54 protein-coding genes, 2 pseudogenes and 1 CRISPR repeat array (2 of these 57 cut by a window edge) are annotated in these 54,735 nt (G+C 74.0%); of the genes and pseudogenes, 24 read left to right on the top strand and 32 right to left on the bottom strand.

All coding sequences use genetic code 11. The features are described 5' to 3' along the window. On the top strand, positions 1-1,090 hold the 3' portion of the coding sequence (locus tag EMA09_RS08085) for an aspartyl protease family protein (RefSeq protein ID WP_129840291.1). It extends 167 nt beyond the left edge of the window; the window shows 1,090 of its 1,257 coding nt (coding positions 168-1,257); its start codon lies beyond the left edge, outside the window; its stop codon occupies positions 1,088-1,090. 58 nt (positions 1,091-1,148) lie between these two features. Here the strand turns inward: EMA09_RS08085 and EMA09_RS08080 are convergent, their stop codons facing one another. After that, positions 1,149-1,577: a DUF5980 family protein gene (locus tag EMA09_RS08080; protein ID WP_129840289.1), complete on the bottom strand. Its 429-nt coding sequence runs from the start codon at positions 1,575-1,577 to the stop codon at positions 1,149-1,151. Positions 1,578-1,721: 144 nt separating this feature from the next. Beyond that, the gene (locus EMA09_RS08075) at positions 1,722-2,684 is read right to left on the bottom strand and encodes a helix-turn-helix domain-containing protein (protein WP_129840287.1); all 963 of its coding nucleotides are present in this window, start codon (positions 2,682-2,684) and stop codon (positions 1,722-1,724) included. Positions 2,685-2,786: 102 nt separating this feature from the next. On the opposite strand from EMA09_RS08075, the gene EMA09_RS28875 reads away from it, so the two are divergent. After that, positions 2,787-3,983 (top strand): saccharopine dehydrogenase NADP-binding domain-containing protein, encoded by a 1,197-nt coding sequence (locus EMA09_RS28875; RefSeq protein ID WP_240796639.1) that lies wholly within the window; start codon positions 2,787-2,789, stop codon positions 3,981-3,983. A 24-nt stretch (positions 3,984-4,007) separates the two neighbouring features. Here the strand turns inward: EMA09_RS28875 and EMA09_RS08060 are convergent, their stop codons facing one another. Further along, positions 4,008-4,547 (bottom strand): GNAT family N-acetyltransferase, encoded by a 540-nt coding sequence (locus EMA09_RS08060; RefSeq protein ID WP_129840285.1) that lies wholly within the window; start codon positions 4,545-4,547, stop codon positions 4,008-4,010. Between the two features lie 306 nt (positions 4,548-4,853). Here EMA09_RS08060 and EMA09_RS08055 point away from each other — a divergent pair, with 306 nt between their 5' ends. The 3 genes and pseudogenes from EMA09_RS08055 (at position 4,854) to EMA09_RS29430 (ending at position 7,548) form a co-directional block, all read left to right on the top strand. Next, positions 4,854-6,482, top strand: a complete 1,629-nt coding sequence (locus EMA09_RS08055; RefSeq protein ID WP_129840284.1) for an MFS transporter — start codon at positions 4,854-4,856, stop codon at positions 6,480-6,482. A gap of 65 nt (positions 6,483-6,547) precedes the next feature. After that, positions 6,548-6,739, top strand: coding sequence for a hypothetical protein (locus EMA09_RS08050; protein WP_129840282.1), 192 nt, complete (start codon positions 6,548-6,550; stop codon positions 6,737-6,739). Between the two features lie 110 nt (positions 6,740-6,849). Continuing rightward, a pseudogene (locus tag EMA09_RS29430) lies at positions 6,850-7,548 on the top strand (TNT domain-containing protein). A gap of 28 nt (positions 7,549-7,576) precedes the next feature. On the opposite strand, the gene EMA09_RS08035 reads toward EMA09_RS29430, so the two are convergent. Continuing rightward, complete coding sequence (locus EMA09_RS08035; RefSeq protein WP_346655868.1) at positions 7,577-8,179, bottom strand: HAD-IA family hydrolase; 603 nt, start codon at positions 8,177-8,179, stop codon at positions 7,577-7,579. Between the two features lie 131 nt (positions 8,180-8,310). Here EMA09_RS08035 and EMA09_RS08030 point away from each other — a divergent pair, with 131 nt between their 5' ends. Continuing rightward, a complete protein-coding gene (locus tag EMA09_RS08030) occupies positions 8,311-8,946 on the top strand; it encodes a glyoxalase (protein ID WP_129840274.1) in 636 nt (211 codons plus the stop codon). 25 nt (positions 8,947-8,971) lie between these two features. Here the strand turns inward: EMA09_RS08030 and EMA09_RS08025 are convergent, their stop codons facing one another. From EMA09_RS08025 to EMA09_RS07980, 10 genes are all read right to left on the bottom strand, one after another. Then, complete coding sequence (locus EMA09_RS08025) at positions 8,972-9,370, bottom strand: hypothetical protein (protein ID WP_129840272.1); 399 nt, start codon at positions 9,368-9,370, stop codon at positions 8,972-8,974. Between the two features lie 67 nt (positions 9,371-9,437). After that, on the bottom strand, positions 9,438-10,991 hold the full coding sequence (locus EMA09_RS08020) for an SMI1/KNR4 family protein (protein WP_129840270.1): 1,554 nt from the start codon (positions 10,989-10,991) through the stop codon (positions 9,438-9,440). An 89-nt stretch (positions 10,992-11,080) separates the two neighbouring features. Continuing rightward, positions 11,081-11,653, bottom strand: a complete 573-nt coding sequence (locus tag EMA09_RS08015) for a hypothetical protein (protein ID WP_129840268.1) — start codon at positions 11,651-11,653, stop codon at positions 11,081-11,083. A 112-nt stretch (positions 11,654-11,765) separates the two neighbouring features. Beyond that, complete coding sequence (locus EMA09_RS08010) at positions 11,766-13,007, bottom strand: mannosyltransferase family protein (RefSeq protein WP_129840266.1); 1,242 nt, start codon at positions 13,005-13,007, stop codon at positions 11,766-11,768. A 117-nt stretch (positions 13,008-13,124) separates the two neighbouring features. Further along, positions 13,125-13,499 (bottom strand): cellulase, encoded by a 375-nt coding sequence (locus EMA09_RS08005; protein WP_129840264.1) that lies wholly within the window; start codon positions 13,497-13,499, stop codon positions 13,125-13,127. Between the two features lie 12 nt (positions 13,500-13,511). Then, positions 13,512-14,021, bottom strand: coding sequence for a SigE family RNA polymerase sigma factor (locus EMA09_RS08000; RefSeq protein WP_129840262.1), 510 nt, complete (start codon positions 14,019-14,021; stop codon positions 13,512-13,514). A gap of 112 nt (positions 14,022-14,133) precedes the next feature. Continuing rightward, positions 14,134-14,511 (bottom strand): hypothetical protein, encoded by a 378-nt coding sequence (locus EMA09_RS07995; protein WP_129840260.1) that lies wholly within the window; start codon positions 14,509-14,511, stop codon positions 14,134-14,136. A 10-nt stretch (positions 14,512-14,521) separates the two neighbouring features. Then, positions 14,522-17,296, bottom strand: a complete 2,775-nt coding sequence (locus EMA09_RS07990) for an RHS repeat domain-containing protein (protein ID WP_168220665.1) — start codon at positions 17,294-17,296, stop codon at positions 14,522-14,524. Further along, the gene (locus EMA09_RS07985) at positions 17,293-18,903 is read right to left on the bottom strand and encodes a DUF6531 domain-containing protein (protein WP_168220664.1); all 1,611 of its coding nucleotides are present in this window, start codon (positions 18,901-18,903) and stop codon (positions 17,293-17,295) included. Before EMA09_RS07985 ends, EMA09_RS07990 begins: the two co-directional genes overlap by 4 nt. A gap of 109 nt (positions 18,904-19,012) precedes the next feature. Continuing rightward, entirely contained in the window at positions 19,013-19,852 is an 840-nt protein-coding gene (locus EMA09_RS07980) for a helix-turn-helix transcriptional regulator (RefSeq protein WP_129840254.1), read from the bottom strand. A gap of 116 nt (positions 19,853-19,968) precedes the next feature. On the opposite strand from EMA09_RS07980, the gene EMA09_RS07975 reads away from it, so the two are divergent. Then, on the top strand, positions 19,969-20,676 hold the full coding sequence (locus EMA09_RS07975; RefSeq protein WP_129840252.1) for an SDR family NAD(P)-dependent oxidoreductase: 708 nt from the start codon (positions 19,969-19,971) through the stop codon (positions 20,674-20,676). A 5-nt stretch (positions 20,677-20,681) separates the two neighbouring features. Here the strand turns inward: EMA09_RS07975 and EMA09_RS07970 are convergent, their stop codons facing one another. After that, positions 20,682-21,116 (bottom strand): VOC family protein, encoded by a 435-nt coding sequence (locus EMA09_RS07970; RefSeq protein ID WP_129840250.1) that lies wholly within the window; start codon positions 21,114-21,116, stop codon positions 20,682-20,684. A 78-nt stretch (positions 21,117-21,194) separates the two neighbouring features. Between EMA09_RS07970 and EMA09_RS07965 the strand changes: the two genes are divergently transcribed. From EMA09_RS07965 to EMA09_RS07955, 3 genes are all read left to right on the top strand, one after another. Further along, complete coding sequence (locus EMA09_RS07965) at positions 21,195-21,674, top strand: hypothetical protein (protein ID WP_129840248.1); 480 nt, start codon at positions 21,195-21,197, stop codon at positions 21,672-21,674. A 63-nt stretch (positions 21,675-21,737) separates the two neighbouring features. Beyond that, positions 21,738-22,487 (top strand): class I SAM-dependent methyltransferase, encoded by a 750-nt coding sequence (locus EMA09_RS07960; RefSeq protein ID WP_129840246.1) that lies wholly within the window; start codon positions 21,738-21,740, stop codon positions 22,485-22,487. 34 nt (positions 22,488-22,521) lie between these two features. Beyond that, positions 22,522-22,989, top strand: coding sequence for a hypothetical protein (locus EMA09_RS07955; protein WP_129840244.1), 468 nt, complete (start codon positions 22,522-22,524; stop codon positions 22,987-22,989). Positions 22,990-23,033: 44 nt separating this feature from the next. On the opposite strand, the gene EMA09_RS07950 is transcribed toward EMA09_RS07955, so the two are convergent. After that, on the bottom strand, positions 23,034-23,582 hold the full coding sequence (locus tag EMA09_RS07950) for an N-acetyltransferase (RefSeq protein ID WP_240796294.1): 549 nt from the start codon (positions 23,580-23,582) through the stop codon (positions 23,034-23,036). Between the two features lie 136 nt (positions 23,583-23,718). Here EMA09_RS07950 and EMA09_RS07945 point away from each other — a divergent pair, with 136 nt between their 5' ends. Next, on the top strand, positions 23,719-24,576 hold the full coding sequence (locus EMA09_RS07945; protein WP_129840240.1) for an aminoglycoside phosphotransferase family protein: 858 nt from the start codon (positions 23,719-23,721) through the stop codon (positions 24,574-24,576). A gap of 23 nt (positions 24,577-24,599) precedes the next feature. Here the strand turns inward: EMA09_RS07945 and argS are convergent, their stop codons facing one another. Beyond that, entirely contained in the window at positions 24,600-26,381 is a 1,782-nt protein-coding gene (gene argS / locus EMA09_RS07940) for an arginine--tRNA ligase (RefSeq protein ID WP_129840238.1), read from the bottom strand. 137 nt (positions 26,382-26,518) lie between these two features. After that, complete coding sequence (locus EMA09_RS07935; RefSeq protein WP_129840236.1) at positions 26,519-27,190, bottom strand: class I SAM-dependent methyltransferase; 672 nt, start codon at positions 27,188-27,190, stop codon at positions 26,519-26,521. Between the two features lie 133 nt (positions 27,191-27,323). On the opposite strand from EMA09_RS07935, the gene EMA09_RS07930 reads away from it, so the two are divergent. Beyond that, complete coding sequence (locus EMA09_RS07930; protein ID WP_129840234.1) at positions 27,324-27,893, top strand: TetR/AcrR family transcriptional regulator; 570 nt, start codon at positions 27,324-27,326, stop codon at positions 27,891-27,893. A gap of 54 nt (positions 27,894-27,947) precedes the next feature. Next, positions 27,948-29,132, top strand: a complete 1,185-nt coding sequence (locus EMA09_RS07925) for a GDSL-type esterase/lipase family protein (RefSeq protein ID WP_206305921.1) — start codon at positions 27,948-27,950, stop codon at positions 29,130-29,132. Positions 29,133-29,145: 13 nt separating this feature from the next. Here EMA09_RS07925 and EMA09_RS07920 read toward each other — a convergent pair. Continuing rightward, a pseudogene (locus EMA09_RS07920) lies at positions 29,146-30,146 on the bottom strand (YafY family protein). Between the two features lie 61 nt (positions 30,147-30,207). On the opposite strand from EMA09_RS07920, the gene EMA09_RS07915 reads away from it, so the two are divergent. Beyond that, positions 30,208-30,945, top strand: a complete 738-nt coding sequence (locus EMA09_RS07915; RefSeq protein ID WP_129840232.1) for an alpha/beta hydrolase — start codon at positions 30,208-30,210, stop codon at positions 30,943-30,945. 64 nt (positions 30,946-31,009) lie between these two features. Next, positions 31,010-31,892: a CRISPR direct-repeat array (repeat unit 29 nt; unit sequence CGGACCACCCCCGCTCGCGCGGGGAGAAC). Positions 31,893-32,138: 246 nt separating this feature from the next. Next, entirely contained in the window at positions 32,139-32,756 is a 618-nt protein-coding gene (locus tag EMA09_RS07910; RefSeq protein ID WP_129840230.1) for a hypothetical protein, read from the top strand. A gap of 29 nt (positions 32,757-32,785) precedes the next feature. Here EMA09_RS07910 and EMA09_RS07905 read toward each other — a convergent pair whose 3' ends face one another. Beyond that, positions 32,786-33,157: a hypothetical protein gene (locus EMA09_RS07905; RefSeq protein WP_129840228.1), complete on the bottom strand. Its 372-nt coding sequence runs from the start codon at positions 33,155-33,157 to the stop codon at positions 32,786-32,788. 221 nt (positions 33,158-33,378) lie between these two features. Here EMA09_RS07905 and EMA09_RS07900 point away from each other — a divergent pair, with 221 nt between their 5' ends. Then, positions 33,379-33,696: a helix-turn-helix transcriptional regulator gene (locus tag EMA09_RS07900; RefSeq protein WP_129840226.1), complete on the top strand. Its 318-nt coding sequence runs from the start codon at positions 33,379-33,381 to the stop codon at positions 33,694-33,696. A gap of 155 nt (positions 33,697-33,851) precedes the next feature. On the opposite strand, the gene EMA09_RS07895 is transcribed toward EMA09_RS07900, so the two are convergent. Both EMA09_RS07895 and EMA09_RS07890 read right to left on the bottom strand, forming a co-directional pair. Beyond that, positions 33,852-34,031, bottom strand: coding sequence for a hypothetical protein (locus tag EMA09_RS07895; RefSeq protein WP_129840224.1), 180 nt, complete (start codon positions 34,029-34,031; stop codon positions 33,852-33,854). A gap of 86 nt (positions 34,032-34,117) precedes the next feature. After that, on the bottom strand, positions 34,118-34,816 hold the full coding sequence (locus tag EMA09_RS07890; RefSeq protein ID WP_129840222.1) for an FCD domain-containing protein: 699 nt from the start codon (positions 34,814-34,816) through the stop codon (positions 34,118-34,120). Between the two features lie 219 nt (positions 34,817-35,035). On the opposite strand from EMA09_RS07890, the gene EMA09_RS07885 reads away from it, so the two are divergent. The 3 genes from EMA09_RS07885 (at position 35,036) to EMA09_RS07875 (ending at position 38,942) form a co-directional block, all read left to right on the top strand. Beyond that, positions 35,036-36,778 (top strand): 2-isopropylmalate synthase, encoded by a 1,743-nt coding sequence (locus tag EMA09_RS07885; RefSeq protein ID WP_129840220.1) that lies wholly within the window; start codon positions 35,036-35,038, stop codon positions 36,776-36,778. Further along, positions 36,775-37,578, top strand: a complete 804-nt coding sequence (locus EMA09_RS07880) for an ATP-binding cassette domain-containing protein (protein WP_129840218.1) — start codon at positions 36,775-36,777, stop codon at positions 37,576-37,578. Before EMA09_RS07885 ends, EMA09_RS07880 begins: the two co-directional genes overlap by 4 nt. A gap of 122 nt (positions 37,579-37,700) precedes the next feature. Then, complete coding sequence (locus EMA09_RS07875; RefSeq protein WP_240796293.1) at positions 37,701-38,942, top strand: MFS transporter; 1,242 nt, start codon at positions 37,701-37,703, stop codon at positions 38,940-38,942. Positions 38,943-38,951: 9 nt separating this feature from the next. Here EMA09_RS07875 and EMA09_RS07870 read toward each other — a convergent pair whose 3' ends face one another. The 4 genes from EMA09_RS07870 to EMA09_RS07855 all read right to left on the bottom strand — a co-directional run bounded on the left by EMA09_RS07870 (position 38,952) and on the right by EMA09_RS07855 (position 41,778). Next, positions 38,952-39,212, bottom strand: a complete 261-nt coding sequence (locus EMA09_RS07870; protein WP_129840216.1) for a hypothetical protein — start codon at positions 39,210-39,212, stop codon at positions 38,952-38,954. Positions 39,213-39,220: 8 nt separating this feature from the next. Then, complete coding sequence (locus EMA09_RS07865; protein ID WP_129840214.1) at positions 39,221-39,526, bottom strand: hypothetical protein; 306 nt, start codon at positions 39,524-39,526, stop codon at positions 39,221-39,223. Positions 39,527-39,537: 11 nt separating this feature from the next. Further along, positions 39,538-40,956, bottom strand: a complete 1,419-nt coding sequence (locus tag EMA09_RS07860; RefSeq protein WP_168220663.1) for a pyridoxal-dependent decarboxylase — start codon at positions 40,954-40,956, stop codon at positions 39,538-39,540. 261 nt (positions 40,957-41,217) lie between these two features. Further along, positions 41,218-41,778: a TetR/AcrR family transcriptional regulator gene (locus EMA09_RS07855; RefSeq protein ID WP_168220837.1), complete on the bottom strand. Its 561-nt coding sequence runs from the start codon at positions 41,776-41,778 to the stop codon at positions 41,218-41,220. A 147-nt stretch (positions 41,779-41,925) separates the two neighbouring features. Here EMA09_RS07855 and EMA09_RS07850 point away from each other — a divergent pair, with 147 nt between their 5' ends. Both EMA09_RS07850 and EMA09_RS07845 read left to right on the top strand, forming a co-directional pair. Continuing rightward, entirely contained in the window at positions 41,926-42,351 is a 426-nt protein-coding gene (locus EMA09_RS07850; protein WP_129840208.1) for a DoxX family protein, read from the top strand. A 31-nt stretch (positions 42,352-42,382) separates the two neighbouring features. After that, positions 42,383-43,207, top strand: a complete 825-nt coding sequence (locus tag EMA09_RS07845; RefSeq protein WP_129840206.1) for a DUF1963 domain-containing protein — start codon at positions 42,383-42,385, stop codon at positions 43,205-43,207. 18 nt (positions 43,208-43,225) lie between these two features. On the opposite strand, the gene EMA09_RS07840 is transcribed toward EMA09_RS07845, so the two are convergent. The 5 genes from EMA09_RS07840 to EMA09_RS07820 form a co-directional block, all read right to left on the bottom strand. Next, the gene (locus EMA09_RS07840; RefSeq protein WP_129840204.1) at positions 43,226-47,350 is read right to left on the bottom strand and encodes a serine protease; all 4,125 of its coding nucleotides are present in this window, start codon (positions 47,348-47,350) and stop codon (positions 43,226-43,228) included. Then, positions 47,347-47,673, bottom strand: a complete 327-nt coding sequence (locus EMA09_RS07835; RefSeq protein ID WP_240796292.1) for a trypco2 family protein — start codon at positions 47,671-47,673, stop codon at positions 47,347-47,349. The genes EMA09_RS07840 and EMA09_RS07835 overlap by 4 nt, the downstream gene beginning before the upstream one ends. 101 nt (positions 47,674-47,774) lie before the next feature. Further along, positions 47,775-48,983, bottom strand: a complete 1,209-nt coding sequence (locus tag EMA09_RS07830) for an alpha/beta hydrolase (RefSeq protein ID WP_129840202.1) — start codon at positions 48,981-48,983, stop codon at positions 47,775-47,777. 94 nt (positions 48,984-49,077) lie between these two features. After that, entirely contained in the window at positions 49,078-49,740 is a 663-nt protein-coding gene (locus EMA09_RS07825; RefSeq protein ID WP_129840200.1) for a response regulator transcription factor, read from the bottom strand. Next, a complete protein-coding gene (locus EMA09_RS07820; protein WP_129840198.1) occupies positions 49,737-50,873 on the bottom strand; it encodes a histidine kinase in 1,137 nt (378 codons plus the stop codon). Before EMA09_RS07820 ends, EMA09_RS07825 begins: the two co-directional genes overlap by 4 nt. Before the next feature lie 132 nt (positions 50,874-51,005). Between EMA09_RS07820 and EMA09_RS07815 the strand changes: the two genes are divergently transcribed. From EMA09_RS07815 to EMA09_RS07805, 3 genes are read left to right on the top strand one after another with little or no spacing between them, the layout of a single operon-like run. Then, on the top strand, positions 51,006-51,929 hold the full coding sequence (locus EMA09_RS07815) for an ATP-binding cassette domain-containing protein (protein WP_129840196.1): 924 nt from the start codon (positions 51,006-51,008) through the stop codon (positions 51,927-51,929). Continuing rightward, positions 51,926-52,723 (top strand): ABC transporter permease, encoded by a 798-nt coding sequence (locus tag EMA09_RS07810; protein ID WP_129840194.1) that lies wholly within the window; start codon positions 51,926-51,928, stop codon positions 52,721-52,723. The genes EMA09_RS07815 and EMA09_RS07810 overlap by 4 nt, the downstream gene beginning before the upstream one ends. A 28-nt stretch (positions 52,724-52,751) precedes the next feature. After that, positions 52,752-54,350: a glycoside hydrolase family 43 protein gene (locus tag EMA09_RS07805; protein WP_240796291.1), complete on the top strand. Its 1,599-nt coding sequence runs from the start codon at positions 52,752-52,754 to the stop codon at positions 54,348-54,350. A 20-nt stretch (positions 54,351-54,370) separates the two neighbouring features. Here EMA09_RS07805 and EMA09_RS07800 read toward each other — a convergent pair whose 3' ends face one another. Continuing rightward, positions 54,371-54,735: the 3' portion of an NUDIX hydrolase gene (locus EMA09_RS07800; RefSeq protein WP_129840192.1), read on the bottom strand. 103 nt of this gene lie beyond the right edge of the window; 365 of the gene's 468 nt are visible here — the last part of the coding sequence; its start codon lies off the right edge, out of view; the stop codon is at positions 54,371-54,373.

Here is a 54,735-nt window from a genome sequence, read left to right as displayed (position 1 = left end):
CCGCGATCTCCTGCGCCAGGACTCCGGCAACGCGCACGCCACCTCACGGGTCGGCTACCTCGCGCTGCTGTCCCACCGGTTCCGCGACGCGGAGAGGTATCTGTCCGCGGCCCTGACCCTCGCGCCCGACGACACCGAGACGCGGAGACTGCTCGCGGACTGCTACGCGCGCCAGGACAAGTTCGGCCGCGCGGCGGAGCTGCTGCGGGGCACCGGACCCGTCGGCGAAGCCACGGCGGCCCAGTACGACGGCCTGACCGGCACCCCGTACGACATCCGTGGCGCGTCGGTGACCCGTGTGCCCTTCGCCGGTCTCGATCCGCTGCCGCACATCGAGGCCACGGTGCCGGGCAGCGCTCCCGGCACCTTCGTGCTGGACACCGGGGGGACGTTCTTCTTCTCGACGCAGATGGCCGAGCAGGCCGGTCTCCGGGCGCTGTCGAGCAGCACCGGCGCCGCCGCCGGCCAGGCCATCACGATGTACCACGGGGTGCTCGACTCCTTCCGCATCGGGGACGTCGAGCTGCGCAACGTGCCGGTCGACTGGTTCGACTGGGGCGGCCTCGGGGGCGTGCCGCTGCCCGGCGGCGCGACGCCGGCGGGCGTCATCGGCACCTCGGTCTTCCGGCACTTCCGCACCACGCTCGACTACGCGAACCAGGAACTCGTCCTGCGGCGGAAGTCGAGCGCGCTCCCTCCCGCTGCGCGGCGCGGCACCCGGCTGCCGCTGTGGCTGGCCGGCCACATGCCCTGCACGCTGGGAAGCGTCAACGACTACGGCCCGCGCGTGGTGTCCATGGACACCGGGTTCATGAACTCGGGCTTCGCCACGACCGTCGCGAACGCCGAACGGGCCGGCATCGCCCTCGACTACGAGAACCCGATCCAGGGCGGACTCGGCACGGCGTACGCGATCGTCGCGGACCGCGTCGGCCTGGGACGCGCGGTGGGCGAGGGCATTCGCGGCTTCGCCGACGAGACCTCCCCGTTCGACTTCCCGTTCGACACGCTCGGCAACGTCACGCACGAGTTCTTCAAGCCGTTCACGCTTACGCTCGACTACGCCGACATGTCCGTCCGCATCGCCTGACGGGGCGCCGCGGGAAGCCCCCTCCCCGGTGGGAGGGGGCTTCCGTGCGCGCGGATGATCAGTAGCAGTCGTACTGGTAGGAGATCACCACCGGGATGGTCTGGGTCTCCGTGCCGTCGGAGGCCCACAGTTCGGCGATGTAGTCGCCGGCCGGTGCGGGGGCGAGCGAGACGGGCACCATGCCGATGTACTCGTGGTCGTCCGGGTCCCACTCCGAGGGGTGGACCATGCCGCCGCTGCTGGACGAGCCGGGCGGCAGGTTCCTGACCCCGGTCTCGATCACGGTCGACCAGGTGCCGTGGATCGGGGTGAGGAAGTAGGCGCCGGGCCAGGAGCTCTCGGGCGGGAGGCACAGCCGCTGGGGGTAACCCGGGTAGTCCACGAGGGTCCAGGTGGCCGCCGACGCGGGGGTCGCGCCGAACAGGGCGAGCGCGGATGTCGCGGCCAGACCGGCGAGTATCCCGGCCGCGCGACGGGGTGATCTCATCACTACCTCCTGATGGGGGCACGAGGAGGCGCCGGTGCGTCGTCGGCGCGACTCCTCCGGCTGAGAGGCCACTGACGAGTCTCCTCCGCCGGACAGCCCGCGTACAGAGGGTGGTTGAAGATTGATCCGCCCGCGTCCCGGCGGTCACGGCGCCGGCGCGTCCACGGTGTGTGTGCTGCGGAAGGTGCGCCGGTACGTGTCCGGCGGTACGCCGACGGTCCGGTTGAAGTGGCGGCGCAGGGTCGTCGCGGTGCCCATGCCGGTGGCCGCGGCGATGGCGTCCACACTGTCGCCGGTGGTCTCCAGCAGCTCCTGGGCGCGCCGGATCCGCTGGGTCAGCAGCCACTGCAGCGGCGTCGTGCCGGTGGCCGACCTGAAGTGGCGGGTCAGGTGGCGCGAGCTCATGTTCGCCCGGCGGGCCAGGTCCTCCACGGTCAGCGCGCGGTCGAGCCGTCCGAGCGCCCAGGGGATGACTCCCGCGAGCGGGTTGTCGTCCCTGGCGGGCACCGGGGTGGTGACGAACTGCGCCTGGCCGCCGGCCCGGTGCGGCGGGACGACGAGACGGCGGGCGACCGTGTTGGCGACCGCGGAGCCCCGGTCGAGGCGGACCAGGTGCAGGCACAGGTCCATCGCGGCGGCCTTGCCGGCGGACGTGAGCACGCTGCCGCCGTCCACGTACAGCACGTCCGGGTCGACCGTCACCCGGGGGTGGCGGGCGGCCAGGGCGTCGGTGTGCGCCCAGTGCGTCGTCGCGCGCCGGCCGTCCAGCAGGCCCGCGGCGGCCAGCACGAACGCACCCGTGCACAGCGACGCCACCCGCGCCCCCGCGTCGTGCGCCGCGCGCACCGCGTCGACCAGGTCGGCGGGCGGGGCCGCGTCGACATCGGCCCACCCGGGGACGATCACGGTGTCGGCGTGCCGCAGCCGGTCGAGTCCGCCGTCGGGCTCCAGCCGGAACCGGCCGAACGGGACGGTGCCGGGACCGCAGAGGACGACGTCGTACCACGGCCCCGGCACGGCGGCCGGCGCGGCACCGAACACCTCGTACGCCATGGCCAGTTCGAAGTGCAGCATGCCGTCGGTGACGGCCAGCGCGACGGTGGTCATGTCCGGAAGTGTACGGGGCGTGTCGTTCCGGACGCTCGTGGCGGCGGGGCGTTCCCGGCCAGGATGGCCGTGGTCGATCGTTCGGAGCGGCGGGAGGAAACGATGGGTTCGGGGCACACGGTCACGGTGTTCGGCGCGTACGGGCACACCGGGCGGTTCGTGGTGGCGGAGCTCCTGGCGAGGGGGTTCGAACCGGTCCTCGCCGGGCGGGACGCGGACAGGCTGCGGACGCTGGCGGCCGACCGCCCGGGGCTCGCCGTCCGCCCGGCGACGGTGGACGACCCGGCGTCGCTCGACCGCGCGCTGGCCGGCGCGGCAGCCGTGATCAACTGCGCGGGACCGTTCGCCACGACGGCCGGGCCGGTGATCGGGGCGGCGCTGCGCGCGGGGCTCCCGTACGTGGACGTGGCGGCCGAGATCGAGGCCAACCTCGACACGTTCGCGCACTTCGCGGAGCGCGCATCCGCCGCCGGCGTCGCGCTGGTCCCCGCGATGGCCTTCTACGGCGGCCTCGGCGACCTGCTGGTCACGGCCGCCATGGACGGGTGGACGGCGGCCGACGAAGCGCACGTCGCGTACGGGCTGAGCAGTTGGCACCCGACGCCCGGGACCCTCGCGGCGGGCGCCGTGTCGCGGCGGCGGCGGGACGGCCGGCGCGTCCGCTTCACCGGCGGACGGCTGGAGTACCGCGACGACGCCGCGCCGACCCTGGCGTGGACCTTCCCCGAGCCGCTGGGGAAGCGGTCCGTGATCGGGGAGTTCAGCATGGCCGACGTCGTCACCGTGCCGAGCCACCTCGCCGTCCCCGAGGTGCGCACCTACATGACGGTCGAGGCGGCCGGCGACCTAGAGTCTGTCCGGCGGGTCTTGCCTGTCTCGCGACGCCGGCCACGGCACCTCGCTGCGTTGCCGTATCGCGCGAATACGACGGGTATGAGCTGCGATCCGGCGCCTTGCGATGCACCGCGTCCGACGCCGCGAGCCGCGCCAAGACCCGCCGGACAGACCCTAGCTGCCCCCGGCGCGCGGGCGCCGGAGGCGGTCGACGAACGCGGCCGGTCCGCGCAGACCTTCGTCGTGGACGCCGTCGTGCGCCGCGGCGGCGAGGAGCGGCGCGCGGTGGCGAGCGGCCGGGACATCTACGCGGTCAGCGCGCCGCTCGCGGTCGAGGCGGTCGCCCGCATCCTGACGGGACGGACGAGGACGGCCGGCGTCGCCTCCGCCGGCGCGATGTTCGACGCCCCCGACTTCCTGCGCGCCCTGTCCGAGCACATCTCGCTCGAACTGCACGCCGGCTGAGATCACGTACTCCGGCGCGCTCGACTACCGCCGGGCGTCGGCCGGGAGCCGGTAGAGCACGCTGCGGCGCAGCGGCCCCTCGGGCACGGTCGGGTCGTCGAAGTCGTCGGCCGGGTCACGGGTCATGCCGAGGCGGCGCATCACCGCCTGCGAACGCAGGTTGCCGGCCGCCGTCACCGCGAGGATCTCCGCGAGGCCGAGCTGCTCGAAGCCGAGGGCCACGGCGGCCCTCGCGGCCTCGGTGGCGTAGCCGTGCCCCCACGCCGAACGGGCCAGGCGCCAGCCGGTCTCGACGCCCGTGAACGGCATGCCGTCCTCCACCGGGTCGAGGCCGGCGACGCCGATGAACTCACCGGTCTCCACGACCTCCAGCGCCCACCACCCCCAGCCCCGCCGGTCGAGGTCGGCCTGCCAGCGGGTCACCCTCGCCTCGCTCTGCTCCCGTGTGAGCACGTCGGGGAAGTACGCGCGGACCTCGGGATCGGCGTTGAGGTCCGCCCACGGGGCGAGGTCGGAGTCACGCCAGCCGCGGAGCAGGAGGCGTTCGGTACGCAGTTCGAACATCCTGCCAAGCTTAGGGCCTGTCCGGCGGGTCCTGCCTGTCTCGCGACGCCGGCCACGGCACCTCGCTGCGTTGCCGCATCGCGCGAATACGACGGGTATGAGCTGCGATCCGGCGCCTTGCGATGCACCGCGTCCGACGCCGCGAGCCGCGCCAGGACCCGCCGGACAGACCCCAACGCCCCCGCGACCACCGAGCGATCGATTTCGTACAGCTTTGTTTGCGTCCTCAACGGCATCACGCGCCCCAGTGGGCAGGTATACGGTCCGGAACGGTCATCCGTCGTGCAGAGCAGCCCGGAGGACGCCATGTCGACCACGGCTTCGAACGTCCCGCCCCGGCACGCCGCCGCCACCGTCGTACTGGCGTGCCTCGGGGTCTTCGCCTCCTACCTGCCGGTCGTCGGCGTCTCGGTCGCCCTGCCCGTCCTGCACGAGGCCCTGGACACCGGCACCGCCGGCCTCCAGTGGATCAGCGACGCCTTCATCCTCCCCACCGCCGCCCTGCTCCTGACCTGCGGCATGGTCGGCGACCTGTACGGGCGCAAGAAGGTCTACCTGGCGGGTCTCGCGTTCCTCTGCGCGGGCTCCGCCGTCTGCCTCACCGCCGCCGGCGTCGTCCAGGTGTGCGTCGGGCAGGCGCTCACCGGCGCCGGGACGGCCGCCCTGCTGCCGTCCACCCTCGGGCTGATCGGCCACGTGTGCCAGGACCCGCGCGCCCGCGCCCGCGCGATCGCCGTGTGGACCGCGTCCCTCGGCCTCGGTCTCGCGCTCGGCCCGATCGTCACCGGCGTGATCGTCGAACACGCCGGCTGGCGCTGGATGTTCCTGCCGCCGCTGGTGGCCGCCGCCCTCACCGCGGCCGCCGGCGTCCCGCTGCTCACCGACTCCCGCGCGCGGCGCGAGCGGCACCTCGACATCCCGGGACAGCTCCTCGCCGTCGTCACGATCACCGCGGCCGTGTTCGCCGTCATCGAGGGCGGCGCGGACGGCTGGGGCTCCGTCCGCGCCGTGACCGGGTTCGCCGTGGCGGCCCTGGCCCTGCCGGCCTTCGTGCTCATGGAACTCCGCTCGCCCTGCCCCATGCTGGACATGCGCCTGTTCCGCTCGCCGTCGTTCACCGGGGCCGCGGTCGTCATGGGCGTCACCCTGTTCGCCCAGGTCGGCCTGGTCTACTCGCTGAGCCTGTACTTCGGGCTGGTGCACCACGCCTCGACGCTCGACATCGGCGTCAGGCTGCTGGCCGTCAACGGCTTCACGGTCGTCCTCGGTCCCGTCGTGGGCCGGCTCATGAACCGGACGTCCCCCGGCCTGCTGCTGGTCGCCGGACTGTCCGCCGGCGGCGTCGGCGCCCTGGGCGTCACCCTGTTCGACGCCTCGACCGGGACGTGGACCGCCGTCCCGGTGATCGCGCTGTTCGGCATCGGCATCGCGCTGGCCATCGCCCCCATCACGACGATCACCATGGACAGCCTCCCGCACCGGCTGGCGGGGACGGCGGGCGCCGCCAACAGCGCGCTGCGCCAGCTCGGCAGCGCCCTCGGCCCGGCCGTGTTCGGCGTCGTCCTGGCCGGCCGCACCCTGGACGTGCTGCCCGGCCACCTCGCCGCCGGCGGCCTCACCGCAGGCGACCAGGGCACCGCGCTCGGCGTCGTGACGCACGCCGGGATCGAGGCCGGCGGTCACCTGCGGCTGGGGACGGCCGACGCCACGGCCGCGTACCGGGCGGCATACGGGGCGAGCTTCACCGACGCGCTCGGGACCTGCGCCGTCATCGGCGGAACGGGCATGCTGGCCGCCGCCGTCACCGCCGCCGTGCTGATCGGGGTGCGCGGGCGGCGGGTCCACGAGCAGGCCGCCGCGCCCCGGCCCCCGGAGCCTGTCCGGGCAGGCACCAGCCAACAGGGGGTAACCGCCGCACGGACATCCGGTGACTGAACGGGGCGCCCGCGGGCGAGTCTTGTGACGAGGCGTCCGTTCCCCGGACGCGACAGGAGGTCACCATGCGCCGCGTCATCGCTTCGACGGCCACCGCGTTCCTGCTCGCCCTCGGCCTGCTGGGCGCGAGCGCCGGCACCGCCCAGGCGGCCGTGCACGAGGACCAGTGCCGTGACGGCGGAGGCTACCCGGGCTGGGTCGGCGGCACCTACATGTGCGTCGGCGGCACGTGGAACGGCCACCCGATCTACGTGTGAGCCGTCGCCACCACGGCGCGGCTCTCCGGCCGGGCACATCTCCGGCGTGCCGCGCACGGGACCCCGCGCGATCCTGCCGACCCATCTCCCGCGAAAGAGAGCCCCGTTCCATGCGGCTTCACCCCGTCCCGCGTCACGCCGTCGCCCTCGCCTTCCCGCTCGCACTCCTCGGCACGATCACGCCCGCCGCTGCGGCGGAACCGGCCACGGCGCCTGCACCGGCCGTCGTCGAGACGTCCCGCTGCACGCTCGACGCCCCCGACCCCGTCCCGGGGCACCTGTGCACGGACCCGCGCCTCGGGCCGTGGCCTCTCCCCGGCGAACCGGTGGACGCGCTGCTCGACGGCTACGAGCCACTGGGCGACATGACCGACGCGGAGTTCCTCGGCCAGTACCGCGACGCGGACGACCGGTGGCGCTACCCCGCACACGACGGGTTCGACGTGACGGGCCGTGGCGACGACCTCGTCGTGCACCGCCGGGAGACCGAGCTGGCGTCCGCCGCCCTGGTCGACCGGTTCGGCGCGCCCACCGGCAGGTTCCTCGCACCGGCCGGCACCCCGTTCGAGGAGCGGGCGCTGCCGCCCGACACGCTGAACGACGCCCCGGACGACTACCACTGTTAGGCGGTGACGGGATCGGTCACCGTGGACGCCGGTCCCGCACGTGCCTGGTTCGACCAGCCCGGCGGCGGCCTGCAGTACCACACGGGGCCGGACGTCCGGGTCCAGGACCTTCTGGACCGGGAGGCCCTCACCGAAGTGCCCGGAGAACGCTGCCTCGACCGGTCCGCGAGCCCGTCCCGCTGACAGGGCCGACAGGTGGGGGCGGCACCGGTCACCCGCCGGTGGTGAGCGCGTGGCGCACGGCGGCGCGCAGCGTCGGGAAACGGGCGTCCGCGCGCGCGAGGTCCCGCGGGCCGTGGGTCGTGGTGACCGCGAGAACGGCGCACCCGGCGGCGAGTCCGGCCGCCACCCCGGCGGGCGAGTCCTCGATGACGGTGCACCGCGCCGGCGGACCTCCAGCCGGGCGGCGGCCAGGAGATGACCTTCGGGCGACGGCTTCCCGCGCCGCACGTCCTCCGCGCACGCGGACATCGGGGACGGGCAGCCCCAGGCGCCGCAGGCGTGCCACCGTGGCGGTCGCGCGGCTCGATGTGACGAGCGCCCAGGAGCCGGCGGGCAGGCCCGTCAGCACCTCGGCCGCGCCGTCGCAGGGCCGCACGCGATGCTCCTCGGCGGCCATCAGCCGGTCCAGCAGCCTGTGTTCGTCGGCGGGGTCCAGGTGCCCGGCGACCAGGCGCAGCGTGTCGGCCCGGCGCCGGCCCTGCGTGACCCGCCGCACGTGTGCCGGGTCGAGACCGCGCGCTTCGGCCCAGCGCGTCCAGACCCGGTCGTGCGCGGGTCCCGGGTCCACCAGTACGCCGTCCACGTCGAACAGGAGAACCCGCCGCCGTTCCCCACCGCCGTCCGCGATCCTCTCCTCCTCGGAAGAACCATGGCCACGCGGGGGCGCGAACCGGTCAGGAATCGAGAAGCACCGGCCGCCGGGCCGCCCCTAGCGTGATGGCCATGGCAACCATCGCATCCCTCACCCTCGACGTGGCCGACACCGCGGCCGCGCACCGCTTCTACGCGACCGCCTTCGGCGTCGAGAAGCGCATCGGCCTGCGCGCCTCCGACGAGGCCACGAGCGGCTTCCGCGGGTTCTCCCTGGCCCTCACCGTCTCAGGACCGGCCACCGTCGACGGCTTCATGACCGCCGCCGTCGACGCCGGCGCCACGGAGCTGAGGCCCGCCGAGAAGTCCCTGTGGGGCTACGGTGGCGTCGTGCAGGCCCCGGACGGCGCGATCTGGCGGATCGCGACCTCCGCGAAGAAGGACACCGGCCCGGCGACCCGGGACATCGACGAGATGGTGCTGCTGCTGGGCGTCGAGGACGTGAAGGCGAGCAAGCGGTTCTACGTCGAGCGGGGGCTCGCCGTCGGGAAGAGCTTCGGCGGCAAGTACGTCGAGTTCGCCGCCGACGCGTCGAGCCCCGTCAAGCTGGCCCTGTACAAGCGGCGCGGTCTCGCCAAGCAGGTCGGTGTCTCGCCCGACGGCACCGGCTCGCACCGGATCGTGCTCGGCGGCACCGCGGGCGCCTTCACCGACCCGGACGGCTTCGTGTGGGAGGCCGCGGTGCCGGCCCAGGCACCGGCGCGCTGACGCGGGACCCGGCGGCGCCGGGCGGTCAGCGGAGCCAGGCCCGCAGGTGTGCGCCGAAGACCACGTCGTGCGGCAGGCGCTCGAGGTCCCCGGGGGTCACGGCCACGCCCTGCTGCCCGAGCCGGGCGGCGAGGGCGGCCCAGTGGGCCGCCGCCGCGCTCTCCGGTGTCCCGCCGCCGACCGGTTCGTCGGGGCCGACCACCATGCGGGCCGTGTCCTCGATGTCCTCGGCCGTGAGGTGGCCGGTGCTGCCGGGCTCCCCGCCGTGGAGCGTCGATCCCCAGCCGCGGTCGGCCAGCAGCACGACGCGGCGGCCGTCCGCGAGGACGGCTTCGAGCCGTGCCGACAGCGACACCTCCCGGGCGTCCGCGGCGGTGGGGCCGTCCAGATCGGTGTGGGTGACCAGGCGCGTCACCGTCGTCATGCCGCCTCCCGTTCGGTCGTCCTCCTGCGCCGGACGGCCACCGTATCCGCCGGGGACGGCGGCGGGTTCAGGAGACCGTGAAGTTGCCGGAGGCGCGGAACACCTCTCCCGTGTCGACGCCGAGACGGGACGCCCAGGCCAGGGCCTCGCCGAGGGACGCCTCGCTGTCGGCGAGCCGCGCGGCGGCGAGCGCCGGCGGGGCCGCGCCGGCGTCGAGGAGGGCCGACCACTGGGGCGCCGTCAGGGCCAGGTAGCGGAGGCCCGGCAGGTCGCCGAGCACCGACAGATCACGGACCACGGCCCGCGTGAGGTCCAGGCCGTGCAGGCCGGGAAGGGTGCGCAGGTCCCCGATGTCGACGGGATCCGTGCTCCCGAGGCTGAGGGCGGCGAGGTGGGGATGGCCCCGCAGGGGCGTCAGGCCCCCGTCGGCCACGCCGGCCCGCAGGACCTCGACCGGCAGGGACCGGACGGGCGTCAGATCCGAGGCGAACCCGAGGCCGACCTGCAGCAGCCGCAGGCGCGGCGCGGCGGTGAGCGGTGCGAGGTCGACCGGTCCTTCGGCGTGGAGGTGGGCGGCCTGGAGGTCCCCCGGTATCCGGTCGGGCAGCTCGCCGATGACGCGGCGCGGACCCGCGGGGGCGGGACGCGCGACGTACAGGCGGTCGTCGTCCTGCTCGTACGCCTCCCGGTCGAGCTGCTCCAGGAGCCCGGCGAGCAGGGACGTGACCGAGTCGGCGACGTACGCGGGCCCCTCGTGGTGGTCGCGGCCGATGCGGATGACCTGCCCCGGCCGGCCGTCGCGGGCCGGGGACAGGTCGACGGCCAGGTAGTTGCCGTCCTCGCCGGAGGCGAACGGCAGCCACGCCGGGTGGGCGCCGCAGCGGCGCACCGTGTCGGGCGGGTCGGCGTCGAACACGACGGAGTCCCAGGCCAGTTCCCACGGGGAGGAGACCACCTGGTCCAGGATCCCGTACGCGGCGACCATGCCCGTGAGCCCGAGCCAGGCGTCGCCGAACAGGTAGTGGTGGTCGTAGTCGACGCCGTCGCCGTCGGCCACCAGGTACAGCGCGCGCAGATCCTCCGGCAGTCGGCGGCCGAGGCGGCGTTCCGCGTCGTCGAGGGCAGCGGGCGTGGCCGGCGGTGCCTGCTCCTCGGAGCGGCCGAGAATCGCGGCGCGGCGCTCCAGGTACGTACGGAACAGCGCCACCGCCCGCTCCGGGTCGCCCGCGGGGGCCGCGCCGCCCGCCGGCTGCCCGGAGCCGGGCTGCGGCGGCCGGGCCTCCGCGTCGAGTTCGGCCATGAAACCGTCGCGTCTGCTCAGGCAGCCCGTGACGCCGCTCCCGGTGGCGAGGAGCGCGTACCGGCTGGACGACCGGCACGTGATCTCCAGCTCGGTGCGCTCCCAGCCACGCGCCTCCCGCAGGGCGTCCGCCAGCCCGTTCACCGGCATGAAGAGGGCGGAGGCCGGCAGGCTCGTCACCGGCCGGCCGGGGACGGTGTAGCCGCCGGACACCGAGACGGCGCCCCGGCCGGCCGTGCTGGTGAGCTGCGCCCGTGTCCAGCCGGCAGGGGCACGCCCGGTCAACTCGTCGACGATCCGCCGCAGTGCTCGTTCCGGCATGTCCCCGCTCCCGCCCGTTCCTGTGCTGTCGGTGCCATCATGGCAGCGGGCACTGACACAGCGGCCGGGAGACGTCGGGGACGGCCGGGTCAGGGAGCCGTGACGATGTCGAACTCCAGGTCGGTCAGGGTCCGTTCGCACATGCCGGTGTCGACGTTGGCCGCTCCGTAGGCGGCCGAGCCGAGGGTGTCCTCCGGGGCGTCCGCCGCCGGCTTGATCCGGATGCGGACGGTCGCGGACTCACCGGGCTGCAGCGGGTCCGTCGTGCCGAACCAGTCGTACCAGCCCGCCGGGTCGAGATCCGTCCACACACCGTCCGCCTTCCACTGCGCCCGCAGCGGCACGTCCGCGTCGCCCGTGAGGACGGAGGGGTCGTAGGCGGAGATGTCGGCGAGGGCCACCAGGCCGTCGACCGGCCTGTCGTAGGTGTTGGTGACGCGGTAGGTGAGGAGGTTCCAGGTGCCGGCGACCACCGGGTCGGGGATGCCCACGAGTCTCACGTCGAGCACGTCCGTGTCGTACCACCACAGGCAGTGGGAGTCGTCGGCGCCGGGGTGAACGGTTCCGGCGGGCGCGGCGACGGCGGGCGCCGCGGCGAGCGTGCCGATGGACAGGAGGGCGGCGGTCGCCGCGGTCGAAGCGGCGATGCGGTGCAGGCGCAAGTCTTCCCCCAGGTGAAGCGCAGGTGAATGGACACCGTGTTCGACTACCCGGGCGCGTGAAGGGTTGCACGCCGGAGTTCGCGACGTTCGCGCGGGCGCGGGAGACGGAGCGTCAGCCGGCCCAGCCGCCGGACGTGAAGGTGAGGGCGAGGACGACCATCAGGGGTGCGGCGATGGCCGCGTACGCCTCCTTCACCCAGGACCACCGCAGGCTCAGCCGTGCCAGTCCGATCCACAGCGGCCACCAGAGCAGGGCGGAGCGGGGAACGGACAGGAACCAGTACGACGTGCCCAGCGCGTAGAGGTTGAGCGCCACGAAGACGGCCTCCGGCCAGTGGCGGCGCACCAGCAGGACGGCCAGCAGCAGCACCCCCACCACCATGGCGGCCATCTCGAGCTGGAACTCCATGGCGAACCCGGCGGACTGGGCATGGTCGAACGCGGCCCGCCACGTGTTGCGGAACGCCTCGACGGGCGTGTGGAAGTCACGGTTCCAGCCGCGTTCCTGCGCGTGCTTCCACGCCATCCAGTCGTCCGTCCTCGCGTACAGGTACGCCATGTACGCGGCGGCGGGCACGGCCGGCACCGCGCACCAGGGCAGCGCCCGCAGCCGGTCGCGCCAGGGCCGGCCGCGGTGCGCCAGCAGGAACTCCACCAGGATCGCCGCGGCGAGGAACAGGCCGCTGATCCGCACGGTCGTCGCTGCCGCGCCGAGGAGGCCGGCGAGCGCCCAGTGCCGGTTCTTCGCCGCGAGCCAGGCCGGCAGCGCGAACGCCAGGAACAGCGCCTCGGTGTACCCGGCGGCGAGGAAGACGGCGGTCGGCGACAGCAGCCAGAACGCGGCCGCCCGCCGGCCGGCCGCCGCGCCGTCGCCCCGCCCGAGCCCCGCTATGCGCGCCAGCGCCACCACGGCCACGGCACCGCCGGCCAGGGATATCAGCAGGCCGGCGACGGTCCAGTTCCCGACCAGCGCGTGGACGGCGCGCAGCGCGAACGGGAACCCGGGGAAGAACGCCACGCGTTCGTCCGTCACCGGGTCCTGGCCCGGCGGCGTGACGAAGTAGCCGTTCTGCGCTATGTGCAGGTAGTGCCCCCAGTCCCAGTGCTCCCAGCGGGACAGCCACGTGCCGGGCGTCCTGCCGTCGGCCTCGGGGTCGAGCCAGGTGGCGCAGTACGCGATGAGCGCCATGCCCACCCGCGTGAACAGGTAGAGCCGCAGCACCCGCAGATCGGTCGCGGTCAGCCGGCCGCGCGGCAGGCGCCGCCGCCCGCGGGGCCGTCCCGTCTCCCGCGCGGGGGAGCGCTGCGCGGGGACGGCGGCCGGTGTCGTGCCGGTGGGCGGGGTGGCGGTCATCGGGCGTCCGTTCCGGGGTGTCGTGCGGTCGGCGGGGGAGTGGGGGGCGCGCGCCGGCTCCGCCGCGCGCCCGGAAAGGTCGGGTCGCGACGATACGGGGGGCGTGCGCGGGGGGCGCTAACCGGCCCGTGTCGCGCCGTCCTCCGTGGTGCTCCCGTCCGTCGTCGCCGGGGGCGTGGTGAGGCCGTCCGGGAGTGACCGCGTCGCGTCCGGGGACGGGGGCGGCGCCGTGCGCCCGGACGACGGCGGACCGGACGCGGGCCGCAGCGGCGGATCGCCGGGCGCGTCCCCCGCCGACGCGCCGGACAGCAGGAACAGCCCGGTCGCGAGCCCCGCGACCGCGAGCCCCGAACCGGCCGCCCTGCCCGCCGCCCGCAGCCGGCGCCGGGCCGCGACCCCGGCCCGCAGCCGTTCCCGCTGCTCCGGCGCGAACGGGACGTGCTCCCGCTCCCGCCGCATCAACTGCGCGAGCTGCCGTTCGAACGGGTCCATGACGTCTCTCCTTCACCCCACCGGCTCGACGACATCGGCCAGGAGCGTCCGCAGCCGCGCCACGCCGCGGGCGACGTGGGAGCGTGCGGTGCCGACAGGGCAGCCGAGCGCGTCCGCCACCTGGCCCTCGGGAAGGTCCTCGTAGTAGCGCAGGACGACGGCGGCCCGCTGCTTCGGCGGCAGGAGGCTCAGCGCGGCCTCCAGGCGCGAGCGCTCCGCCACGGCCGCGGACATGTCGCCGCCGGCGGCCGGCGTCTCCGGCAGCCGGTCGACGGGACGCTCGCCCCACCACCGCCGCCGCGCCGAGCGCGCGGCCGCCCGTGCCATCACCCTGCGCACGTACGCCTCGGGAGCCCCGTCGGCGACCTTCGGCCACGCGGCCCAGAGCCTGACCAGCGACTCCTGCAGCAGGTCCTCGGCGCGGTGCCGGTCCCCGGCGGTGAGCAGCCGGGCGAGGTGGAGGAGCCCCGACCAGCGGGCCGCGACGAACTCCTCGAACGCACCGGCACGAGCCTGCCCCATCCGCTCCGCCCTCGCTCTCGCCGGTCACCCACACCAGGGGTAAGGCATCGGCGACCGCGCCCCTATGCACCGGCGGCATGTGACCTCGGTCACGGCGGAGGGTTCGGGAGTGCTAGTCCTCCATGAGGGCGCGGTAGTCGGAATACATCCGCGCCAGGGCCATGGGGGATTGCGTGGCGGCGAAGAATTCGTCGAGCAGTGTGAAGAGCGCGTCGAATGCCGCCCGGTCCTGCTCCTCCGTCAATGCGCCGGCGGAGAAGGACGCGTCCGGCGGGACCGCTAGGGCCGTGCGCAGTGCGAGCGCCGGCCACGCGAGGCTCGTGCGGTGGCCGGACCGTACGACCAGCCATTCCGTGAATCCGCGCAGCGCCCCGCCGTCGGTGGCCAGGTCGTAGCCCCGCAGGAAGGTCACGGCCTCCCCGTACGACGGCTTGAGCCCGTAAAGGGCCGGCCTGGCATGCAATTGCGCGCACTGCGCCCGGTGAGTCATGGCCAATTCCTCAGAATCCGAAGTTGATCACGTCGCCATAATCCCACAGCGCCTTGTACTCATCGATGGTGACCCCATTCGCCGGGGTGAAGGCGTCGTACACGCGCCCCTCCCTGACCACCACGACATGGTGCGACCATTCGTTGTGCTGCCCCTGGTAGGGGCCGAAGTTCGGGAATTCGCGGTCGAATCGAACGACGTCCCCGCTGCCGAGGTTCTCCTGGATACGGCGTGCCACGTCCGCGCAGTCGCCGGGGCCGTCGGTGATCTGGTCGAGCGACCTCGGCAGGTCGGGCAGCGTGTGCGTGCACCCGACGAGCCCGAGCGGGTCCAGGTGCGCCAGCGGATTGGGCACGTACGCGTGGTGGTTCGGCGCGGGATCGAGACCCAGCGGGTCCGGCGACGCGTAGCGGGCGGTCTCCGCGTCGTAGTGGCGGAAGTAGTTGTAGTGGAAGCCCGATTCGGCGTCGCGGTACTGGCCGGGGAAACCGATCGGGCAGTCCGTGCCGCCGTCCGCCGGCCGCTGCTCCGTCCCCCACAGGGACGCGCGCCGCCGCCACGCGATCGCGCCGTCCGCGCCGACCAGTTCCGTCGGCGTGCCGACGAGGTCCGTGACGATGGCGTGGAACCGGCTGTCGTACGCGGCCTGGTCCGGCTCCGCCCCGGCGGGCACCCGTGTCGTCTGGCTGAGCGGCCGGTGCGTGCCCGGCGTGTACTCCCAGGTCGTGAACGAGCCGTCGGGACCCGCCTGTTCCGCCAGCCGGGTGCCGTCCCACACGAAGTCGGTGCGCTCGCCGCCGCCGTCCCCCTCCGGGCCGAGGCGCTGTTTGGCCACCCGCCGGCCCAGCGGGTCGTAGAGGTAGCGCCACCGCGCGCCGGACGGGTCGGTGACCGAGACGAGGCGGTCGTACGCGTCCCACGCGTAGGTCCACGTCCGCGACTGGCCGTTGAGCAGGCGGCGTGTGCGCCGTACGACTCGGCCCTGTGCGTCGTGCTCGTAGCGGGTACGGCCTGCGTGCCGCGGGAGCGTGCCCGTGAACGCGCGGTCGCCGCTCTCCGGACCGTCCGGGACGGTCAGGTGGGTGAGGTTGCCCGCGGTGTCGTAGGCGTAGTTCTCGCGCCAGTCCCGGCCGTGCACGGCGGTGACACGTCCGCCGGCGTCCAGGTCGAACCGGCGGCCGCCCGAGGAGAGTTCGTCGATCTCGGTGGGGATGCCGTCAGCGCGGTACGCGTAGCTGCGGCGCTGCAGGACGCCGCCCGCCGTGCCGGTGATCTCCTGGCCGGTGAGACGGTCGAGATCGTCCCACGACTGGCTGAGCACGGCGCCGGTGTCGAGTCGCCGTTCGATCTCGTGGCCCACCGTGTCGTACGTGAAGTCGAGCGAGCCCGCGTCGCCGCGCACCGAGACGGGACGCCCCGCCGCGTCGAAGGCCCACCGCGACGTGTGGCCGCTCGGCGTGACGCGTTCGGTGCAGCGGCCGAGCGCGTCGTACGCGTACGCCGTGCGGCGGTCGCCGATCGATTCCGCGAGGAGGCGGCCCAGCACGTCCCGCTCGTGGGTGAGCGACACCTGCCCGTTGGACGCGCGCAGCAGCCGGTCGGCGGCGTCGTGGACGAAGACGGCCGACTCGCCGTCGCCGGTGCGCTGCTCGATGGTGCGGCCCAAGGCGTCCCGCACGAAGACGATCTCCTCGCCGGCGCCGTTGGTCCGGGAGGAGAGCCGCCCCGCGGCGTCGTGGGTGTAGGTGACGGTGCGGCCGTTGAAGTCCGTCTCGGCGGTGAGGCGGCCCGCCGCGTCGTACTCGTAACTCCACACGAGACCCTGCGCGTTGGTGACCGTGCGCAGCCGCAGTTCGGTGTCGTAGGTGAAGGCGTGGGCAGTGCCGTCGGGGTCGGTCCGCGAGGCCACCTGGTCGAAGGAGGTCGGCGTGTACCGCGTGACGCGGCCCGCCGTGTCGGTGTGGGAGCGCAGGTTGCCCTCGGCGTCCCACACCCACGACTCGCCGCTGCCGTCGGGCATCTCGCGCCGGCTGATCCTGCCCTCCGGCGTCCGGACGAGCCGCGTGACCCGGCCCAGCGGGTCCGTGACCGCGGTGATCCGGCCGAAGGCGTCGCGCTCGACGGAAGTCGTGTGGCCCAGCGGATTGGTCACGGCGACGGGCAGGCCCGCGCCGTCGCAGGAGATGCGGCGCGTCCCGCCCAGCGCGTCCGTGACGGAGGTGCGGTGCCCGGCCGCGTCGTACGAGTACGAGGTGCGGAAGCCCGCCGGGTCGACGGTGGCGAGCCGGTTGCCCCGGCTGTCGTAGTGGTGCTCCCACCGCGCGCCGTCGGGCGCCGTCACGCTCGTCGGCAGCGCCCGTTCGTCGTACTCGGCGCGTACGGCCGTGCCGTCGGGCCGGACGATCTCCGTCGTGTTGCCGTCCCTGTCGTACGCGTGGCGGGTGGTGTGGCCGAGGGCGTCCGTCCTGCTGAGGAGGCGGTCGTACCGGTCCCACGTGCGGTGCGTCGTGCTGCCGAGCGGGTCCGTCTCGGTCACGAGCTGGTACGAGTCGTTGAACTGGTAGACGGTCGTGTGGCCGAGCGAATCGGTGAACAGGGTGCGGTGGTGCTCGGTGTCGTAGACGATGCCGCTGCTCAGGAAACCGTCGGTGCCCTCGGTCGCCACGCAGCGTCCGTCGTCGTCGTACGTGTAGCGGTACCGGGTGCCGTTGCGGTCCTCCCAGCCGGTGACGCGGTGCCGTCCGTCGTAGGACAGCCGCTGCGGCAGGCCGGAGGAGTCGATCACCTCGGCGAGGTTGCCGTTGTCGTCGTGGCCGAAGCGCCGGATGAGGGGGTGTTCGGGGTGGTTGAGGAGGTGGAGTTCGGTGATGCGGCCGTTGTGGGTGGTGATGCCGATGTGGTAGCCGCCGTCGTGGATGACGTCGGTGGGTGCGCCGTTTGCGTCGTATGCGAGGTGGATGCGGTTGCCGTTGCGGTCGGTGATGGCGGTGAGGGGGAGTTCGCCGCCGGGGCGGCCGGGGACGGGGGCGAAGTGGAGGGTGCGGCCGGTTTCGGGCTGGTGGACGGTGATGGGGGTGCCGGGGCCGCCGTTCCAGGCCAGTGGCCAGCGGGGGCCTTCGACGGGGTGGACGGGGGTGTCGGGCAGGGGGCGGGGTAGTCGAGGATCATGCCGTCGTCGGTGACGAAGCGGGCGCCGCTGTTGTCGAGGACGAGGCGCTGGTCGAGGGTGGAGGCCCAGGAGGGGCCGAACCACTGGCCCTCGCGGAGTGAGCTGCGGTGGTGGCGGCGCAGGACGAGGGGGAGGGTGCCGGGGAGCTCGATGTCCGTCTCGGTCATGACCATTTCGCCGGTGGCCATGTCGATGGGGTCGGTGCGGCAGACCAGGTCGTCGCCCTGGCGGCCCATGCGGCGCAGGGCTTGGCCGAGGCCGCGGGCGCCCTGGCGGATGCCGCGCAGGCCGGTGCGGGCGGCGGCGAGGCCGCCCTTGAGTCCGCGGGCGAGGCCGCCGAGGGTGGTGAGGCCCTTCATCCCGGGAATGCAGTCGAGTGCGGCGAACGCGACGTCGAGGAGGCCGGCTTCTCCTCGGGCGTATTTGATCAATGTGTCGGCGAGGACGACGAGGGCTGCGGCGAGGACGACCCAGGCGAGGGGTCCGCCGATGATCATGACGACGATGCCCAGGACCGCGACGATGGCTTTGCAGACGTCGACGATGGTGTCCCAGTTCTCGGTCACCCAGTGGATGGCGTCTTCCCACCACTTGCGGTTCTGGATGCCGGCGTCGGACGCTTCATCGATGTCACGTGCGGCCTCGCGGGCGGCGTCCTCCCGCATCTCACGCGCCTGCTCCGCCAACTGGCGGGCGGCGTCGAGACGGCCCTGCGCGTCGTCCACCCGCCCCTGCGCCGACTCCTGCGCCTGCTGGGCGGCCTGCCGGTCACGCGTCGCAGCACGCACCTCCGCATCGTCCGGCGGCTGCGCACCCTCGCCCTCGCGCTCCAGGCGGTCGGCCTCGTCACCGGCGCGCGACACCCAGTCCTGTGCGTCACCCAGGGCATTCTGCGCGGCTGTGAGGTCGGCCTGCGCGGCGATGGCACGTTCCAGCGCCCGGTCCGCGTCCCCCTGCGCGGTCTCCAGCTTCGGCCAGTACGTCTGCAACGCCTGCGCACACAGGCCGTACGAGTCCTGCAGTTTGGTCAGATTCTCCGGGACACCGTCGAACTCGTCCCGGAACGCATCGGCCGACAATCCCGACCAGTCCTGGACGGCGCTGTCCCCGGCAAGCCCCCGGATCTTCCCCAGCGCCTCGCCCACGTCGTCCGCGAACGTCTGCAAATCATCGGCCAGCGTCCGGACCTCGTCCGGATTCCCCGGAGTCGGATCCGACTCCATCCCCACCGGAGACCAATCAGCAGGCCGCCCCATCACCAACACCCCCGTCAGCGCATTGTTGCTAGCGTGACCGTAACCGGTGGTCAGCGCGCATCTCAAGCGCCCGGGTTCAGTCGAGCACGGGCCGCGTGTCCGAGCCGGTGAGCCGCGCCAGGCGTTCCGCCTCGTCCGTGCCCGGTTCCGCCGTGTAGATCATGACGCGCAGGTCGCCGCCGTTCACGGTGAGGATGTCGCAGTCGAGCGTCAGGAGGCCCGCCTCCGGGTGGTGGACGGTCTTGACGGCCGGCTCGTGGCGGCCCACGGTGCCCGCGTCCCACAGGGCCGCGAACCGGTCGCTGCCCGCCCGCAGCCCGGCGACCAACTCCCGCACGCGCGGGTCGGACGGGTAGCGGGCCGCCGCCGACCGCAGGTCACCGACCAGCGCCGCCTCCAGGTCGGCGCGGGGCTGCGTACTGTGCTCGACGCGGCCCGGACGGCCGAGGAACGTGCGCCACACGCCGTTCCGCTCCATCCCGCGCCACCCGGACGGATCGCCCATCAGCGCCGCGTACGGACCGTTGGCCACCAGCAGCGTCCACACCGCGTCGTGGACGGCGACGGGCACCCCGCCCAGCCGGTCCAGCATGCGCCGGACGCCCGGCGTGATGGCCGTGGGCACCGTCCCCCGGGCCGGCTCCGACAGCCCGGCCAGCCGGAACAGCAGACCGCGCTCGGGCGTCGACAGCCGCAGCGCCCTGGCCAGGGCCTCGACCACCTGCGGCGACGGGTTCTCGGCACGGCCCTGCTCCAGGCGGGTGACGTAGTCGGCGGAGACCCCGGCCAGCATGGCCAGCTCCTCGCGGCGCAACCCGGCCGCGCGCCGCCGGCCGCCGGCGGGCAGCCCCGCGGCCTCCGGGGGGACGCGGTCCCGCCGGCTCCTCACCATCCTGCCGAACTCCGACCCCGCCATGCCCCCAGTGTGCCCCGGCGGCACCCCTTCTTCCTGGTACCACCGTTCCCAGGCTTCCCGTTCCCAGGAAAAGGAGACGTCTGGCCGACCGCCCCGCGCCGCGCGAGGCTCGTCGCATGACGACCACACTGATCACCGGGGCCAACAAGGGCCTCGGCTTCGAAACCGCCCGCCGCCTCGTCGCCGCGGGCCACACCGTCTGGATCGGCAGCCGCGACCCGGAGCGCGGCCGGCGGGCCGCCGAGCGGCTGGGCGCGCGCAGCGTACGGATCGACGTCACCGACGACGCGTCCGTCACGGCGGCGGCGCGTACGGTCGGGGCCGCCGGCGGGCTCGACGTCCTGGTCAACAACGCGGGCATCGAGAGCAGGACGGGGGACAACGCCGTGCCCGGCCCCGCCGACACCACGGCCGACACGATGCGGGAGACGTTCGCGACGAACGTGTTCGGCCCCGTGCGCGTGCTCCACGCGTTCCTGCCGCTGCTGGGCCGGTCCGCCGCCCCGGTCGTGGTGAACGTCAGCAGCGGCCTCGCGTCGCTGACCCGCGTCACGACCGCCGGCACCCCGACGCACGCCTACCCCGGTGTCGCCTACCCGGCGTCCAAGGCGGCGGTCAACATGATCACCGTCCAGTACGCCAAGGCGTTCCCCCGGATGCGGATCAACGCCGTGGAGCCGGGCTTCACGCGCACGGACCTCAACGGGAACACCGGCGTCCAGACCGTCGAGGAGGGCGCGGAGATCATCGTCCGCATGGCGCTGACGGGACCGGACGGCCCGACCGGCGGCTTCTTCGACGCGACCGGCCCGCTGCCCTGGTGACGGCGTCAGTCCCCGGCGGGTGTCGGCCGGTGGTGCACGAACTCCACCACCGTGCCGTCCGGGAACCGCGCGCTGAACCCGGCACCGGTCGGCACGTCCCGCAGCGGGTGGACGATCTGTGCCCCGTCCGCCACCAGCCGGTCGTGATACGGCCGCACGTCGTCCACCAGCAGCGTCCCGGTCGTGGCGCGGTACGGCCGCAGCGCCTCTGCGTCGCCCTCGATCAGCAGGAACGCCCCGACCATGGCCAGCCGCAGCGCCCCGAACGAGAGCCGGCCGTCCGCCGCCGTCCCCTGGAGCCGTTCGTAGAAGGCGATGCCGTCCTCCAGCGTGCCCGGGTCGCGGAAGACCCGGATCAGGACGCGGGGCGCGGTCAGGCCGGACGAGTCGTTGCGCAGCCGCCACATGGTGGCCGCCCGTGAGGGTGTCTGTTCAGGCATGCGCCCACCCTCCGCCGGCCGCCGCCCGGCAGCCAGGCAGCACCTCGTACGGTGAGTGGCGCTCATAGGATCAACGGCATGGATACGTCGCTTCGCCGCGACCCGGACCTGCTCGCCCTCGTCGAAGCCTGGCCGGCGACCCCGGCGCTCGTCCTGGACGAACGGCTGGACATCCTCGCCGCCAACGCCGCCCACCGCGCCCGCTGGGGCGACCCGGCGACCGGACTCCCCGCCGAGCGGCGGAACGTCCTGCTGTGGCTCGCCTCCGCCCGCCCCTTCACCGGCACGGACACCGACGAACTGCTGCGCGGCCTGTACGAGCACTTCCGCAGCGCCGTCGCCCACTTCCCCGACGACCCGCGGCCCGCACACATCACCGAACTCCTCCACGCCGTCCGCCCCGACGCCGCCCACTGGTGGAACTGCCGCACCGTCGCCGAGTTCCGCCCCACGACCGTCACCGCGCCTCCCGACGGCACGCGCCTGACGTTCGCCCTCCTCCGCCCGGTCGCCGCCCCCGGCGTCCTGCTGCTCACCCAGACCCCGGCGGACGGTTGAGACGGCCCGCGGCGCCGCGTAAATCCGTCGACAACGCACCGGCCGGCCGGGACCGTTGACGGCATGGGACGGGAACAGGAAGAGCTGTGGGACGCGGAGACCGCCCGGGAGTACGACACGCCGGGCACCGGCATGTTCGCGCCCGAGGTCCTCGGGCCGACCGTGGAGCGTCTCGCCGCGCTCGCCGACGGGGGAGCCGCCCTCGAATTCGCCATCGGGACCGGCCGCGTCGCCGTCCCGCTCGCCCGGCGCGGGGTGCCCGTCACCGGCATCGACCTGTCGCGGCCGATGATCGACCGGCTGCGCGCCAAGGCCGACGGGGCGACGATCCCGGTCGTCGTCGGCGACATGGCGACCGCGACGGCGCCGGGCACGTTCCGGCTCGTCTACCTGGTGTTCAACACGATCGCCAACCTCCTCACCCAGGACGCGCAGGTCGCCTGCTTCCGGAACGCCGCCCGCCACCTCACGCCCGGCGGGCGGTTCGTCATCGAACTGTGGGTCCCCGAACTGCGGAAACTCCCGCCCGGCCGGCAGGCCGTGGTGTGCCGCGTGGAGACGGGCTACATCGGCCTCGACACGTACGACACCCTGCACCAGCACGTCGTCTCGCACCACTTCACGTTCGGCGCGGGGCGGGACGCACGGCTCTTCCGCACCCCGCACCGCTACATCTGGCCCGCCGAACTCGATCTCATGGCCCGGCTCGCCGGGTTCGCGCTCGAATCGCGGCACGCCGACTGGAACGGCACCGAGTTCACGGCCGAGTCACCGTCCCACGTCTCCGTCTACCGCCTCCCGCACGACGGCTGACGCCCCGCCGTCCGCGCTGTGGTGGACTGTGCCCATGGACGCGATATGGGCGAGCGCCGTCGCGGTCGCGGGCACGCTGCTCGGTTCCCTCATGGCCCACCTCTTCCAGCGGAACGCCATCAGGCGCGGCGAGTCGTTCGCGCGCTCCGAGGCGCTGCGGCAGGAACGGATCGAGACGTACAGCGGGTTCGCCGCCGCCGCCGAGGACTACCGCCGCGGCCAGGCGGACCGCTGGTACCGCAGGCGCGAGGACCCTGCCGGGGACGGCTTCCGCACGGCGCGCGACGAGGCGCACCGGCTCCGTACGGTGGCCCGGCAGGCCCTGTACCGGGTGCGGCTGCTCACCGACGACCGCGCGATCGTGCAGGCGGCGCAGCGCGCGTACGACGGGACGCGCGACATGTCCCTCGCCGTCGGGAAGGACGACTGGGCCGTCCGTGACGCGGAGGCGAAGGCGGCCATCGAGGCGTTCGTGGCGCACGCGGCGAAGCTCCTCCGGTGACGCCGCCGCCGCGCCCGGCTCCGGTCGTTCCGGACCGAGGGCCGTCAGGCGTGCGGGTCGCGCATGCCGACCGCGTCGTGCCGCCAGAACGCCTCGGCGTACACCAGCGTCCCCGTCATCCACGGCTCGTGAGCCGGCAGTGTGATGCTCAGGAAGCAGGGGTCCGGGACGCGGGGGGACGGCGTGATGAACCCCAGGTCGCCGCCCGGCACGAAACCGAGCCGCCGGTAGTAGCCCGGGTCGCCCTCCAGGAAGACGGCGGGCACGCCCCGCTCGGCGAGCACACCGAGACCGTGCCGCACCAGGCGGGTGCCGATGCCCTCCCGATGGCGGTCGGGCGTGACGGCCAGCGGGCTGAGGACCTGCACGTCCACGAGCCGGCGGGGCGCGTCGAGGCGGCTGCGGGTGAACATCACGTGCCCGACGATCCGTTCCCCGTCCTCGGCGACGAGGGAAAGCCCCTCGCCGGCGGTCACGATCGCGCGCAGGTCGTCCAGCAGGGCCGTGACGACGACGCCGTGGTCGCCGAACGCCCGCAGATGGAGGTCGCGGACATGGTCGATGTCCGCCGGTTGTTCTTCACGAATCAGCACGGCGGGAGCGTACGGACCGTGCCCCGGGACCGCATCCGGTTTTCCGCCGGAAACGGATGGACGGCGGCGCCCCGGTGCGCTGTGATACGTCCCGGCGCCCACGACCCGAAGCGGGCCGCCGACAGGAGCAGTTGACATCCGTCCCACGATCGACACCGCACTCGTCGGGAACCTGCTCGACAGGCAACTCCCGCAGTGGTCCGCACTCCCGCTGAAGCCGGTCGACCCGGCCGGCTCCGACCACGTGATCCACCGGCTGGGCGACGACCTGGCCGTCCGGCTGCCGTGCCACGACGGCGCGATCGGGCAGGCGCGCAAGGAGGCGGAGTGGCTGCCGCGGCTCGCACCGCACCTGCCGCTGGCCGTCCCCGTCCCGGTGGCCGTGGGCGAGCCGGACCTCGGCTACCCGTGGCCGTGGCAGGTGTCCCGCTGGCTGGCCGGCGAGGTCGCGACCAGCGCGGCACTGGGCGACTCGGTCGAGGCCGCCGTCGAACTCGCCGGCTTCCTGACCGCGCTGCAGGGCATCCCGCCGGCGGCGTCCGACGACCTGGCGGGCCCGCCGCTGGCCCACCGGGACCGGGAGACGCGGGCCGCGATCGCACGGGCCGGCGACGCCTTCGACACGGCGGCCCTGACCGCCCTGTGGGACGCGGCCCTCGCCGCGCCCGGCTGGGACGGCCCCCCGGTCTGGTTCCACGGCGACTTCCACACCGGCAACGTGCTGACGACCGGCGGCCGCCCGAGCGCCGTCATCGACTTCGGCAGCCTCGGCACCGGCGACCCGGCCCCCGACCTGATGATGGCGTTCACCCTGTTCTCGGCCGCGCCGCGGGCCGCGTTCCGGACGGCACTCGGCGTGGACGACGCCACGTGGCTGCGGGGCCGCGGCTGGGCACTGACCGGCGGGATCGTCGCGTACGCGGCCTACGCGGCGACGAACCCGAGGGTGGCGGCACAGACAACACGCCAGATCACCGCGACCCTCACGGGCTGACACCTTCGCCCGGCCCCTGTGCGTCACATCCGCTCAGGCGCGGCGATACCGAGCAGTTCCAGGCCGCGGGCCAGTGTCGCGCGGGTGAGCCTGCAGAGCGCCAGCCGATTCGCACGAATCGGCTGCGGCACGCTGTCCGCGAGAACCGGACAGGACTCGTAGAACGCCGTGAACGCCCTGGCCAGGCTGTAGAGATACCCGGCGAGCTGGTGGGGTTCCAGCGTTTCGGCAACGCCACTGAGCACACTGCCGAACGCGTCCGCTTCGAGGAGGAGGGTCCGTTCGGCCGGTTCGAGGGTCTGCCCCGGGTCGAACGCCCCGATGCCCGCACCGGTGACGGCCGCCTTCCGCAGGATGGAGGCGATGCGGGTGTGGGTGTACTGGAGGTAGACGCCGGTCTGTCCGGTGAAGCTGACCATGCGGTCGACGTCGAAGGAGTAGTCCTTCGCACGCGAGGTGGACAGCTCCGCGAACTTGACCGCGCCGATACCCGCCAGGCGGGCGATGCGGTCGAGCTCCGCGGGCGCCATGGCCGGGTTCTTCTCGGCGACGACCTCACGGGCGCGGTTCTCCGCCTCGTCCAGGAGGTCGGCGAGACGCACGGTACCGCCGGAACGCGTCTTGAACGGCCGGCCGTCCGGACCGTTGATGGTCCCGTTGGCGGCGTGCACTGCCTCGATCCCGTCCGTGAGCCAGCCGGCGCGGCGCGCAGTGCGGAAGACCATCTCGAAGTGCTGTGCCTGGCGTGCGTCCACGACATAGATGAGGCGCGTGCCGTTGAACTCCTGGACGCTGTACCGGATGGTGGCCAGGTCGGTGGCGGCGTAACCGAACCCGCCGTCGCTCTTCCGCACCAGCATGGGAACGCGCTTGCCCTCGGGGCCGCGAATGTCGTCGAAGAAGACGACCTTCGCACCCTCGCTGTCCTCCAGGACTCCCTTGCCGGTCAGTTCCGAGACCACATCATTGAGCCAGGGGTTGTAGAAGGACTCGCCCAGCACGTCGTCACGCGTGAGCAGGACACCGAGCCGGTCGTAGATCTGCTGGAAGGCGATCTCCGATTCGGTGACGATCTCCCGCCACGCGGCGACGGTCTCCTCGTCACCGCTCTGGAGCGCGACGACACGGCGTTGCGCGCGTTCCTTGAAGGCCGGGTCGGCGTCGAACACCTGGCGTGCGGTGCGGTAGAGCCCGTCGAGGGCGGAAACGGCCCCGGCCGTCTCCTCCTGGCCGACCTCCTTGGTGCGCCAGGCATTCTCCGGGTGCTCGAAGAGGTATTGGATGAGCATGCCGAACTGGGTGCCCCAGTCACCGACGTGGTTCTGGCGCACGACCTCGGCGCCGAGGAAGCCCAGTACACGGGCCAGCGCGTCGCCGATCAGCGTCGAACGCAGGTGGCCGACGTGCATCTCCTTGGCGACGTTCGGCCCGGAGTAGTCCAGTACGACCGTCTGACCGGCCTGGTCGGCGGGTACCCCGAGCCGGTCGTCCGCATCGCGGGCTGCAGCGCTCTCCAGCATGGCCGAGTCGGCGAGGGAGATGTTGACGAAGCCGGGTCCTGAGACCTCGGCTGCGGTGATCCAGGGCACGTCCGCGAGCCGGGCGGCGAGCTCAGCGCCCAGCTCGCGCGGGTTGCGTCCCAGGCGCTTGGCGAGGGAAAGGGCGGCGTTGGCCTGGAAGTCCGCACGCTCGGAACGTCGCACGAGGGGGTCTTCGGTTGCGAGCTCGGCGGGCAGGACGTCCGCCATCGCCGCCCGCATTGCCGTAGCCACCTGATCGGCCAGAGACCGCACCTGCTGCACCATTCCGCGTACAACTCCCCGAACTGGATTCGTCCACAGACAGCGGGCCGCCACCGGCCACCCGGTGAACGGCCGACCGGGCGCTGCCGGGTCAAGCATGGCAGGGGAGGTGTCAGCGGTTCACGGGATTTCGCACGCTGTCAGTGCGGCGGGCGTCGGGCTGTGATGACCACGCCGGGGCCGGTGAGTTCGCCCGCCGGGAGGCGGAGTTCCGCGACGGTGCGCAGGCCGGCCCGTTCGATCAGGTCCACGAGCTGTTCCGGCCGCCACCGGTGCGTCGTCCAGCGCACGGGCACGCCCCCGTACGCCTCGGTGCGCGTCACGTCCCCGTCGCCGACGTGCGTCGCGGTGATGAAGTACCCGCCCGGCCGCAGGGCGCGCGCGAACGAGGCGAGGACCTGCGGCAGTACGTCGCGCGGGAGGTTGAACAGCGACCACCACCCGAGTACGCCGCCGAGCGACGCGTCGGCGAGGTCGAGTTCGGTGGCGGACGCGACGTCGAAGCGGCACTGCGGGTAGAGGCGTCGCGCGTGCTCGATCATCCGGGGGGAGAGGTCGACGCCGGACACGTCGAGCCCGCGTTCGGCGAGGTAGGCGGTCACCGTCCCGGGGCCGCAGCCGACGTCGAGGACCGGCCCCGACCCGCCGACGGCGTCGGCGAAGGCGTCGATCGACGCCTTCAGCCACGGGTCCTCGCGGATGTCGCCGACGCCCGTCGTCCGCACCATGTGGACGTAGTTGTCGGCCACCCGGTCGTAGGAATCACGGACCGCGTCGAGATCGTCCGGGCGGTCAATACGGTGTGCGCGCATCGGCCGACCCTAGCGCCGCGCGGCGGCCCGCCGGGAGACTGCCCCGGACCGTGCGGCCTCCTGAAGTCGAAGAGGATTTGCCTAAAGGTTTTAGGCAGATGTACCTTCGTTGAAGGCTGAAAGGAGTGGATCGATGGCACGCGCGGGTCTCACCGCCGAACGTCTCACCCTCGCCGGGGCCGAGCTGGCCGACGAGGTCGGATTCGAGCACGTGACCGTGTCCGAGCTGGCGCGGCGCTCCGGCGTCAAGGTCGCGAGCCTCTACTCGCACGTACGGAACTCCGCCGACCTCAAGACCCGCATCGCCCTCCTCGCCCTCCAGGACCTCGCCGACCGCGCCGCCGACGCCGTGGCCGGCCGGGCCGGCAAGGACGCCCTGACCGCCCTCGCGAACGTCTACCGCGACTACGCCCGCGAGCACCCGGGCCGCTACGCCGCCACCCGCTTCCCGCTCGACCCCGAAACGGCCGCCGCCAGCGCCGGCGTCCGGCACGCGCAGCTCACCCGCGCCATCCTGCGCGGCTACGACCTGCCGGAACCCGAGCGGACCCACGCCGTACGGCTGCTGGGCAGCGTCTTCCACGGCTACGTCAGCCTGGAGATGGGCGGCGGCTTCAGCCACAGCGCGCCCGACAGCGACGAGACATGGACGCGGACCATGGACGCCCTCGACGCCCTCCTGCGGAACTGGCCCGGACCCTGACACGCGGCCGTGCCACCCCCGTACCCCCACGAGCCCCGACAGGAGGCCGACACCATGCCCGGCCCGCAAGCCCTGACCACCGTCCCCCTCACCCCCGGTCTCCTGCGCGGCGCCCTCGACCTGGAGCGCACCGCCCACGGCCTGCTGCCGCACCGGCTGCCGCCCCGCGCCCGCGCCCAGTCCGCCGACCCGCAGCTCGCCATGGCCGAGTCGCAGCCCTCCGGCGTACGGCTCGCCCTCCGTACGCGCGCCACCACCGTCGAACTCGACACTCTCCGCACCCTGCGCGTCCACACCGGCGCGCCGCCCCGCCCCGAGGGCGTGTACGACCTGCTCGTCGACGGCCGCCTCGCCAGCCGCGCGTCCGGCACCGGCGGCAACACCGTGACCATCGACCCCGCCACTGGCGCCGCCGCGCACCGGCAGGGACAGCCCGGCACCGTCCGGTTCACCGGCCTGCCCGACCGGGACAAGGACGTCGAGATCTGGCTGCCGCACAACGAGACCACCGAACTCATCGCCCTGCGCGCCGACGCGCCCGTGACGCCCGTGCCCGACCGGGGCCGCCCGGTATGGCTGCACCACGGCAGTTCGATCAGCCACGGTTCCGACGCCGCAGGGCCGAGCGCCACGTGGCCCGCGCTGGCCGCCTCGCTCGGCGGCGCTGAGCTGGTCAACCTCGGCCTGGGCGGCGGCGCGCTGCTCGACCCGTTCACGGCCCGCGCGATGCGGGACACCCCGGCCGACCTGATCAGCGTCAAGATCGGTATCAACCTGGTCAACGCCGACCTGATGCGCCTGCGGGCGTTCACTCCCGCCGTGCACGGCTTCCTCGACACCGTCCGCGAGGGCCACCCCGACACGCCGCTCCTCGTCGTCTCCCCGCTGTACTGCCCGGTCCACGAGGACACACCCGGGCCGGCAGCGTTCGACCTGGACGCGCTCCGCGAGGGCACGGTGCGGTTCGTCGCGACCGGCGACCCCGCCGAACGCGCGGCCGGGAAACTGACGCTCACCGTCATCCGGGAGGAACTGGCGCGCATCGTGGCGCAGCGGGAGGCCGACGACCCGCACCTGTCGCTCCTCGACGGCCGCGACCTGTACGGCGAGCCGGACTTCGCCGAACTGCCCCTGCCGGACGGCTTCCACCCGGACGCCGCCACGCACCGCCGCGTCGGCGAGCGCTTCGCGGCCCTCGCCTTCGGCGCCGGCGGACCGTTCGGCGCCGGGCGCGCCTGACCCGCGGGCCGCCTCACGGCGCGTCCGGCGGCTGCTCCGTCCCGGCGGCGGCGTACGCGGTGAGGCGGCCGGCCAGCGCGGTGATGTGCTCGCGCACGGCGTCCGGGTACTCGATGACGAACGGCCGGTCCAGCCAGGCGAGTACGGACGGCACCCACTCCAGGCGTTCGGCGCGCAGCACGACCCGTGCCCACGGTCCGTCGTCCGCCGTGCCGGGGAGGTCCCGGACGGTCGCGATCCCGGCCGGGAGCAGCCTGCCCACGGCTTCGGCCGTGCCCCGGACGCGGAACGCCACCTCGTGCGCGTACGGCACTTCCGCGAGCCCGGTCAGCACGCGTGCCGCCGGGTCGAAGCCGGCCGGCACGTCGAACGTTCCCGGCAGTGCCGTGGCGCTCCCGATCCGGTCCAGGCGGAACGTGCGCACCGTCCCGCTGTCCGAGTCGGCGCCGGTCACGTACCAGCGACCCGAGTGGGCGACGACGCCGTACGGGTGCACGGTCCGCTCGCTGCGGCGCCCGTTCCACGCGGTGTAGGTGACGGCGACCGGCCGACGGTCGCGCGCCGCCTCGGCGAGCAGCAGCAGGACGTCCGTCTCCGGCGCCGTCACCGGCCGTTCGGGGCGGTGAAGTCGGCGGTCGCCAGGAGCGCGTCCAGCCGGGCGCCGAGTGCCCTGGGCAGGACGCGCCGCACCTTGGCGGCGGCGCTCTCGGCCGCCGCGACGGACGTCGTCACCAGCCCGGCGCGGCGGCCCGCGACGAGACCGAGGAGGACGGCGAGCGCCTCCTCGTCGGTCAGCATCAGCGGCGGCATGCGGAAACCGGGGTCGAGCCGGTAGCCGCCGTACCGGCCGCGCACGGACCGGACCGGCACGTCGAGATCGACGAGGTGGCCGGCGTAGCGGCGCACGGTGCGCTCGTCCACTCCGAGCCGGGCGGCGAGATCGGCGACGGTGCGGGTGCCGCCGCTCTGCAGGATTTCCAGCAGGGCGAGGACACGTGCGGTCGGACGGGTCATGCGGAGAATCCTTCCGAATACCGGGCGGATTGTGTCCTGTATTGCTCCTAACGTACTGGGCATGACGACCTACGTACTCGTTCCGGGGTTCTGGCTGGGCGGTTGGGCATGGCGCGATGTGGCCGCCGACCTGCGCGGACGCGGACACGACGTCCACTGCCCGAGCCTCACCGGCACCGGGGAGCGCGCGCATCTGGCGGGACCGGACACGGACCTGGAGACGCACATCACCGACGTGCTCAACCTGATCCACTACGAGGACCTGCGCGACGTGGTGCTCGTCGGGCACAGCTACGCGGGCGCGGTGGTGATCCCGAGCGTCGCGGATCGGGTGCCGGAACGTGTGGCGCGGCTGGTGTTCATCGACAGCGGGCCGCTGCCGGACGGCATGTCGCACGCGGAGTTCACGTCACCGGAGGAGCGGGCCGCCAACGCCGAGGCGGTCCGCACGGCCGGCCACGGCCGGGAACTCCCGCCGCCGCCGTGGCGACAGCTCGCCGACGGATCCGCCGACCTGTCGGACGAGGCGCTGGACCGTCTTGAACGCCTCTCGACCCCCCAGCCATGGGCGACCGCGACGACACCGGTACGACTGACGGACGCCTGGGAGAAGGTGCCGCGCCTGCACGTGCTGTGCAGCTTCACGATCGAGACGGTCCGGACCATGGCAGACGCGGTACCGGCCTTCAAGCACATGAGGGGCGACGACTGGGACCACAGGGACCTGCCGGGCTGGCACTGGCCGATGCTGGACAAACCGGCTGAACTGGCAACAATCCTGCACGAGGTATCCGCCTGACCACCATCCCCTCACCCCGTGCCCGTCGCCGCCTCCCAAGGCGGACGCGGGCACGGGACCATGAGGGACCACCCCCGCTCGCGCGGGAAGAACCGGCCGCGCTCGGGCGACACGATCCGGCCCGCCGGACCACCCCCGCTCGCGCGGGGAGAACCGGAACGCCCCGCGTGAGCCCTTAACCAGTCGCGGACCACCCCCGCTCGCGCGGGGAGAACGGGCTGTTGCCGTGGACACCTGCGCGTCGTACCGGACCACCCCCGCTCGCGCGGGGAGAACCCACCCACCATCTGCAACGTGGACGCGTGATCCGGACCACCCCCGCTCGCGCGGGGAGAACCCACCCACCATCTGCAACGTGGACGCGTGATCCGGACCACCCCCGCTCGCGCGGGGAGAACACCGTCAACGACCTCGACGGCGACCTGATGACCGGACCACCCCCGCTCGCGCGGGGAGAACGCAGCGCGGTCCGGTCGTAGATGGGCATAGTGCGGACCACCCCCGCTCGCGCGGGGAGAACGTGGACCACACGCACTCGGTCTCCGATCTGAACGGACCACCCCCGCTCGCGCGGGGAGAACCGATGCACCTGCGCGCCGAGCGTCAGCTCCGTCGGACCACCCCCGCTCGCGCGGGGAGAACGGGTCGACGCCGGCCGCGACGAGTGTAGGAGCCGGACCACCCCCGCTCGCGCGGGGAGAACTGGGAGCGCGCGATCGAGTCGCACGCCGCGAACGGACCACCCCCGCTCGCGCGGGGAGAACGCCGTGGTGGCACCACCGAGGGCGCGCCCGAGCGGACCACCCCCGCTCGCGCGGGGAGAACGGGCGACGACTCGACCGGCACGACGTCGCCCGCGGACCACCCCCGCTCGCGCGGGGAGAACGGCGGGGGCGCTTCGTCGTGTCCAGCCTCACCCGGACCACCCCCGCTCGCGCGGGGAGAACCCTTCGTGACCTGCGGTGTCAGAGTGGCTTTGCCGTTCCGTGATCCTGTCTGCCCGTCGTCACCCTTACATGGTCGCAGAGGCTCGTCGGTGGTTCCGCCACGTCCACCACGGGTGCTGATTCGGCCCATGCGGCGGTGGGATCCGCTCAAGCCGGGCTTACGCTTGGCGGCGACATCCGTCCGCTGGTTGCTGCTGCGATCGGCAAGTCTGCGGACGTGCGGTGAGGAACGGGGGCCGGACAAGCATGCGCTACGCGTCGAAGATGCTGCGGCAGATGGAGAGCGGGGAACCCGTCAAGGTCGACCTCACCTTCGCGACGATGACGAGGCTCACCCGACTCGCCTTCATCGCCGAGCAGTTCGGGTACGAGTACGCGGACGTGTGGCAGGGCGGCGGTCCGCAGGGCAACGGCTACGTCATGCTGATCGTGCCCGACCCCAGCCCGGAGGCGCGTGCGCGGGCCGAGCTGAACCGTGCGCAGTACCCGGACGCGGCCAACGGGGGCGCGCTGCCGCCCCTCGTGCCGGAGGCGGTGGCACTGCTCAAGGCCCGCCTCACGTTCGACATCACCGCGCGGCTCACGGAGACGCAGATGGTCCTCATCTCCGGCTTCACGCTTCTCCTGCTGGTCCTGCCCCTCGGCTTCGGGCTGCGGGAGGGCACTGACGCCCTCGTTCTCGCCGGCGCCATCTGGGCAGTGCTGATGCTGCTCATCCCGGTCGGCATAGCCGTCAACCGTCACTACAAGGCCAAGTACGCCGCCATCCTGCAGGCCGCCGGGTTCAGGCCGGTGACCGACCCGAACGGGCGGCTGCGCTATGTACCACCGGGCGGTCAACTCCCCGGCGGGGGCGCAGCGTAACGCTCGGCGCGGCCCGCCGAACGGCAGGATCAGTAGCCGCGCTTGGCGCGTCTCTTCGCCGCCTTCTCGGCCCGCTTCCGCTGCCGTTCCGCTTCATGGACCGCCCGCTCCTCGGCCGCCGCTTCCTCGCTGCTGTAGAGCAGTTCGGCGACGCGGAAGCGGCGGGGCATGTCGTTCCATGACCCCGCCGTGATGAGCAGGAACCCGTCGTCGGTCCGGTACAGCGACGTCATCGCGGCCCTGGTCGGGCGTTCGGGGAGTGTGGCGCGGACCAGCACCTCCAGCCGCGCGAGGGCCTGTTCCCGGCTGCCGGTGACATGCTCCAGCACCGTCACGGCCCAGCGCCGGTTGGTGGAAGGTCCCCCGTTCTCCTCCATGATCAGTCCCCACCGAGTGGACATGTGGCCCTCCCCGCTCGTCGGTGCCGACGCGAATCGATCGTATGTCGCTTCCCGCCGCGCGCCTCGAACTGCTGCCCGTGCTCCGGTACATCCGGGCTTCGGTTGGTACACGTCAGGGGGCCATGAGAAGTTGCGGGGTACGGCGATGCCGTTCCGCTCGCCGAACGGTGCTGCGTCACCCACCTGACATCTCGCGCCGAAGAGGACGAGGAGGATGCACGATGACCGGATACACGCGCTGGCAGGACGTCCGCGCCGAGCACGTCGCCCGAGCGGGCGGCGAGGAGGCCGTGGCGGAGGGCAAAGAGCAACTTCTCGCTGAGATGCTCGGCCACCGTCTCGCGGAGATCCGCAAGTCCCGCGAGCTCACCCAGGAGCGAGTGGCCGAGCGGATGGGTGTCACCAAGGGGCGTGTTTCCCAGATTGAGCAGGGGCACATCTCCGGCCAGGAAGTACTCACCCGCTACGCCGCCGCCCTCGGCGGACAACTGCACCAGGCGATCTACTTCGACGATGGTGACATCGCAGCGATTGCCTGACGCCACTCTCCGTCGAACGCACGTCGATGACTGTGTTGTCGTGGAGGCCCAAAGTGTCGCCGAACTCCGTGACGGCGTGATCGTCCGGCTGCGCGAGTACGCGACGACCGCGCCGCGCTACGACTGGCGCGGGAGCTGGCGCGACTGAGCGGGCGTCAGCCGTCGGTGAGGCGGTCCAGGCCCGCCTCGGTCACGGTCTCGGGGCAGCCCAGCATGGTTGCCGCCGACATGATCCGATCGTATTCCTCCCGCAGGAGCGGGACACGGATCTGGGCGAGTACATGGACGAGGTGGTCGAGCGCCAGGTCCGTCTCGTCCGCGTCGACCAGCTCCACGACCGATGTGAGTGCCGGTACCGGTGCCCGGCTCGCGATGCTCCGGGCCGCGGAACGTATCAGGCCGTCGGGTGTCGGCGGGGGCGTCATGCCGTGGCGCCCGTCCGGAGGCGGGTCAGTGTCGCGCGCAGGTCCTCGCGCAGCAGGTGGCCCGCCCGGTCCGCGTCGCCGGCCGCGATCGCGTCGACCAGGGCCGCGTGTTCCGTGTCGCCGTGGTTGGCGTTGTCCCGGCGCAGGTCCAGCAGGTCCAGCATGTCGATCAGCCCCTCCCGCAGCGCCGGCGCGAACTCCGCGAACAGGCCGGTCAGGACCGGGTTGCGCGCCGCCGCCACGACGGCCGCGTGCAGGGCGATGTCGGCGTCCACGAACGCCGCGTTGTCGCCGGCCGCCGCAGCCCGCCGGCCCGCGAGGGCGTCCCGCAGCGCCGCCAGGTCGTCGTCGGTGCGGCGGCGTGCCGCGAGGCGTGCCGCCTCCACCTCCAACAGCTCGCGCACCTCGTACACGTCCGTGACGGCCGCGCGGCGCAGGCGCGTCGGCAGGTCCTCCGCCGGCTCCGTCGCGATGACGAAGACACCGGCGCCCTGCCGCGCCCGGACCAGCCCCGCGCCCGCCAGCGCGCGCAGCGCCTCGCGGACCGTCGAGCGGCCCACGCCCAGCGTCGCCGCGAGCGTCGTCTCCCCGGGCAGCTTCGTGCCGACGGGCCACTCGCCGTCGGTGATCTGCCGCCGCAGCCGGTCCGTCGCCTGCTCGACCAGCGGCGACGGCCGCAGCGCCCCCAGTGACACGGGCCACACACCCTTCCGTACCGCTCAGCTTGTCTGAGGAGTTGTTCCGGGTCTACCGTACCCGGCGTGACGCCGTACGCGCTTCTTCTCCTCGTCCGCCGCTGCGGGGCCTGACAACGACCGGCCCCCCGCAGCGGGGTTCGGTGCTGCGCCGGTCGTACCCCGAGGGGCGGACCGGTGAGAGCGCCGGCCCGCCGGCAAGAGGAAGAAGAGACCCGCATGACGTCCTCCCCGGCCGAAGCACCCCGCTGGAATCCGCAGCAACCCAGCGGCATGCCGTACCACCGCTACCGGCCCGTGCACGACCGCGTCGCCCTGCCGCTGACCGGACGGGCCTGGCCCGCCCGGCGCATCGAGCGCGCGCCGCTGTGGGTGCCGGTCGACCTGCGCGACGGCAACCAGGCCCTCGCCGAACCCATGGACACGCCCCGCAAGCGCCGCATGTTCGACCTGCTGTGCCGGCTCGGCTTCAAGGAGATCGAGGTCGGCTACCCCTCCGCGAGCCGGACGGACTTCGACTTCGTGCGGCACCTGGCGCGGAGCGGCGTCGTGCCGGACGACATGACGATCTCCGTGTTCACCCCGGCGCGCGACGACCTGATCGAGACGACCGTCGCCGCCGTCGAGGGCCTGCCGCGCGTCCTGATCCACCTGTACACGCCGACCGCGCCCGTCTGGCGCGACGTCGTGCTGCGCCGCTCGCGCGCCGAGACGCACGCGCTGGTCCGGCGGGCCGCCGCCCACCTCGCGCGGTGCGCCGACGGGCGGCCCGGCGGCGGGGAGACGCGGTTCGAGTTCTCGCCCGAGGTGTTCAACCTGACGGAGCCCGACTTCGTGCTCGAGCTGTGCGACAGCCTGACCGAGCTGTGGGACGCGAGCCCCGACCGGCCCGTCGTCCACAATCTGCCCGCCACCGTCGAGGTCGCGACGCCGAACGTGTACGCGGACCAGATCGAGTACATGCACCGGCACCTGGCGCGGCGCGACAGCGTGATCCTGTCCGTCCACCCGCACAACGACCGCGGCACGGGCGTGGCGTGCGCCGAACTCGCCGTGCTGGCCGGGGCGCAGCGCGTGGAGGGCTGCCTGTTCGGGAACGGCGAGCGCACCGGCAACGTCGATCTCGTGACGCTGGCCCTGAACCTGTTCGCGCAGGGCGTCGACCCGATGATCGACTTCTCCGGTCTCGACGCCGTGCGCGAGGTCGTGGAGGAGTGCAACCGCCTGCCCGTCCACCCCCGTCACCCGTACGGCGGCGACCTCGTGCACACCGCGTTCTCCGGCACCCACCAGGACGCCATCGCCAAGGGCATGGAGCACCACGTCAAGACGGCCGCCGACCTGGGCGTCCCGCCGCGCGAGGCGCCGTGGGCGGTGCCGTACCTGCCGGTGGACCCCGCCGACCTGGGCCGCAGCTACGAGGCCGTGATCCGCCTCAACTCGCAGTCCGGGAAGGGTGGTGTCGCGCACCTGCTGCGGACGCACCACGGCGTGGACCTGCCGCAGGCGATGCGGCCCGACTTCTCGCGCGCCGTGCAGGCGGTGACCGACGACACCGGGCGTGAGCTGACGACCCGCGACCTGTGGCGGCTGTTCCGCGAGACGTATCTCGTGCCGGGTACGGAAGGGGCGGTACGGCTGCGCGCCGCGTGGACCGTACGCGACGGGCGGTCGTACGAACTCACCGGCACGCTGCACATCGACGGCACCGACCGGCCCTGCCGTGGCACCGGTGACGGGCCGCTGTCCGCCCTGGCCGACGCGTTGACGCGGGCCGGTGTGCCCGTCGAGGTCGTCACGGACGGGCGGCAGGCGGGGCACGACGCGCCCGTCACCGTGTTCGCGCAGTGCCGCGTGGACGGGGTGACGGCCTGGGGCGCGGGCCGTGACGACGACGAACTCGCCGCCTCGGCCGGCGCCGTGCTGTCCGCCGTCGACCGCGCCCGCGGGGCACGGGCATGACGCCCGCGGCGGTCCTCGACGTCCGCGACGCCGACCTCGTCCGCGACGGCGCCACCCTCCTGCACCGCGTCTCGCTGACCGTGCGGCCCGGCGAGCACTGGGCGCTGCTGGGCGCCAACGGCGCGGGCAAGAGCACCCTCCTCGGCCTCCTCGGCGCCCTCACCCACCCGACGCGCGGCACCGTGCGGGTGCTCGGGGAGGAGCTGGGCCGCGTCGACCTGCGCGCGCTGCGCTCGTACGTCGGGCACGTCAACCCCCGGCACCCGCTGCGGTCGCCGCTGACCGTGCGGGACGTCGTCCTGACGGGCCTCACCAACTCGGTGGAGCCGGTGCCCCGTTGGCGCCCGACGCCCGAGCAGGTGGCGGACGCCGAGCGGCTCACCGACCTCATGGGTCTCGGCCACCGCCGGGAGGCGCGCTGGCCGACCCTGTCGCAGGGGGAGCGGGGCCGGGCGCTCATCGCCCGTGCGCTCATGCCGGACCCCCGCCTGCTGCTGCTGGACGAGCCGGCCACCGGCCTGGACGTCGCGGGCCGCGAACAGCTCGTCGAACGGCTCGACGCCCTGCGGACCGCCCACCCGGCCCTGGCGTCCGTGCTGGTCACGCACCACCTGGAGGAGCTGCCGACCGGTACGACGCACGCGCTGCTGCTGCGTGCCGGCCGGGTCCTCGCGGCCGGTCCCGTGGACGGCGTCCTGACCGGCGACCTGGTGAGCGCCTGCTTCGACCACCCGGTGCGGCTGGAACGCGCCGACGGCCGGTGGAGCGTACGCGCCCGCCGCCCGGCCGTCACCGGCTGACCCGCTCGCCGACGGCGTACGCGGCCGGCGTCCACCGCGACTCCTCAGAGGACCTGAGCGGTGGGTGCGGGCCGCGCGGCCCGCACCCACCGCCGACACCCCCATGAACCGGAGGAACCCCCATGACCACCCCCGCGCCGCCGGCGCCGACCGTGCGGAAGGGCCGCCTCGCCCTCCTCTCGGCCACGCATGCGGTCAACGACCTGTACCAGGCGGCGATCCCGGCGATGCTGCCGTTCCTGATGGACGAACGCGGCTACAGCTACACCGCCGTGTCCGGCCTGGCGTTCGCCGCGAGCGGCGTGTCCAGCCTGTCGCAGCCGCTGTTCGGCGTGCTCACCGACCGCCGTACGCGCGCCTGGCTCGTACCGGCCGGCTTCTGCGTGGCGGCGGCGGGCGTCGTCGCCGCCGCGTCCGCGCCGAACTACCTCATCACCTGGCTGTGCGTCGCCCTCGCCGGCCTCGGCATCGCTGCCTACCACCCGCCCGCCACCAGTCAGGCCCGCGTCGCCGGCGGCTCGTCGCAGAAGGCGATGAGCGTCTTCTCCGTCGGCGGTACGGTCGGCGGCGCGCTCGCCCCGCCGCTCGTCACCCTCACCATCGGGGCGCTCGGCTTCTCCGGCGGCCGGCTGCTCGCCGTACCCGCCGCCGTCATGCTCCTGGTGTGGTTGTGGCGCGGACGGATCCCGGCCGCGCCGGCCCGCCGGGCGGACGCGGCACCCGGGGCCGCCGGGAGCGGACTGACGGACGACTGGCGGTCGTTCGCCCGCCTGGTCGCGGTCATCATCGGCTGGTCCATCCCCTACGTGACGGTGACCTCGCTCGTGTCGCTGCACGCGCAGCGGGACCTCGGCCAGTCGGCCGCCGCCGGGGCCGCGACCCTCACCTGCTGCACGGCGGCCGGTGCGGTCGGCACGCTGCTCGGCGGCTGGCTCGGCGACCGCTTCGGCCGGCTGACGGCCCTGCGCGCCGGTTACGCGGCGGCGCTCCCGGCGCTGTGCGGCGTCGTGTTCGCGCCGGTGTACCCCGTGCTCGTGGTGTCGGCGACGCTGTTCGGGCTGGCGCTGTTCGTGCCGTACTCGGCGCACGTGACGCTGGCGCAGGACTACCTGCCGAACCGCCCCGGCACGGCCAGCGGCCTGACGCTCGGCCTCGCGATGGCGGCCGGCGGACTGTGCTCGCCGCTGTTCGGGCGGCTCGCGGACGCGCGGGGGCTGACGACGACGCTCGCCGTGCTGATCGCGGTGTTCGCCGTCCCCGTGCTGCTGACGTGGCGGCTGCCGGAACGCTCGCCGCACGGACCGGTCGCCGGCGCGCCCGGGGACCGTCCGGCACCGGCACCGGTGGCCGGCGGTGCGCGCTGAGGAAGCGGGTCAGGACGCCGGGCGGGTGCGGCGCAGGTAGCCGGTGACCGCGTCGGCGTCGAGATACCGGGGTACGAGGGCGGCCGCCGTGCCGGGCAGCGGGATCGGCCGGCCGATGTCCCTGAACCCGACCCGCCGCCACCGGGACGCGGCCCTCGGGGAGGACGCCTCGCAGTGGACGCCGTGGCCGCCGGTGCGCGCGTCGGGCCGGACGGCGGCGAGCGCCGCGTGGAGGTGGGGCGGGAGGTCCGCCGGGTGGTGGCCGTCCATGGTCTCGATCAGTCGGCGGCAGCGCCCGGCCGCCGGCCCCGTCGCCGCGGCGAGGTCGTCGAGGAACCGCTCGGTGTCCCGCGCCGGGCGGGCTCCCGGACCATGGCGCCGTTGTGGTCACCGGTGACGATGGAGCTCCCGCCGCGTCCGAGCATGAACGCGACCCAGGTGTCGAGGAACCCGCGCAGACGGCGTTCCCGCTCGGGCATGCCGGGCGGGAACTTCCGGGCGATCACCGGATCCGTCGCACGGAAGGCGCCCGCCAGGATGTCCCCGAGCAGCTCGATGCCGTGGCACGGTCGTACGTCGGGCACGGCACGTTCCCTCAGGAGGTGGCGGCGCAGTGCCGCGCGAGGGCGCGGGCCGCGGACGTCGCGTGCGTCCGGAAGCCGGGGAGCGGCGGGCTGGCGATGACCAGGCGGAACGCGAGCAGCTCGGCCCCGTCGCGCAGGAGGCCGGTCTGCCGCTCGACGCGGTCGAGCACCGCCTCGGTGGTGACGCGGTACGTGCTGAGCACGGGCAGGTCGCCGGCCGGCCGCCGGTCGTGCCGGAGGCAGTCGGCCCCGACGCGCCTCGTCACCTCACTGGTCGCGCGGAACGTGCCGCGCGGCGCCACGCAGACGACGATCCCGACGGCCGGTTCGAAGAGCACGCGGAAGCCGGCCCGCTCCATCTCGTCCGCGAGGACCCGGGTCGCCGCGAGGATCCGCGCCACGTCCGCGCCGACGCCGTCGGCCGTCAGCGGGGACACCTGGTTCTGCAGCCAGTGGGCGGCCGCGAACATGCCGTTGCGCGACATCGTCAGGGAGAACTGGCCGTGGTGCGGACCCGCTTCTTCGGCGAACACGTAGGGGCTGCCCCGGCGGACGAGGGCCTTGAGGGCCGGGTCGCGGAAGAGGACGACGCCGCAGCCCACCGGCATGGACGCCATCTTGTGCGGATCGACGGCGATGGAGTCGACGTGGGCGAGCGCCGCCACGTCGCGCCGGTGGCGTCCCAGCAGCGGGGTCGGGGTCAGCGCGGACAGGAAGCCGCCCCACGCGGCGTCCGCGTGGAGGAGGAACGGCTCCGTCCTGCGCAGTTCGACGAGGTCGGCGACGGGGTCGATCTGGCCCGCGCCCGTCGTCCCGCAGGTGGCCACGACGATCGGGAGCCGGCCGTGCTCCCGGGACCGGGCGACGGCGCGGGCGACGGCGTCCGTGTCGGCGCGGTCGTGCGCGTCGCACTCCACGCGGTGCAGGCGCACGGCCTTCAGCACCTCGCCGATGCGGTCGAAGCTGATGTGGGTGGTGTGGGAGCAGATCAGGTCGACGGCGGGCTCGGCGGCCCGTCCCGTGAGGGTCCACAGGGCGTGGAGGGAGGCCGAGGTCCCGCCCGAGCAGAAGTAGCCCCAGGCGTCGTCGCCCAGCCCGAGCATGGCTGCGTACGACCGGATCACCTCGTCCTCCAGGCGGGAGGTCACGGGCGACGACTCGCGGGACGCCTGGTTCTGCTGGTACATCGCGCCCATGAGGAGGCCGAGCAGCGCGGCCTTCGACGGGACCGGGAGCTGGTGGGCGAAGTTGTCGGGGGCGGCCGGGTCGACGGACCCCTCGCGCAGCGCGGCGGCCAGCTCCTCGGCCGCCGTCACGAGGATTCCGTCCCGTGACGTGGCCTCCAGGTGGGCGTGGGTCCGGGTGGTGGCGAAGAACTCGCCGTACCAGTGTGCGAACAGGTCGCCGAGTCCTCTGTATGACGACGTCACAGGGCCTCGCAAGCGGGTGGAGGGGATCGGCCCGACGGATCCGGCGGTCGGGCGCGTACCGGATGGTCGGTAAATTCCGAAGCTACCGGGGGGAGACGGCCGGGGACCGCACAGGTGAGGGTCAGGACCGGTTGCGTGGCCCCGCCGCGCGCGGTGTCCGTGCAGGTCGGCGGGGTGCGCCGGCGATGGGCGATGGCGTGCCCCGGGAGTGTGTTCGACGGTGGAAAGGGGTGCTCACGAGGGTGACGTGGCCCGCCCCGGTCACCCCTGCGACGAGGCGAGGACCCTGTCGACCAGGTCCTCGACGAACTCCTCGGTCGCCGGCGCGGCCTGCAGGGCGACCCGGACGAGCACGCCGCCGGTCAGCAGCGCCACGCAGGGCTCGACCGACTCCGCAGGCAGGTGGGCGGCGAGGATCGCCGCCAGGGAACGCGCCCCCTCGGCGTAGAGCTGCTGGCGCATCTCGTCCACGGCGGGATCGCTCCCGGCGCGTTCGAAGACGCCGCCGATCACCCGGGTCAGGTGCCCCCGCGACAGGTCCCCGGCGAAGTCGAGCAACTCCCGGATCAGGTCGGCCCGCAGGTCGCCGGTGGGCGGCGCGTGCTCGGTCGTGCCGCAGATCTGCCCGACCGACGCGCGGATGAGGTCGAGGCGGGTCGGCCAGTGCGCGTAGACGGTGGCCTTGGAGTACCCCGCGCGGCGGGCGACCTCGGCGTGGGTCACCGCCGCCCAGCCCTCGGCCCTGAACAGGGCCGTCGTGGCGTCGATGACGTCGCGGCGGGTGCGCTGGACCCGCGGGTCGACACTGCCTTCCTCGGACATCTCCACGGCCGGCAACCCTACCCGAGCTTCCGGACACTCACCTCGGTAACCGTACTGCGTGATAACTTCTGGACGACCTGTTCAGTACTGGCCGAGAAGGCCATCGCGTCGGTCGTCCATCGGATGGCCGGCAGGAGGAAGGACGACATGGAGACTCTTCGGCGATCACGGGCCGGACGTTCCCCCGGAGGCCTCGGCATCGGCCTCTGGAGCGCGCAGGGACTACTGGCGCTGACCCTGGTCGGCGGTGGCCTGTGGAAGCTGGTCACGCCCGTCGAGCAGGTCGCGGAGGCGTTCGCGTGGGCTGGCGAGCTGCCGGACCTGCTCCACGCCACCGCGGTGCTCGACATCCTCGGCGGGTTCGGCGTCCTGCTGCCCTCGCTCACCCGCGTCCGGCCCGGGCTGGCCGTCCTGGCGGCGCTCGGCGTCGTCGCGCAGATGGCGTCGGCGATCGTCTTCCACGTCGCGCGGGGCGAGGGGGCGGACACCGGGTTCGACGTCGTGCTCGCCGCGCTCGCGCTCTTCGTCGCGTGGGGCCGCCACCGGAAGGCCCCGATACCGCCCCGCGGCTGACCCGGGCGCCGCCGGTTGGGATGATCCCCGCATGAGGTTCGACGACCCGGCCGTCATGCGCCGGATCTGCGCGGAACGGCTCGGCCGAGGCGCGGGGGAGGCGTACGCCGCCCTGGCGCGCGACGGGTTCCGGCTGACCGCCGCCGGCGGGGACGCGCGGGCCACCGGCCGGTGCCGGTTCGGCGGCGGCGCCCTCCTCGAACCGGGCGCCGCCTGGCCGGAGTCCGGCGGGTTCCCGCTGTCGCTCCACGCCGTGCTCGACACCGGGGCGCTCGCCGCCGCGCTCGGCCGCGACCTGCCCGTCCGCGGGGCGCTGCTGAACTTCTTCCTCCTCGACCCCGACGCCCCCTACGCGGAGTACTCCCGGCTCGACGTGAGCGACCCGCGCGCCTGCCGCGTCATCGCCGCCGACCGGGCGTCCGCCGTGGAGAGGGCCGTGCCCCCGCGCGCGCGGCAGTACCCCGGCACGCCCGTCCACGCGTCCCGCGCCGTCATGCTGCCCGACCCCTTCGACCTGGCGGACGGCGAGGTCCCGCTCGACCACGACGAGGACGGCGCCCCGCTCGGCCGGGACGGCCGCTGGCGCGTCCCGTACCTGATCGGCGACCTCATGGGCGCGTCGGACGGCAACACCGCCGGCGAACACCTCGCCCTCGGCTGGCCCGACGCCTCGCACACCCTCCCGGTCACGCCGCGCGACGCCGGCGGCCCCGCCGTCCACCTCCTCCAGCTCGCGGAGGACCCGGACCTCGGCTGGGGCTGGGGCGACGCCGGGGAGGTGTCGTTCACCGTCCCCGCCGCGGCGTGGGCCGAGGGGGACGTCACACGGGCCGGGGCGCACTTCCGCTGCGCCTGACCGGCGTGCGGCGGGCCGTCAGTGCCGCGCGCCCGGACCGTCCTCGTCGGACAGGGCCGTGAGACGTTCGCGCAGCGCCTCGACGGCGTCGGGCTCCGCCCCGCCACCGAGGAGATGGCGCCGCAGCCGCTCGTCCATGATGTCGAGTGCCCGCCGCGCCGCGCGCGTACGGGGCTCGCCGTGCGCCTGCTGTCCCAGCCGGTGCGCGACCTGCTGGAGGAGCGGAAGGATGGCGGGGTCCTTCTGCGAGCGCACGGCCAGCCAGTCGAGTGAGGCGTTCAGCACGTGCTCGACCTCCTCGCCGGCCACCAGGTCGCCGTCCCGCAGCAGCGCCACGAGCAGCGGGCCGTGATGCTGAACGCGTTCACTGCCGGGCCGCAGCTTCCGGCGGCCCGCGACGGTGGCGCGGCGGCGTGTCCCCGCGGCCAGGGCGCGGTCACCCAGCAGCCGCGTGAGCAGCGCCGGGGTGCGGTTGGAACGCGGGTGCCGCTCGCACCAGTCCGCGCAGGTCGCGTGCAGCCGGTCCCGTGCCAGCGGATCGAGACGGTCGGTGCCCTTCAGCATGGTCAGAAGGGCGGTGAACGCGGTGACGGGGAGGTCCGTTTCGTGCAGCAGGTCGCAGGCACGGGCGACGTAGCGGTTCCACTCCGCCGGGATCTCCGCGCGCCGGTCCAGCAGGATGTCCGTCAGGAACGGGCCTCCCGAGCGGGGCGCGAGGTAGCGCGGCGACAGGGTGTGGGCCGCGCGCGCCGCGATCCGTCCCCGGTCCTCCGCCGTCGTGCCCGCCGCGGTGAACGCGCTGGTCAGGAGGCGGAACGCGGCGGACGTGAGGGGGTGGGCGTCGAGCCAGCGCAGCGCGGCGGCCATGGCCCGCTCCCGCTCGGCGGCCGTGAGGTCGACGCGCTGGAGGAGCGAGGTGAGCGGGTAGGCGGTGTGCTCGTCGGTGGGCCGCTCGTCCAGTGCGGTGAACGTCGCGGTCAGCAGCCGGTCGCGCGTGCCGGCGTCGAGGTTCCTCTTGTGCAGCAGGGGCGGGAGGAGGGACCGTGCCAGCGTGGCGGACGGCGTGTTCTCCACCAGGGTCAGCGCCCGGTCCGCGTGCCGGTGCAGGACGTCGTGGTCGTCGTCGATGAGGCGGGTGTACAGGAGCGTCCCGAGGACGTCGATCTCACCGCGCCGGCGGTGGCGCGGGTCCCCGGCGGCCAGCCACGCCACGGCGTACGTCGCGAGTTCGGCCTGTTCCTCGGGGGTGAAGGCCGCGTTGTTGCGGCCCGTGGACTTCCGCGCGTTCCGCAGCAGTGCGGGCAGTACCAGGCCGAGTTCGAGGCAGTTCCTCGTCCGTTCCGTCGCACGCATCGCCCGCACCCAGTTCCACGCGGCCTGGACGGCACGCGGCAGCGCGTCCCGGCTGGGCAGGTTCGGGCTGATGAGTTCCTTGAGCACGTGCGCCGTGACCGGTCGCTCGCGCTGCTGGGCCTCCTCGACCCAGCGCAGCGCTGCCTGTACGGCGTCCTTGTGGTGTTCGGCCAGATCGCCGTACAGCCGCTGCCGGCTCAGGAGTGAGACGAACGCGAAGCTCGCATCGTCGGGGTGCTTCCTCGTGTCCGTCCGCCGCTCTTGGCTCGGGAGTGGGACGGTTGCGGTTCTCGCGTCGTCGCGGTCTTCTTCCGCGACCGCGCCCAGTAGGAACTTCGCCGTGTGCAGCAGCCGCGGCCCCCTGAACTCGGGCCGTTCGACGAGCGGTCCGGCGACGAACAGCGCACTGCGCTTGTCACCGTGCAGCGTGAGCCAGTGCACCGCCTTGGCGACGACCCCCGGGACGCGGGGGTCGCCGTGGGGGAGGCCGATTCCCTTCCCGGCCTGGAGCAGCCGCTGCAGCACGTGCGACGCGACGGGTTCCGTCCCGTAGTGGGTGAGCCAGGTCAGGGCGTTCTCGGTGGTCTGGTCGTCCGGCGGCGCGTCGTGGGGCAGGGCGGCGCGGCCGTAGGCCCGTGCGGCGGTCCGTTCCACGGGGTAGCGGTCGAGCCATGCGACGAGGTACGGCTGCCCCACGTCCGGCAGGCGGGTCGCGACGGCCACGACGGTGTCACGCGCCACCCTCCGGCCGCCGTGCCGTTCCAGCCATGCCGCGGCGAGCGAGTCGCGCAGTACCGGCCGCCACGATCCGAGCGGGAGCAGCGCCCGCAGTACGGCGCCGTCGACGTCGCCCACGATCAGCCCGGTCAGCCCGTCGAGGTTGCGCGCGGCCCACGCGTCGACCTTCCGGTTCAGCCTGTCGCCGTCGTCGGCGAGGGCCTCGGCCAGCCGGTTCACCGCGACGGCGACCCGGGTCAGGGCGTCTCTGCCGGCCAGGCCGGCGTCGAGCACGGCGTCGAGCCCCCGGGGGTGCACGTCGCGGCTTCCGGCGGCCAGGACGCACTGGGCCAGCATGTGGTCGGCGTACAGGTCGTGGCCCGGCTGCAGCATGTCGTCCACGGCGTAGAGCAGGCCCAGTTCGCTCAGGCGTTGGAGCACGATGCCGCCGGCCGCCCCGGGGTCGTCGTCCGATCCCGCGTACGCCTCGGCGACACGGTTGAGGGCCGCGGGCACCGGGCACGGGGCGACGGCCACGATCCGGGCGACGGCCGCGGTCACGGGGTCCGGCGGGCGGAGCGCGGCCACCGCGACGAGCCCGGCGTCCTTCAGCAGGTTCGGCGGCCAGGTGCCGAGGGCGCCGTCGCGCGGTCGCGGTGCGCGGGTCAGGACGCGATGCGCCGCGGCCTCCCCGTTGTAGTAGCGCGCCAGGAGCTGGCTGACGGCCGGCGGCCCCTCGCACATCCCCACGACGAACTGCTCGTCCTGCTGTTTGACGGCCTCGGGGGCCAACTTCCGTACCATCGCGCGGCTGATGGCCATCCGGTAGGCCGCGTCCGCACGGGCCGCGACCGGTTCGAACACCGTCCCCAGGTCGGTGTTGGCGTGCGTCGGGAGCTTCCTGACGTCACTGACGCGGTTGTCCCGCGCCGTCGTCAGGATGGCGCAGGCCACGCCGTCGCCGGCCGCCCGCTGGCACAACCGCTCCAGGTCCTCGGGCGGTTCGGCGACGAGGTCGGCGTCCTCGGCGACCAGGAGCACGCGGTCGGCCAGGTCGCGCACGCTCTCCCACACACTGTCCAGCGGCAGCGACGCCGTCAGGTGCAGGACCAGCCAGCCCTCGCGGTCCGCGAGCGCGGCCGTCTCCAGGCACAGCCGCGTCTTGCCGGCGCCGGCGGCGCCCGTGATGACCACCCCGGCGGGCAGCGCCGGGTCACGCGCCACCGCGGCGAGGCGTTCGAGCAGGCCCCGGGGCGAGGCCGGGCCGTCGCCCGGATCGACGAAGGGGAGGTGATCGTCGATGCGGCACAGGGCGGGCGGGATGGACGCCATGTGGTCGTGGTGCGGGCGCAGTTCCCTGCCCGCGACGTTCCAGTCGTCGGGGAACGCCGGGCGCGGTCGCGGGTCGATGCCGTGGTCGCGCAGGGCCGCGCGCCAGTCCTCGTCCTCGACCTCGTCCAGCATGGTGATCTCCTGCGTGCCGGTCCCCGCCGCCGTGAGGTGGCCGCGGAAGACGGCGACCAGCAGGCCGGACCGCTCGGTCACGAGGGCCGCCCCCGACATCCCCTTCCACGGGCTCTCGCCGGGCGCGGCGGGCTCGGGGGACCGGTCGAGGGTGGCGCGCAGGGTGCCGGGGTCGCCGGTGTCGCCGGGGTGGATCACGCACCGGGCCTCGACTCTGCCGCGCAGATCGCCGGGGAACGTGGTGTGGCGGGGGTGGCCGAGGGCGAGGGCCGTCACCGGCGCGCCCGCCCGGCGGAGCACCGAGCCGATGTGGACGGGCGGCACGGGGTGGGCGGGCGGCCGGTCGAGTTCCAGCAGTGCCAGGTCGATCCGCGTGTCCGACCACCGTTCGGTCACCGGCCGCCAGTCGCCGTCGGCGCCGAGGTCGGCGATGATCGCCGGTGACCCCGCTTCGAGGACGTGGGCGGCTGTGAGGATCAGGCGGTCGGCGATGAGGTAGCCGCTGGCGAAGTCGTACCGCTCCTCGCCGTTCTCGCCGTCCGGCAGCCGTACCAGGACGCGGGCGACGCGCCGCGCGTCCGGGGCGTGCGGGCGGCCCGCCCGCCTCACCGCGGCGGGCGGGACAGCGTGTCGTTCGTCGCGACCGGGCCGCCGGCCGCGGTGCGGGCGTCGAGCTGGAGCCGCAGCACCTGGACGTCGCTGCGGCTCTCGGAGCGCCGGGAGCCCGCCGAGATCACATGGACGCGGATGCCGCCGTCCAGGTCGCCGGTGCGAGTGAGGGTCGTCTGGAGTTCGAGTTCGAGGGAGGACACGGCGAGCCGTACCGGCCCCGCCTCGGCCTCCGCTGCGGCCATCGCCTGCCCCAGTTCGCGGCGGATCGCGCCGAGCGCGGCCGCCAGTCCGATCTCCGGGTCCCCGCCGGACGTCCCCACCCGAATCCCCCTTCGCCGTTGTGCGGATCACGGGCCATGGTAGTGCCGTGCTCCGTCAATCGCACTGGCCGCAGGCGAAGTTGGGACGGAACCGTCGGCGGTCACGGGGCGTGGAAGGAGACTTCGGGATTGCCTTCCGTCGGCCCGTCGAGCAGCGGTTGCCGTACGCCCCGCAGGTGCAGGTCGAAGAACGCGCCCGTGTAGTCGCGGGTGATCTCCCCCGACCGGTCGCCGGGCAGCGGGAACTCGGGGTCGGTGATGCCCAGTTGCGCGCCGAGCACCGGCACGTCGATGAAGGAGAAGTGCCCGGCGTCCGCGACGGTCAGCCACCGCCGCCAGCCGTCGAGACGGTCCCACGCGGTGTCCCACGTGTCGTCGTCCCCGCCCGGGACGTGCAGGTTCTCCGTCCCCATCATGAGGAACGGCCGGCCGTCGAGGCCGCCGGCCGGCATGGGCGCGAAGAACGTCCCGTCCAGGTTCACGCCCGCCACGACGCGCGGGTCGGCAGCCATCGTCGCCGCCGCCGCGTCACCCCCGATGGAGTGGCCCGCCATCCCGATCCGGTCGGCGTCGATGAGCCGCGCCCACCGTCCGCCGCGCCGCGTCAGCTCGTCGACGACGAACGACACGTCGGCCGCCCGGCCCTCCGCCACGGCGGTGAGCACCGGGTTCCGGCCGCCCTCCGGGGCCTCGTCCTCGCCCTCCTCGACACGGACGCACGCCACGCACGTCAGCATCCGGCCGCCGGGGAAGAGCGTGCCGACCGACTCGTACGCGTGGTCCACGGCGGCCACGACGTAGCCGCGGCTCGCCAGGTCCTCGGCGAGCAGCGTCAGCGTGCCGCGCTGCAGGGAGAAGCCGGGGGAGAGGACGACCAGCGGATGACGGCCGCCGGCCGGGCGGGCGCCGTCCCGTGCCGTCAGCTCCGTCGACGCGACCGTCTCGGCCGGGACGGCGCCGGCGAGGCCCTGGCTCTCCAGCAGCGCTTCGGCCTCGCCGGTGGTCATGTAGGCGGCGGCGGAGCCGGTCCGCGCATGTGCCGGGTAGTACAGGGACACCATCAGCTCGCGGGCGCCGGCGGACGGCACCCAGGGGTCGGTGCGGTCGGTGTCCGTCAGGTGGAGGGTGTCGCGGCCCACGGCGTACGGGCCGGTGGGCGCGGGCAGTTCGAGCCGTACGGCACCGGTGTCGGCGGTCTCCACGGCGGTGGGGGCGGCGGGCGCGGCCAAGGCGTCGGCGGCGGGCAGCAGCGGCAGGGCGAGGGCCAGGAGCGCGGTGAGGGCGGCGGGGCGCCGTCGGTTCACGATCATGCCGTGGACCGTACGGAGATCCCCGCCGCCCGGGCATCCACCGATGGTCTGCTGCCCGCCTCGACCTTCGTCATGCCTCCGATGCGCAAGAGGTTCAACGCGGCGGTGCGACGAGGCGCAACTCGTAGGCGATGATCACGAGGTGTACGCGGTCCCGGGCGTCCAGCTTCGAGAACAGCCGCGCCACGTGGGACTTCGCCGTCGCGACCGAGATGACCAGCTCCCGCGCGATCTCGGCGTTGGAACGGCCGAGGCCCACGAGGGTGAGGACCTCCCGCTCCCGCTCGGTGAGGTGCGGGACCGCGCGGGGCGCCGGGCCGGGCGCGGCCTCGGGCCTGCGCACGAAGTCCGCGATGAGGCGGCGCGTCACGCTCGGCGCGATCAGCGCGTCGCCCGCCGCCACCACACGGATCGCGGCCAGCAGGTCGTCAAGACCCATGTCCTTCACGGCGAACCCGCTGGCCCCGGCCCGCAGCGCGCCGTACACGTGCTCGTCCTCGTCGAACGTCGTCAGCATCAGCACCCGCGTGCCCTCGCGCCCCGAGGTGATGAGCCGCGTCGCCTCGATGCCGTCCATGCCGGGCATCCTGATGTCCATCACGACGACGTCCGGTGCGCACTCCCGCACCAGCCGCACGGCCTCAGCACCCGTGCCGGCCTCGCCGACGACCGCCAGGTCCGGCGTGTCCGCGATGAGGACGCGCAGCCCGGACCGCACCAGCGGCTGGTCGTCCGCCAGGACCACGCGCACGCTCACCGGTCCGCCTCCGCCGGGACGGGAAGCGCGGCGGCGACCCGGAAGCCGCCGCCGGGGCGCGGCCCCGCCTCGAACCGGCCGTGCAGCAGGGCGACGCGCTCCCGCATGCCGGTGAGCCCGAAACCCCCGCCCGCCGCGCCGCCGTCCCGCATGCCCCGCCCGTCGTCCACGACCTCCACGGACACCTCCTCCTCGCCGTACTCGACACGCACGCGGCAGCGCCCGGTGCGCGCGTGCCGCACGACATTGGTGACGGCCTCCTGCACGATGCGGTACGCCGACAGCTCCAGGTCCGGCGGCAGCGGTCGCCGCCGTCCGCCCCACCGCAGGTCCACGGTCACGCCCGCGTCCGCCGTGGCGGTGGCGAGCCGCTCCAGGTCGTCGAGCCCCGGCGCCGGGCCGAGCGGCACGGCGGCGGGACCGGGCTCGGCCTCCCGCAGCGCGACGAGCGTGCGGCGCAGCCCCGCGAGGGTCTCCCTGCTGGTCTCCTCCACGGCCCGCAGCGCCGCGCGCGCCTCGGCCGGCTGCGTGTCGATGACGCGGCTGCCCACCCCGGCCTGGATCGCGATGATGCCGATGCTGTGCGCCACCATGTCGTGCAACTCGCGGGCGATCCGCAGGCGTTCGGCGGTGACGGCCTCGGCGACCTCCTGTTCGCGCAGCGCGGTCGCGTGCTCGCGGCGCTCGCGGCCGAGGAGCCCGATCACGCTGGCGGTGACGATCGCGAGCAGCGCGACGACGATGTAGCCGGCCAGTTGACTGCTGCCCTGCCCGGCGATGGCCACGGCCTGCGTGGTGAACGTCAGGGCGGCGGAGGCGAACCAGCGGCCCCGCGACGTACGGGCGGCGAGCACCCCGAGCGCGACGTCCGGCGCAGCGAACGTCCACAGCCGCGTCGCGTGCCGGTCGTTGTGGGCGTAGACGACGACGAGCGCGCCGAGCACCGTCACCACGAGCGCGACCGCGGGGCTGCGGCGCGCCACCCGGGCGAGCAGGCCCGCCGCCAGCAGCGCGCCCGCCGCGTGGAAGGTGCCCGGCGCCTGCGGCGTGCCGCCGAGCAGCAGGCCGAGCGCGAGGGCGTACAGCAGCACCGAACCGGTGGTCCGGAGTGCCGCGTTCGCCCTGTCGTTCACGGGCCGACCCTAACCGGGCACCGCCGCCGCCCTCATCGGCCCGGGGATGTACATCCCCGGGCCACCACCGCGCGGGCGGTACCGTCCGCCGGCCGATGCGCGGGCGCGGGCCGCGCGGCGAGGGTGGGACGCATGATCGAAGTCACGGCACTCACCAAGCGCCACGGCGGCAGGAACGTCGTCGACGACCTGTCGTTCACCGTCGTCCCCGGGCAGGTCACCGGGTTCCTCGGCCCGAACGGCGCGGGCAAGACGACGACGCTGCGCATGATCCTCGGCCTGGAGCGCCCGGACGCCGGGACCGCCACCGTCGGCGGCGTCTCGTTCCGAAGCCACCCGCGCGGCCTGCGGCACGCCGGCGCCCTCCTGGACGCGGGCCAGGTGCACGGCGGCCGTTCCGCCCGCGCGCACCTCGCCGCCCTCGCACGGAGCAACGGCCTGCCCGCGCGCCGTGTGGACGAGGTGCTGGCCGAGGTCGGCCTCACGGACGCTGCGGGACGCCGCGTCGGCGGCTTCTCGCTCGGCATGAAGCAGCGGCTCGGCATCGCGACCGCGCTGCTCGGCGACCCGCCGGTGCTGATGTTCGACGAGCCGGTCAACGGGATGGACCCGGAGGGCGTGCTGTGGGTGCGGCGCCTGTTCCGGCGGCTGGCGGCGGAGGGCCGCACGGTGTTCCTGTCCAGCCACCTCATGTCGGAGATGGCGAACACGGCCGACCGGCTGGTCGTCATCGGGCGGGGCCGGCTGATCGCGGCCGAGTCGGTGGCGGACTTCGCTGCGCGCGGCGGCCGTCGTACGGGCGTGGTCGTCGGCACGCCGAGGGCCGCCGAGCTGACGGCCGTGCTGACCGCCGCCGGAGCGGCCGTCGCACCGGAGGACGCGCCCGGCGGCGACCGGCTGACGGTCACCGGCCTGGACGCGGAACGGGTCGCCGCCCTGGCCGCCGACCACCGCATCCCCGTCCACGAACTGATCACGCGCACCGCCTCCCTGGAGGAGGCGTTCATGGAACTGACCGGTGACAGCGTCGAGTACACGGCAGGAGACCCCCGATGAACCCCCCGCCCGCCCGCTTCACCGACCTGGTCGCCGCCGAGTGGATCAAGCTCAGGTCGCTGCGCTCGACGCCCTGGCTCCTCGGCCTCGTCACGGCGTTCGTCATCGGCGCCGCCGCCGTCGAGTCGTTCGGCGACCGGGGCGAACTGCCGCCGGACGCGCCGCCCGCCGCGATGCTGATGGACGCCTTCTCCCGCGCCGGCTTCATGACGCTGATGCTCGTCGCCGCGGCGGCCGGGGCGGTCGCCGTCGTCAGCGAGTACGGCAGCGGCATGATCCGCACGACGACGGTGGCCGTACCGGCGCGCGGCTCCGTGCTGCTGGCGAAGGCGGTCGTCGTGACGGCCGTGTGGACGGTCGTCGGCCTGGTCGCCTCGACCGTCTCCTACCTGGTGGCCCGGGCGGTCCTCGGCGCGGAGATCGACGTGCCGTCCCTCACGGACGCCGGCGCGGCCCGCGCGTACGCCGCGTGCGTGCTGGTGGCGCCCGTGTGCGCGCTCATCGGCCTCGGCGCGGGCGTCCTGATCCGGCACAGCGGCACCACCATGGTGACGGTGGCCGTGGCACTGCTGATGCTGCCGACGTTCTTCGCCACCGACCGGCGGTGGACGGCCGCGGTGCACCACGCGATGGTGTTCCCCGCCTGGGGACGGCTGGTCGACACGTGGCCGCGCTTCGAGACGCCGCCCGGGTTCTTCCGTGCGGAGATCGGCCCCTCGTGGGCGGTGTACGGGATCTGGCCGTTGGTGATGATCACACTGGCGGTGCTGGTGATCCGGCGCCGCGACGTCTGAGACCACCGCCGCCACGGGAGGGCGACCCATGCGGGACGACGCGCCGATGATCGACAACCCCGTGCTGCCGGGCTTCCGGCCCGACCCGTCCATCGTCCGCGTCGGCGACGACCACTACCTGGCGACCAGCACCTTCCAGTGGTTCCCCGGCGTCGGCCTGCACCACTCGAAGGACCTCGTCCACTGGCGGCCCCTCGGCGGCGCCCTGACCGAGCGGCGGCTCCTCGACCTGCGCGGCGTCCAGGACTCGGGCGGCGTCTGGGCACCGTCCCTCACGCACCACGACGGCCGCTTCTGGCTCGTGTACAGCATCGTCCGGCACAGCGGCACCGCCTACAAGGACGTCGACAACTACCTCACGACCGCCGAGGACATCGGCGGCCCCTGGAGCGACCCCGTCTTCCTCAACTCGTCGGGCTTCGACGCCTCCCTCTTCCACGACGACGACGGCCGGCACTGGCTCGTGAACGTCGAGTGGGACCACCGGCCGGGACGTCCGCGCTTCGGCGGCATCGTGCTCCAGGAGTACGACGCCGCCGCACGCGCCATGACCGGGCCGGTCACCACCATCGCCCGCAGGGAACGCCTCATCGAGGGACCGAACCTCTACCGGCGCGACGGCTGGTACTACCTCATGCTCGCCGAGGGCGGCACGGGCTGGGACCACGGCATCTCGATGGCGCGTTCCCGCACGATCACCGGACCGTACGCGTTCGACCCGGCCGACGCCGTCCTCACCTCCCGCCACGACCCCGGACTGCCGCTCCAGAAGGCGGGCCACGGTGAACTCGTCACCACCGCCGACGGCCAGTGGTACCTCGCCCACCTCGCGTCCCGCCCCGAACGGGGACCCGACGGGCAGCCGCGCTGCATCACGGGACGCGAGACGTGCCTCCAGCCCGTCACCTGGACCGACGACGGCTGGCTGCGCCTCGCGGACGGCACCGCGACCCCGTCCACGCGCGTCCCCGCGCCCAGCGGCACCGCACCCCACCCGTGGCCCGCCGAACCGCCCCGCGACGACTTCGACGGCGCCACCCTCTCCCCGGAGTGGTCGACACCGCGCGTACCGGCCGACGAGACGTGGGCGAGCCTCACGGCACGCCCGGGATTCCTGCGGCTGTACGGGCGGCAGAGCCAGCACTCGCTGTTCGACCAGAGCCTCGTGGCGCGCCGCGTCACCCACCGCCGGGTGACGGCGACGACGTGCCTGGAGTTCGCGCCGCGCCGCTACGCGCAGTCCGCGGGCCTGATCGCCTGGTACGACGCGTCCACGTACTACTACCTGCGCGTCACGCACGACGAGGACATGGGCCGCGTCATCGGCCTGGTGACCAACGACGCGGGCACGTACGACGAACCGGCCGACACCGTACTGCCGTGCGGCGACTGGCCCCGCATCCTGCTGCGCGCCCGCATCGACGGACCGGAACTGCGCCTGGACGCGGCACCGGAACCGGACGCGTGGCGGCGGATCGGCCCCGTCCTGGACGCGACACGCCTGTCCGACGACTACGGCACGGGCTCACGCTTCACGGGCGCGTTCATCGGCCTGTGCGCCCAGGACCTCTCGGGCACACGGACACCGGCCGACTTCGACTGGTTCGACTGGCACACCGCCGCCTGACCCGGCCGCAGGCCGCGCTGTCAGTGCTGGAGCAGGCCGCCCACCGGGGTGGGGGTGATGTGGCCGGTCGGGGGGAGGGTCCGTGCCAGTGCGAGGCCGTTGTCCACCAGTGATGACCTCCGCAGGCCGGTCAGGTCGGGGATCGGGGTCCAGACCGACTCGGTCACGTCGTCGCCCGGTTCGGGGCGCAGTGGGCCGCCGGTGACGCGCACCCGGTAGAACACGCCGACGTTCTGGTGCAAGACCCCCGCTCGCGCGATGTCGGCGGGGATCAGGCGGGAGTCCACGCCCAGCAGGCGTTCGACGACCGCCGTGCAGCCGGTCTCCTCGGCGACCTCCCGGATCACCGCGTCGAACGGGTCCTCCCCGTGCTCGACCCCGCCGC

Source organism: Streptomyces sp. RFCAC02 (assembly GCF_004193175.1).
GTDB lineage: Bacteria > Actinomycetota > Actinomycetes > Streptomycetales > Streptomycetaceae > Streptomyces.
This window is presented reverse-complemented; position numbering and strand designations above follow the sequence as displayed.

What these genes read in the sequence shown, in the direction of transcription:
- EMA09_RS08080 (WP_129840289.1), bottom strand. Translation starts at nt 1,577, where the DNA reads ATGAGATCACCCCGTCGCGCGGCCGGGATACTCGCCGGTCTGGCCGCG.
- EMA09_RS08075 (WP_129840287.1), bottom strand. Translation starts at nt 2,684, where the DNA reads ATGACCACCGTCGCGCTGGCCGTCACCGACGGCATGCTGCACTTCGAA.
- EMA09_RS28875 (WP_240796639.1), top strand. Translation starts at nt 2,787, where the DNA reads ATGGGTTCGGGGCACACGGTCACGGTGTTCGGCGCGTACGGGCACACC.
- EMA09_RS08060 (WP_129840285.1), bottom strand. Translation starts at nt 4,547, where the DNA reads ATGTTCGAACTGCGTACCGAACGCCTCCTGCTCCGCGGCTGGCGTGAC.
- EMA09_RS08055 (WP_129840284.1), top strand. Translation starts at nt 4,854, where the DNA reads ATGTCGACCACGGCTTCGAACGTCCCGCCCCGGCACGCCGCCGCCACC.
- EMA09_RS08050 (WP_129840282.1), top strand. Translation starts at nt 6,548, where the DNA reads ATGCGCCGCGTCATCGCTTCGACGGCCACCGCGTTCCTGCTCGCCCTC.
- EMA09_RS08030 (WP_129840274.1), top strand. Translation starts at nt 8,311, where the DNA reads ATGGCAACCATCGCATCCCTCACCCTCGACGTGGCCGACACCGCGGCC.
- EMA09_RS08025 (WP_129840272.1), bottom strand. Translation starts at nt 9,370, where the DNA reads ATGACGACGGTGACGCGCCTGGTCACCCACACCGATCTGGACGGCCCC.
- EMA09_RS08020 (WP_129840270.1), bottom strand. Translation starts at nt 10,991, where the DNA reads ATGCCGGAACGAGCACTGCGGCGGATCGTCGACGAGTTGACCGGGCGT.
- EMA09_RS08010 (WP_129840266.1), bottom strand. Translation starts at nt 13,007, where the DNA reads ATGACCGCCACCCCGCCCACCGGCACGACACCGGCCGCCGTCCCCGCG.
- EMA09_RS08005 (WP_129840264.1), bottom strand. Translation starts at nt 13,499, where the DNA reads ATGGACCCGTTCGAACGGCAGCTCGCGCAGTTGATGCGGCGGGAGCGG.
- EMA09_RS08000 (WP_129840262.1), bottom strand. Translation starts at nt 14,021, where the DNA reads ATGGGGCAGGCTCGTGCCGGTGCGTTCGAGGAGTTCGTCGCGGCCCGC.
- EMA09_RS07995 (WP_129840260.1), bottom strand. Translation starts at nt 14,511, where the DNA reads ATGACTCACCGGGCGCAGTGCGCGCAATTGCATGCCAGGCCGGCCCTT.
- EMA09_RS07985 (WP_168220664.1), bottom strand. Translation starts at nt 18,903, where the DNA reads ATGGAGTCGGATCCGACTCCGGGGAATCCGGACGAGGTCCGGACGCTG.
- EMA09_RS07980 (WP_129840254.1), bottom strand. Translation starts at nt 19,852, where the DNA reads ATGGCGGGGTCGGAGTTCGGCAGGATGGTGAGGAGCCGGCGGGACCGC.
- EMA09_RS07975 (WP_129840252.1), top strand. Translation starts at nt 19,969, where the DNA reads ATGACGACCACACTGATCACCGGGGCCAACAAGGGCCTCGGCTTCGAA.
- EMA09_RS07970 (WP_129840250.1), bottom strand. Translation starts at nt 21,116, where the DNA reads ATGCCTGAACAGACACCCTCACGGGCGGCCACCATGTGGCGGCTGCGC.
- EMA09_RS07965 (WP_129840248.1), top strand. Translation starts at nt 21,195, where the DNA reads ATGGATACGTCGCTTCGCCGCGACCCGGACCTGCTCGCCCTCGTCGAA.
- EMA09_RS07960 (WP_129840246.1), top strand. Translation starts at nt 21,738, where the DNA reads ATGGGACGGGAACAGGAAGAGCTGTGGGACGCGGAGACCGCCCGGGAG.
- EMA09_RS07955 (WP_129840244.1), top strand. Translation starts at nt 22,522, where the DNA reads ATGGACGCGATATGGGCGAGCGCCGTCGCGGTCGCGGGCACGCTGCTC.
- argS (WP_129840238.1), bottom strand. Translation starts at nt 26,381, where the DNA reads ATGGTGCAGCAGGTGCGGTCTCTGGCCGATCAGGTGGCTACGGCAATG.
- EMA09_RS07935 (WP_129840236.1), bottom strand. Translation starts at nt 27,190, where the DNA reads ATGCGCGCACACCGTATTGACCGCCCGGACGATCTCGACGCGGTCCGT.
- EMA09_RS07930 (WP_129840234.1), top strand. Translation starts at nt 27,324, where the DNA reads ATGGCACGCGCGGGTCTCACCGCCGAACGTCTCACCCTCGCCGGGGCC.
- EMA09_RS07925 (WP_206305921.1), top strand. Translation starts at nt 27,948, where the DNA reads ATGCCCGGCCCGCAAGCCCTGACCACCGTCCCCCTCACCCCCGGTCTC.
- EMA09_RS07915 (WP_129840232.1), top strand. Translation starts at nt 30,208, where the DNA reads ATGACGACCTACGTACTCGTTCCGGGGTTCTGGCTGGGCGGTTGGGCA.
- EMA09_RS07910 (WP_129840230.1), top strand. Translation starts at nt 32,139, where the DNA reads ATGCGCTACGCGTCGAAGATGCTGCGGCAGATGGAGAGCGGGGAACCC.
- EMA09_RS07905 (WP_129840228.1), bottom strand. Translation starts at nt 33,157, where the DNA reads ATGTCCACTCGGTGGGGACTGATCATGGAGGAGAACGGGGGACCTTCC.
- EMA09_RS07900 (WP_129840226.1), top strand. Translation starts at nt 33,379, where the DNA reads ATGACCGGATACACGCGCTGGCAGGACGTCCGCGCCGAGCACGTCGCC.
- EMA09_RS07885 (WP_129840220.1), top strand. Translation starts at nt 35,036, where the DNA reads ATGACGTCCTCCCCGGCCGAAGCACCCCGCTGGAATCCGCAGCAACCC.
- EMA09_RS07880 (WP_129840218.1), top strand. Translation starts at nt 36,775, where the DNA reads ATGACGCCCGCGGCGGTCCTCGACGTCCGCGACGCCGACCTCGTCCGC.
- EMA09_RS07875 (WP_240796293.1), top strand. Translation starts at nt 37,701, where the DNA reads ATGACCACCCCCGCGCCGCCGGCGCCGACCGTGCGGAAGGGCCGCCTC.
- EMA09_RS07870 (WP_129840216.1), bottom strand. Translation starts at nt 39,212, where the DNA reads ATGGACGGCCACCACCCGGCGGACCTCCCGCCCCACCTCCACGCGGCG.
- EMA09_RS07855 (WP_168220837.1), bottom strand. Translation starts at nt 41,778, where the DNA reads ATGTCCGAGGAAGGCAGTGTCGACCCGCGGGTCCAGCGCACCCGCCGC.
- EMA09_RS07850 (WP_129840208.1), top strand. Translation starts at nt 41,926, where the DNA reads ATGGAGACTCTTCGGCGATCACGGGCCGGACGTTCCCCCGGAGGCCTC.
- EMA09_RS07845 (WP_129840206.1), top strand. Translation starts at nt 42,383, where the DNA reads ATGAGGTTCGACGACCCGGCCGTCATGCGCCGGATCTGCGCGGAACGG.
- EMA09_RS07830 (WP_129840202.1), bottom strand. Translation starts at nt 48,983, where the DNA reads ATGATCGTGAACCGACGGCGCCCCGCCGCCCTCACCGCGCTCCTGGCC.
- EMA09_RS07815 (WP_129840196.1), top strand. Translation starts at nt 51,006, where the DNA reads ATGATCGAAGTCACGGCACTCACCAAGCGCCACGGCGGCAGGAACGTC.
- EMA09_RS07810 (WP_129840194.1), top strand. Translation starts at nt 51,926, where the DNA reads ATGAACCCCCCGCCCGCCCGCTTCACCGACCTGGTCGCCGCCGAGTGG.
- EMA09_RS07805 (WP_240796291.1), top strand. Translation starts at nt 52,752, where the DNA reads ATGCGGGACGACGCGCCGATGATCGACAACCCCGTGCTGCCGGGCTTC.